Origin of the sequence: Paenibacillus sp. SYP-B3998 (genome assembly GCF_010820665.1) — a bacterium.
In the GTDB taxonomy this organism is placed as follows: Bacteria; Bacillota; Bacilli; order Paenibacillales; family NBRC-103111; genus Paenibacillus_E.
In genome coordinates this window covers 172061-229731 of sequence record NZ_JAAIKC010000009.1, presented here as the reverse complement: position 1 = coordinate 229731, position 57671 = coordinate 172061, and the positions used below count along the sequence as shown (strand labels likewise).

Genomic DNA, 57671 nt, shown 5'->3' with positions numbered 1-57671 from the left:
CACCAATATTGACCTTAACATCACTTGGTACATTACTACCAATGGCCATATTTTTCGGTTGTTGCTCCATTGAAATTCCAGTTGAGTTGATTGTAGCCTTATCAATGCTTCCGCTGCCTAATACTTTTGTAGCAGCATCGAGGACAAGAGATAGGATGCGAGATTCTTTACTTGTTTCAAGCGTAGTTCCTTCCGCACCTTTACTTACATTTAGTTGGTTAATATTCCCTTGAGGAATTTGAACTAAGATACTTTTCGCTTCGACATTGACGGTATCGAAACTACCATTAATCATGACACGCGATTTTTCGGGAAGGTCATTGCTTAAGGTCAGTTTATTTATACTCGTTCCTTTGCCTGCCTCAATGTTTGCACTTGTCTGGATGGTTATTTCCTTCACACTAGTGCTACCAGTAGCAACAAGCCTTACGGTGCCGTCTACTTTGTTAATAATAACTGTAAGAATAATACTATCTTCTAAGTGGACGCTATGCTCACCGCCCCCGTAAACATAGGTTTTCCCGTGAACAGTAACATTTTTCAAATAAATATTACCGTCACCAACTTGCTTTCCAATAATTAAATCGCCGGCAATATCTAAATTTTGGAGCTTAGCGCCTGCGTGATTAATAATCACACTGCCTGGTAGTTCATCTTTCCCACTTTCCGGACCATAAGTTCGCTCTTCGTCATACCAGTTACCATACGTTGTAAATGCACGATCCAACAGTAACATAGCCTCTGCCCGAGTTATCGCTTTAGTGGGCTGGAAGCTCTCGTCTTGAAATCCTTGAATGATTCCTTTTTGGTATACAGCAGAGATTGACTCTCTAGCCCAAGGCGCAATAAGGTTTCCATCACTAAAGGAAGGGGCTTGATCATCGGCCTTAAGGTTAAGAACGCGACTAATCATGGCAGCTGCTTCTTGCCTTGTTAAAACTGCATTTGGTTTAAAGGTACTATCCTCATATCCGTTTATGTATCCCGCTGCGGTGGCTACTTGAACATCTTTTGAAAACCAATCATTCACTTTTACATCAGAAAATTTTGTTGGTTTTAATTCCTGGTACTGAAATAATCGATTAACTAAGGTTACCCATTCAGCGCGGGTTAGTCCTCGTTCAGGTTCGAAATTCCCATTTTCTACCCCTTGAATAATCCCTCTTTTGTTCCAACGTGCAATTTCTTGATTTGCCCAATGCTCGGTCACATCGTTGAGCTCGCTTAGATTTGTGTTAACCTTTGATGTCACACTCTTAACCGTTTCAGGATTTTTAAGAGTATCCGCATTGGCTACCCCTGCTAAAAGCGACCCAAAAACCATGATGCCAGCAAGGAAAGCGCTTAATTCCTTTTTCATTTCATATTCTCTCCTAACAAATGAAATAGTACTTGGGTTATTTTTCTAATCACCCTTCGCTCATTATACACAACTTTACAAAATACGACATATTTTTCTTCGATTTTGTAAACAGCATATATATATTATCCTATTAAGATGATCATTGCCCCGGACAAAAAAAGGGGACCTAGCCAACGGGGCCAGATCCAAATTATATATTAAAAAAAGGGGGTCTTGTTTATTATAATACCCTGTGAATGTTATGGGACGATAACAGGAATGTTCCAATTGTGTTACAAATTTTAGAGAAGATTCTCTATGTGGACTTGTCATTTCAATAGATCCGTTCGGTCGTGGTACAATAAAAGAAGAAATATAGCGCTCGAGGAGTAATTACATGATTCGTTCATTAGGAATAACAACAGAATATGAAATACTTGAGCATGTGTCGCTTGATCGGCTTTCACATGCTGACATCCGATGGTATTGGGTAGACTTTAACAACCCCACGGAAGAAGAAGCCGAGCAATTGAAGACGTATTTTCATTTCCATTCGCTTGCCATTGAGGATTGCTTTTATTTATTGCAGCGGCCGAAAATGGATCATTACGAAGATGTCCATTTCTTTGTAATGCACGCGATTAATACCAAAACCTTAGCTGCGGAAGAAGTGGATATGTTTTTGGGGCCGAACTTTATGGTGACTTTCCATTTGCATGAATCGAGGGAGATTGAAGACGCCTGGGGCCGAATTAAAGAGCAAGAAATGATCCGAGATAAGGGGCATATCTATGCGGCCTACCTAGTTCTTGACAACTTGGTCGATCAATACTTTCCTAGCGTATTTCAATTAGAAGACCAACTGGATGAGATCGAGAGCAACGTCAACTCGGAATCGACTCAAATGTTGATGAAGCATATTTTTGAAATTCGCGCCAAGCTGTTAAAGTTACGCCGCACGATCGTGCCGATGCGAGATCTTTTGTACCGGCTTATTAATACCGATCGTATTACAGAGATTAAAGAGCATGTTTTATTTTTCACGGACATTCACGACCATTTGCTCAAGCTTTCTGAAATGATCGAATCCAATCGCGACATGACGGCAGATATGCGGGATAGCTACATCTCGTTAAATTCAAATCGCATGAATACGATTATGAAAACGTTAACTGTTATTACCACGATCTTCATGCCTCTAACCTTTATTGCGGGTATTTATGGAATGAATTTCAACTTCATGCCGGAACTGCAATGGCAATGGGGATACTTCGCCGTCTTAGCGCTGATGTTTGGCATTGGATTCGGGATGTTTACTTGGTTTAGAAAAAAAGGGTGGTTTGATTAACGCTAGTTGGCTTTCAGCGATCTTATAATATGAAAGAATATCACAGCTAAAAAAATAAGAACAGATATGACTAATAACCAGGCTTGGGGCTCATAGCCATAAGCGGCTTGAATTATATTCCATTCTACAAAGCCAAACAAGGCAACGATTAGCACCTTCATCCAGCTAAGCATCTGAATGGCAATGACATATTGCCGCTGCGCATTTGCTTCTGTAATCTCCCGAAGATAGTTGAATTTATGCGGAACTTTACGCAGTAAAGTTAGACCCGCATATATAAACACACTCAAAATTGGCAGCAGAAGCAAGTTCCCCCGGCCTCCCCATCCATTTGGTTTCCCTGAACTATCAAAATGGGTCGGAAACTGGTCAGGCAGCGCGGCCCACACAAAAGCTGTATAAGCCATGATCCCAAGCAGGATTACGATGGCTAACGCGTCATGAACAACCTCTAGTTTCGATTTGGGAATGTGCAAAACAGGTCGATTAAACATTCTCGCCAGCTCCTTATCTTATCTGCATTCGATATTGGTAATTCCCCCCATTGTATAATGGAATAATCCAAGTTACTACTCCGATTTTCGGGGACTGACCGCATACAACAAGATGAAGGATATGAGAATAATTGCCCCCGCCCAGCACCAAGCAAGCGTCATATTCCCAGATTCTACGGCAATATAGATTGCTGTGGGCAGCGTCTGCGTGCGATGAGGGATATTACCTGCAATCATCAACGTTGCGCCGAACTCGCCAAGACCACGAGCAAAACCAAGTATAAAGGCAGTGAGAATCGAGCGCCAAGCTAGAGGAAGTGTAACGAGGCGTAGGACTTGCCACTCACTCGCTCCGGCAGACCTTGCAGACTCCTCAATATCGCGGCTAACTAAAGCGAAGCCCGTCTTCATTGTTTGGTAAACAAGAGGGAAAGCCACCACGATCGATGCGATCACAGCAGCTCCCCATGTAAAAATAATCGGTTGTTGAAACAACGCTTCCATAAGCTGACCAACCCAGCTCTTCTTTCCTAGCATAACAAGCAGCACAAATCCTACAACCGTTGGCGGCAGTACGAGCGGCAGTAACACTACTGTCTCCAGCAGTGTTTTCCCCTTAAATCTGCTCTTCGACATTCCCCAAGCCAGCCATACGCCTAGGAACAACACTACGATGCTTGAAACAATTGCAACCTTTAGTGAAAGCAGAATAGGCGCTGCCAATTCGCTCCATTGCATCTGTGCGGGCATCATTTAGGCAAGGAGAAGCCATAGCGTACAAATACATCTTGTGCTGCTTTTGTATGCAGATAGGCATAGAAATCTGCGGCTTCTTTGGCATGTTTCGTTGCTTTCACAATCCCTGCAGGATAAGTAATGGCTGCATAGGTTTTAGGATCAACGCTGAAGGCTACTTTTACTTTCTTAGAGGTAAGCGCATCCGTTTTATAAACGAAACCCGCTTCGGCATTACCGGACTCTACATAGGTCAGCACTTGTCGCACATCCTTACCTTGCACAAGCTTGGCTTGGAGCGGATCCCATAACTTAGCGCTCGTCAACGCTTCCTTCGCGTAATTGCCGGCCGGCACGGTTTGCGGCTCGCCGACGGCTAAATGCTTGATGTCGGCTCCGGACAAGTCATCGATTTGTTGAACAGCCGCTTTGCTATCCGTTGGTATGACGACAACCAATTCATTGATCAACAGATTCTTTTGCTGCGACTCTTCGATGAGCTGCTTATCCACAAGTGCTTTCATATTTTTCGAAGCTGCGGAAATAAAAACATCTGAAGGGGCTCCCTGTTCAATTTGCTGCTGGAGCGCACCGGATGCACCGAAATTATAATTGAGCTTTATGTTTTTATTTGTTTGCTCGTAAGCGGTTTGAATCTCTTTTAATGCGTCAGTCAAGCTAGCAGCTGCTGAGATGGTAAGTTCTACGGTTTGTTGCGGTGCTTGCGTCTGTGGAGCACTTACTGATGGGGATTCCTTCTTCTCGCCACAAGCTGTAAAAACAATAACTAACAGAATGAGAATAAATGAAACCATACTACTTTTAATAAGTCTACTCATGATAAGCCCTCCATAGCCTAATTAAATATAATTAGATATAATTAGATATATAACATGGGATTATTATACTTGAATCCTTCTATACTAGTAAACAATTGCAATTGAAATAATTGATTTAAGCGCATATGATACGTATAAACCTACGCTGGAGGAAACGATGACATCCGATATTTCCTATACAACTGAAGAAATTGCCAAGCTGCTCAAAATATCCAAGCTAACCGTTTATGATCTTATTAAAAAAGGCGACCTCCCCGCTTATCGTGTCGGCAAACAGATGCGTGTCGATGCGACGGATCTTGATGCTTACAAAACGCGAGCTAAAAGCGGACAGTTCGCTGCTGTTCATAAGGTAGATCCGAAAACGCCCTTCATACCAAGCGAGACCCCACTACTCTCTTCCTTAAACCGCTCCCTGGTAATTACCGGGCAAGATGTTAGCTTAGATATATTGGCTAAGCACATCGAGAAAAAAATAACGGGCATCCGGCCTCTTCGTTCCTATGTCGGAAGTCTCGACAGCTTAATCTCGATGTACCGCGGCGAATCTGACATCGTCAGCACGCATCTGCTAGATGGCGATACGGGGGACTACAACCTCCCTTATATCCGCAAACTGCTGATCGGCTCCTCCTATGTCGTCGTGAACCTAATTTCGCGCGCGGCAGGTCTATATGTGCAGGAAGGCAATCCGAAGCAGCTTAACGCCTGGTCCGATCTCAAGCTCGCTGGCTTGCGCATCGCCAACCGCGAAAAAGGCTCGGGTGCCCGTGTTTTACTCGACGAACAGCTCCGTCTTCACCGTATCGCGCCTCAATTGCTCAGCGGATATGAAATCGAGGAAACGAACCATATGAGCGTAGCCGGTAAGGTTGCTTCCGGTGAAGCCGACGTCGGCGTCGGCATCGAAAAAGCCGCCAATCTTGTTGGCGGCGTTACATTTATTCCTCTAATCCAAGAACGCTACGATCTTGTGATGCTGAAAAAACCGGAGAATCTCGCATGGATCGAGCAGATTAAACAGATTTTGCAATCGGATAGCTTTCATAACGAACTTCGCTTCATCCACGGGTACGACTTATCATTGACGGGGCGTATTCTGTTGGAAACGTGACTTGATTACATAAATGATGTATACGGTCAATGAAAGAAACGGAATTACTGTAAGATCCATACTGATCCAATAGGGGTTAACGGAGTTGAAAAACACAATATTAGGGTAAATCAGCATTGCGTACCCGAAAGCCACAACCCCTAGCGGAACCGTTAATGTACGATAGTCCTTTAAATGGAACATTTGTTCTATTCCCCGAATAAACGCGTAACCATAAATAATACTCCGCATAAAAGTGGATAAAATCCAGGTGATCGCCAATATCGCTTCAATTCTTTCTATAAAATGGCCAATGCTGATTTTTTTGGCTAACGTATACGTCGAATACATTTGATGACTAGTTAAGTACGGTCCCAGGACGAGTAAAGAGATCATTAAAACGGAAAAAATTGTTGCTCCTCCAATTAAAGCGGCGATTACATAATCTCTCCGAAAATGCTTGTTTTGATTGACGTTAGGAAAAATCATCCAAAATACAAACATTTCACAAAAAGGAAAGCTGATATAGAATAAGACCCCTTCCGCAAGAGGCTTAAATCCATTTTCCAGCACAGGAGTAAGATTAGCCAAATGGGACTCAGGAAGTGAAGATACCATTAATAGAGCCAGCATCAAAGCAAACATGGGGAAAAATGTTTCTGCAAAACGCGCTATATTTTCCAATCCACTTCGAAGTGCGATGATATATAAGAAAGTAAACAGCAAGCAAATGACTCGCATGGGCGTTTCAGTCATCATTTGGGTGGATACGAAATCGCCAATTTCTCTAATTTGAACAATGGAATTATTAAAAAAAATCACCACATAAACAAGGGTAACTCCCCCTCCAAACCACCGACCTAGCACCAAATTATGGATTTCAACAAGCGTTAGACCAGGGAACCGTTGACTATACCAATACACATACCAAGCTATTGCTACGCCAATCGCCAGTCCAATCAGAGCAGATATCCACGCATCTTGATGCGCAGTATTTGACAAATTAGAAGGAAGAAACAATAGCATATCACCAATAATAAAATAGATGACCAAGATAGCCATCTGCCTCGTTCCTATTTGCTCCTTACTCTGCATATGCCTCACCCTTTGGCCTAAAATAGAGAACCAACCCATTCATTGATCGGTTTATATATGAAAACAAGGATTTCAAGCGGGCTTCGAACCGTTGCCTTAAAGGCAATTATCGTACTCAAAGTAACACCAAGAGTTAGAAGAGCCACATACAGATAGAGCTCTTTTCTCCAACCTTTCTTGTACAATCTGGGCATTTCTATACTCGCAAAGCAAGCTGCTACTGATACGACAAGAACGGTTACGCCACCTAACATCCTGGTTACTCCTTAATATCATTTTTAATGGAATTGACCGTCGTGCCAATTCTTTTTAGCGTAATCTGGACATCATACTCAACTTTGAGATGAAGAAAAATTTCATCCCAATCTGCTTTAAGTCGATTCCACACTTTAGGGTTCGCCTGGTGAATGGCTTGACCGAAACCAAAAATATCCACGTTGTATTTCTTTCTTACATCCTCGATGGACAACCGCATCAGATCAATGAGGTGGTCCTCTGATTCCTTTTCCAATAAGGCAATGGTTTGAGGATCATCCAAATTGATTTGACACTCCGCATCCGTGACGTTGGATTCATTTCTAACCGTGATGTGTATGACAGGCTCGCCCTTCACGATTGTGCCTTTCAGCTTCGTATGGGATCGGATAGTCTCGATACCAATAAGTCCCCCTTTCGGGCAGCTTACATGTCCTGCTGAGCTTTTCACATTATCCCTGATATAATTGTACCCCTTGCTTTCATCTTCGTTTAACCAACCGACCAAACGATCCTTTTTAAACACGGCAAGCCCGACATTACGCAACATGGCTGCTGGCTTAATCTCTTCTACACTTTTTTTCTCCTCACCTACAAGTTGATCGCCGAGCAGCTTCACACCAGTCAATACGGGATTAAGTCCTTCGGTAACTAACTGATCTATGAGCTGATCCAACGTTACAGTCGTCGTTGGAGACCATGTTTTAGCTGAAGTATCGAGTGAATAAAACAGATGACTGGCAGGTATTTTCTCAAGTGAAGTTAAAATTTTAAGCACTTTCTCAGCAGGCACATCTCTAGCGACTAGAATATAAAAGTCCGTTCTAGCTTCTGGATTACGGGACAGGATGTCGAGGACATTTGTAATTCCATCCTTTACCAAGGATTCACCGAGAATTAAAACACGAATATGCGCGGAATAAATTTTGCGGGGGCTTGTTTCTGTCAGCTTTCGGAAGGCTTCGAAAAGGGTTGGAGCGGTTGCCTTGTAGCTCGTAACCGTAGAACGTCCGCTAGATTGACGCGTGGATACTTCACCGGGGACAACAACCTGCACCGTGACCTGATATTGGTCCCCCACCTTGTCTATGGCCGTCCCCATTTGAATGCCTAATTCATTAAGTTCCCTACGGTTCCAGCAACCCGTTAAAGTGGTTAACAAAACAAGGAGGATAACAAAAGAAACGCCAGATTTCCACATAATGGATGACCCGCCTCATATTTTTGATTTTGAAGATTCGCTTTGACGCACCTTATTTCGCTTCCCCGTTTCCATCGGCCTTGTCAACATACGTGTCCATGGCACTCGAAACAGGGAATCTTTGTGATTACTAAAGCTGAATGGGGCAAAAGTGCTCATATAAGGAACGCCAAAGGAACGCAAACTATTCAGGTGGAACATGAGTGCAAACAACCCGATCATAATCCCAACCAAGCCAAAAGACGCGGCCAGTCCCATCAATACAAAACGGATCATACGCACCGATATGGAGATGTTATTGGCAGGTAAGACAAAGCTGGAAATCGCCGTTATGGCTACGATAATGACCATTACTGCGGAGACAACCCCTGCTTCCACGGCCGATTGGCCGATAACCAATGTACCCACAATGGATACGGCTTGACCTACTGTTTTGGGCATACGAACGCCAGCTTCACGTAAAATTTCGAACGTGATTTCCATGAGCAAAGCTTCAATGAAAGCGGGAAAAGGGACCCCTTCGCGCTGCGCCGCCAAATTGATAAGCAGATTAGTAGGTAGCATCTCCTGATGAAAAGTCGTAACCGCTATGTAGAGAGAGGGAGCCAGCATCGCAATCAGAAAAGCTAAATAACGAATCAGGCGCATTAAGCTGCTGACATCAGAGCGTTGATAATAATCTTCCGACGATTGAAAGAATTGGACAAAAAAAGCAGGCACAAGCAGCACAAAAGGCGTACCGTCTACCAAGATGGCCACTCTTCCTTCCAGCAAACCTCCAGCAATCGTATCTGGCCGCTCGCTATTGTATACCGTAGGGAAGGGCGTCCAAAATTTATCCTGTATGAACTCTTCGATATAACCGCTTTCTAAAATACCGTCGATATTTATCTTGTCTAATCTTCGAAAAACTTCCTGTACGATGCCTTCATCCGCAATATGGTTAATATACATAACAGCCACATTCGTCTTCGTAACCGTTCCAACCGCCCTCATATGAAGCCACAGCTGTGGGTCCTTTATTTTACGGCGAATGAGTGCTGTGTTCGTACGGATGTTCTCCGTGAATCCTTCCATCGGTCCCCGTACAACCGCTTGAGAAGTAGGCTCGCTTACATTACGATCCTCCCAACCGGCTGCGCCAATATTCAATCCTTCCGCATAACCTTCCATCAGGAGGATCACATCACCTGACATCAAACGATCAAATAAATGATCCATATTTGTAAAAAAGCCAATTTCGCCCACTGTAAGCACTTCATCCTGCAGATAAAGCAGTGGACTGGTTCTTGCGGCAGCTTCTGCCATCCAGGTTGATCGATTACGGGCTAATAAGGAGTGGACGATTGATTGGTTCACGACCTGCGTGTCTACAAGCCCATCCATATATAAAAGCGCAATGGTGAAACGGTCACTGTTTGGGATTATTTTGACAACGAGATCTTGACTATACCCAAGCCGATCTTGCACAGCCGTTACGTTTTCTTCAAGTTCCTTCAATAAATCCGTCTTTTCAGAAGTCATTTCTGGTGCAGTTTCGTGATAGCTTTGCATGGTCAGACCTCCATTTTCCAGCTACCACCCATTGTTACCATGCACTCATTATTTAAACGGACAAAAAAAAGAAACAGGCGCCCATCCAAGCGCCTGTTCCTCCATATAATTTGTTGAATCCTTTAGTATCCTTCGCCTTGACCGCCAGTCACGATAGCAATACTTGCGCTTGCGCCGATACGCGATGCCCCGGCAGCCACAATTTTAAGCGCAGTTTCCTTATCTCTGACACCGCCGGAAGCTTTCACGCCCATTTCCGGGCCAACCGTCTTTCTCATTAAGGCGATATCATCCACCGTAGCTCCACCATGACCAAAGCCTGTAGAGGTTTTGACAAAGTCCGCTCCAGCCTGCTTGCAAATCGTGCAGGCCTTCACCTTTTCTTCATCTGTCAATAAGCCTGTTTCGAGGATCACTTTCACGACAGCCTGCCCGTTTGCAGCCTGAACCACGCCTTCAACATCGGTTCGCACAGTTTCTAAATCGCCGGATTTAAGGGCTCCGATATTAAGCACCATATCAATCTCAGTCGCCCCATTGGCAATCGCATCGCGCGCTTCCGCCATTTTGGAAAAAGTTGTTGTCGCCCCTAAAGGAAAACCGATAACAGTCGTAATCCCAACCTCAGTACCTGCAAGTTCCTTGGCAGCCAAAGTTACCCAATGCGGGTTCACACATACGGTTGCGAAGTTGTATTGCTTCGCTTCGCCACAAAGTTTAACAATTTCATTTTGTGCAGCATCAGGTTTCAATAAGGTATGATCGATGAGTCGTGCAATTTGATTTTGTTCCATGGTATTCTCCATTTCCAACTCGTTATTTTTAATATTCAAGCAGATGCTTGGCTGTAAACTGATCCGTAACTAATGTATTGGTGTATCTCCCACGTATAGCCCCATAGATGGACTCAATCTTCTTCCTGCCCCCAGCAACAAGAATCGCCTTTTCTTTATTTCTCAGCTCGGTCAAATGGATGCCAATCGTGCGGCGATCCAGCTCTTCACTACAAATCGAGCCTTCCAGATCAATGTAGCGAGAACAGATATCGCCCACGCCCTTAGCGTGAATGATGTCCAAATCCGCCGGAGAGAAATAATTAGCTTTGATCAGGACAGAATCTTCAGATGGACTTCCAACCGTGAATATCGCAATATTGGCTTTCTTCCCCATATCCAGAATTTTGCGGATATGCCGATCAGTCTCAATAGCTTCCCTAACGACAGCGTGATCAACGATTGCGGGTAACGGCAGCAGATGCGGATTCGTATTATAGGCAGCTCCAAAGAGATGGAGAATCTCTGAAGCGTATGTATTTGTTTCCGAATAACTGACACCGCCGTTAAGCTGGACAACAGCAACATCTTTCACATGCTTATTTTGCAACTGCACAGCTACCTCATAGAGCGTAGTCCCCCAGGAAGTCGCAATTGTGTCTCCATCTTTCACAATTTGATACAAATAATCCGCCGCGGCCTCGCCCAAGTACTTCTTGACGATAGGCTCCTCATATTGTGGAACCGATGCTACGATGACCTTCTTCAGGCTGAACTTCTGTTCTAACTCGGCGGCTAGATTCTCATTATTTTCAGTAGGGTCCATAATCTTAATTTGGACAATACCCTCCGTTTTCGCTTGCTGCAAAAATCTTGAAACCGTTGGGCGTGATACTCCTAATTTCTTGGCAATATCCTGTTGGTTATAGTCTAATTGATAGTACATCCTTGCTGCATCAATGATTTTATCCAGCTTGTCTCCACCCATATGTCTCCGTCCTTCTACATCGTTTGAAATAACGTTCAAAACAAATAAACATAATTTCATATATAATTATACGGAGATTTTATAAAAAAGACAATGCCTTTAAACAGATTATCAATCGTTCAAACAGATTGCAAAGTATTGATACTAAAAAAGGAGCTGTTTCCCCTAAGAACAGCAAAGCTAAGAAACTAGCACGTTGTGAAATTTAGAAAAAAGCCATCTTTACATTTGTTTATTTTTTCAGCTATTATGAGAATATATAAAGTTGTTATTATAAACCATTTAAACAAATTCTTGTTGAGGTGAATGCACATGCGTATGGTAGACCTAATCGCCAAGAAAAGAGATGGCGGAATCTTAAGCAAGCAAGAAATTGATTTCATTATAAAGGGATACACCAAAAGTGACATTCCGGACTATCAGCTGTCCGCATGGGCGATGGCGATTTATTTTAAAGGGATGACTTCCGAAGAAGTTGCCCATCTAACCATGGCGATGACGCTATCCGGCGATATGGTCAATTTATCCGAAATTGAAGGCGTTAAGGTAGATAAGCATAGTACAGGTGGCGTTGGCGATACCACAACGATTATCCTCGCCCCGCTCGTCGCAGCGGCCGGCATTCCCGTAGCCAAAATGTCAGGAAGAGGCCTCGGCCACACAGGTGGAACGATTGATAAGTTGGAGTCAATTCCAGGCTTTCACGTGGAACTCACCCCCGAGGAATTCATCCACAACGTGAACGAATTCAAGATAGCTGTCATTGGCCAAAGCGGTAACTTAACACCTGCTGACAAAAAATTATACGGTCTCCGCGATGTAACGGCGACTGTGGATTCCATTCCGCTCATCGCCAGCTCAATTATGAGCAAAAAGATCGCCGCAGGCGCAGACGCCATTGTCCTGGATGTGAAAACGGGCGCGGGCGCCTTCATGAAATCGCTTGATGATGCCAAAGCGCTTGCCTCGGCGATGGTTGACATTGGACGCGAGCTGGGCAGACATACCGTTGCGATCATCAGCGATATGAGCCAACCGCTTGGCTATGCTGTGGGCAATTCCTTGGAAATCAGAGAAGCCATTGACACCCTGCGTGGTCAAGGACCTGAAGATTTAACCCGCCTCGTCCTAACGCTAGGCGCGCATATGGTTGTTCTCGGCGGTAAAGCCGATACCTACGATCAAGCGTACAGCTTGCTTGAAGAGCTCATTCGTAGTGGCAAAGCGCTAGAGGTGCTTAAACAATTCGTTGCGGCCCAAGGCGGCACCACCGATGTGATCGATGATCCTGATAAACTGCCGAAGGCACCTTACCAAGTGAGCGTGACGGCTCCCGTCGACGGTTATATCCATGCCATCCAAGCTGAAGAAATTGGCATCGCAGCTATGCTATTAGGCGCTGGAAGACCGACAAAAGAATCTTCCATCGACCTTGCTGTTGGCGTCATGCTTACGAAAAAAGTCGGGCAAGCCGTTCGTCAAGGTGAAACGATTGCCATCCTACATGCGAATCAGGAAAATGTCTCTGCGATTGCCGCTAAAATTGAGCAAGCTTTTTCTATTCAAAATGAAGCTTGTGAAGAGCCTGTTTTGATTTATGACATCATTCATTAAATCGCGTTGAACCGCAAAAAGAGAGAGATTCATGTATACATGGATCTTTCTCTTTTTTTATACAATTGATCATGCATATAGAGCCTATCTAAGGTAATCGAATTTCCATTTTACTTAAAAATCCCACATCTCCTTGATAACTTAATTTTCTTTGTTGAATCAACTGTTGTACACGGAAAGTTAAATACGTATCACCTATACACTGTTCAATTTTCCCCATTACTTCTCCTACAACATAAGAGGCTCTTTGATATTCATTCGGTGTATTCTCTAAGATAGATGCATCATAATAATCTTCAGATACAGCCACTACTTTCCCATCTAGTAATATCCTTAATATCCCTTTCGTTTGAGACCATTCTTTCCAATCATTTATTAAAATTTCAATTTTTATATTAGATACACTTTTTTTCATTTGAAGAGCATCTAGAATCAGATTTGGAGGCATCTCACCTAAGCTTCTTATCACATCTGGAACTTCTTTGTTCTGTAAGTCCCGTACTGTGAATCCTATATAGCGACTGTATACTGTAACATTAACCGTTTCAAATTGAATGCTTTTGTTTTGAAGCAAAAATGCGACAAACCTTAACCCGATTTCATCAGATGTATTGTCACCATGCCATAAGATTACTTTACTATTATTTGGAATTCCAATTGCGACTTGTAAATTATTTTTGAGAGTTGTTTCAATCCAATCTAAGTAATCTGTATCTGAGACTGACCCTGTTTGTGTTAATAATTGTTTCAACCATTGCTTTCTTTCCTGCATTCCTTCTTCAGATTCTAATTTATAAAGAGGACCGATTGAAAAATCTTCATTGATACAAATGATTTGTTCATTTTGGTGCTCCTTACTTTTTTGAAAAACATATTTCAAATTCCCATATGCAGAATCCCCGAAGCTCATGTGTATAACATCCATATTTTATAATCCCCTTAAGTACGTGTTCATTGCGCGCTTTTGGGCTTTATTATATACGTTTCCAAAAGAAGTCGCCTTGGAAATACATGTAAGTTACGTTTTTGGGGATAATGGTAAAAATTCTATAAATGCCAAAAATGAGGTGGGTTCAACTATGATTTATATTTATAATGATTTCGGCGGAACGCATACGACTGTTTTAGCAGCAGCATATCATCTGAATAAGTTGGATGAATCTCACGAGCCCACGAAAATCGAAATATTAAACACGCATAATTTCAATAAACTGATTTATAAGGATAGAGGAAAATTGTACTTTCACGGTAAAGACGAAGATGGTAATAAAGTTTATACAATGGGCCGGGGAAGATCCAAGATTCTAATTCCAGGCGTTTTTAATTTAATTGATATGCTGATCGAAGAAGAATTGCTTCATGAAAAAATCATTCTATCCAATACGTCCCCCACCGTGCCTTTTACCATGACATGCGGAGGCATGCTTTCTCGATGGCTCAAGATTGATTTCATTGGAGTACCTTTATTGGTTATTGGGGCGAAACAAGCCTATCAAGACATTATTCATCTCGTTCACCATACCAAAAAAATCGCGAAAACTTCGACCTCACAACAATTAATTATGTTGGATAATAAGGAATTCAAGTAGCCGAATATTGTAATCAAATTAATTGCAGCAAGGCATTCGTAACTAGAAGGCTTGCGACCCGATTGCAGAGTAGTTGCAACAACTTCATTGAGAATGGCCTCAAAATTCCACTTATCTGATCATCGTGCATCATCGGATCCGCTGCTGCGTTTATTACCTTTCAGTCCCCCATTTCTGTCGGGTCATATTGTTACTCTTGCCCCTTACCCCACAAGGGTTATTCGCGCTGCACAAAAAAAGGAACTCAGCCAACGAGGCATGCGTTCCTTTTTTTGGTGATTTTCGGGTTAAAACCATAAGCGAGACTAGTCCGTAAAGCCTTGTAAAGCAACAATTTTGTACGTTGTTCGATAACCCATAGACCATCAGGTCAGTTCTAGCCCTCTCGCTCGCTCGGCCTTATCGAATCCGATGCGCTCTACTCGAAGTCGCTTATCGAGAGTAGTTCATCGAAGCCAATCGTTCGTGTGGCTGCCTTCCCTACAATTTGTCCGATCAGCCTCGGAGACAGTCCTGTTCCCGGCCGCTTTGTATCCAAATCGTCATAGTCGATCACTTTACCTGCTTGAATCTCCCGTGCGGCAACGACGCTTCTGCGAAAAAACGCACGATTTCGCTCCTCCTCTTCGCTCAACCGGCGATCAAAGCTGCCGAGTGCGCTTTGAATGCGCCCAACGTCCGTAACAATCTGTGTCATTTCCTCCGGAGTTGCCGATACTTGATGATCCCAACCAGGCAAGCCTTTATCTAACGTGAAATGCTTTTCGATGACCCGAGCCCCTTTGGCGGCAGCCGCAATCGGAATGGCCGTCCCAATTGTATGGTCAGAGAAACCAATGGGATAGGGATACCTCGCACGCAGTCCATCCAAATTGTTCAAATTAACGTGTTCGTCTTTCGGCGGATATACCGACACGCAATGAAGTAGTACGATTGAAGTATTTCCTGTTTGTTCCAGCACGCTTACGGCTTCGGCGATTTCTTCCGATCCCCCCATTCCTGTCGACAAAACGATCGTAAGACCTGTAGCGCCTGCATACTGAAGCAATGGAATATTGGTGAGCTCTGTCGATGAAAGTTTGATAAAAGGGACACCTAACTGGACGAGAAAGTCAATTTCTCGCTTAGAAAATGGGGTGCAGGCAAATTCGATCCCTATCTGATTGCACAACTGCTTCATATCAACCAGCTTCTCTTCGGTCATACTAAATTGATCCAGTGTACGTTCCAACTCATTATCATAATTCGATTGGATCATGAGGCTGATCTTTGTCCATGATTGAAACTTTACGCAATCGACCCCGGCTTCCTTCGCCTTGTAAATCAGCCGCTCGGCCAATAATCGGTCTCCATTGTGATTAGCAGCAATTTCAGCGATAATGTAAGGCTTCGCCGAATTAGAAAGCCGCTCCCATAATTGCATCATATCCTACCACTCCTGTCGCTTTGATTATAATCGCCTAGGAGCTGCCGCTAGCAATCCGCTTAATCACTCGCGCGGGAACCCCTACGGCAAGACTATAGTCGGGAATATCAGAAATAACGACAGCTCCGGCTCCAATTACGCAATGCTCGCCAATGCTCACTCCTGGAATCACTACCGTTCCTGCGCCCAGATCGCTTAATTGAGCAACCCTTACCGATCCCGATAGTCTGCATCCAGGTCCTATATTCACAAAGCTTTCAATCACACAATCGTGATCCACACTGGATGCAGTATTGATAATGCAGCCCTGGCCGATAACCGCAAAGGGATTAACGACGGCTCCAGCCATGACGCTTGAACCGATGCCGATTTCCGATTGCTCCGCGCAAACACTCCGGTCATGGATCGCGTTAATGAGCAGCAATCCGTTAGCAAGCATCCATTCCGTTTTGCGCTTACGAATCAGCGTGTTTCCAATAGCGACATGCCACCCCTCTACGGATGAACGAAGGCTCCTATAGGACGGTTCGGAATCAAGGTAACACGGCATATCCTCATACCCTGTGCAGGATGCATCCGCAGACAAATAAACAAACCTCATATTCCGGTTTGTACGTCTGAGCAGATCCGTGACCACTTTGGCGTGACCGCCAGCTCCGACAATACCAATCATCATGAACGCTCCTTTCCAGAGGAGTGAAGCAGTTGTTGGATCAGTTGATAAACACGGAATCCGGGCTGAGGCTCATCGGGATTCAACGTTAAATCTTTGAAAACTCCGCCTTTTTTTTGCAGCTCGCTACGAAAGGACTCCTCCTCCAGCCACCGTCGCAAGCACTCCGTCAATTCACTAGAGGATGACACGACGGCGCCGGCTTCCGCCTTGGCTAAGTGACGGGCATATCCGTTATAGTTCAAATGATAGTCGTAAGGCATATCCGGTTGAAGCACAACGACTCCCCGGTTAAGCATCGCTGCTTCAACCCCTGTTGTAGACGATATGGTAAGAATCAGATCGGACGCCTGCAGAACCTCCTGCAAATGAAACGACTCAGGAACCATTCTTATGCGTTCGTTGATAAAACGATCATAAGCTCCTGTGTCATCAGGATGTGGCTTGATCAGCACCAGAATCGGTAATTGACGTACAGCCTGGACAAGCCAATCCATCACGATAGCGTTTATGCCAAAGCCATACTGCTCTGTCATGTAAGTAATAACAGGCACAGTTTCTTGCCAGCCTAATTGGGAAAACAGATCAGAGCGCGTCCGAACAACCAACTTGGCGCTTAGTTCAAGCCTGACGCTTCCGGATTCCGTGATAAGGGCAGGATCTACGCCTCTGTTTATCATCCAGTTGCTCATATGTTTTCCCCATACAGCGTAATGACTGGCTCTTGCGGGAATCATAGAGGCATCGCTGGATAAGTGGTGCTGTACGAGCAAAAACGGCAGCCCGTGTATTCTTGCAAGCAGCGAAAGAATACTCTGCCGAGGCAGCAAATCCGTATGCTCTACGATTAATTTAATCGGTCGGGTTCGAATCAATTCGTGCAGGGCATGGATCAATTCCGTCATGAGCGGAATTTGCACACGCATCCATCGGCGAAACGACGGACTAGTCAGTATATCATGGCGCCGCGTTTGATTACGGGAAGAATGATACAAACGCTCGAATGTCTGAAAAAGCTCTTTTCGCTTGTCCCTCACCCGCTTGGGGACATCGTCAAAAAGTAGCTTCTCCCCTAACGCGTACACCTCAAACTGTTTCGGCATAGGTTTATTTTTCAAACTTTTACGCTCATAAAGATAGTGGGACAATAAAATAACTTTTTGCGACGAGAGGTACTTCAATGCATAATCCGCATAATTACCACACAAAAGTATGGTATCCCGCCCTTGTTCTGAACCCAAGCTATATAATGGCTTTGGAAGCCTCTGCAATCGAGCCTGAACATCGTGCATGGAGCGTAGGCCCCACAAGTGATTTCTCTTCTGCAAATAAGCAGATTTGAACATATTCCTGTCAACATGGTGGCGGATAAACTGATGATACGGCCTGATTAACGGCAGTGGGATTTCGACGCCATGAAACCGAAGCGGGGCAAACCGTTCGAAAAAATCTAGCGTATAGCCGTAACGCAAAAGCAGATGCGAATTCCATTCTTCACCGCCGTACACGGCTAACGCCTCCCCAATCAATTGAAGATTTTCAATATCAGAAGCTGTCCCCGTTTTCTAAATCGCGGATGAGGCGGATCAAGAGTCTTCGGTTCGCCCGGATGCTTCGTCTCAAAAGCCTAAGTTGAAAAAGCAGCAATCTTCTCATGCATAGACACCTCCCAGTAGCACTAACAATTATTTTCCAGTTGTTGTTTGATTGGCGATTGTTTTCGTAAATGAGTTAACGAGAATACGCAAATTAATGACTGCCGACACATCTTTCGGTCTGATTCTTTTGCAAAATAGCACTTTCCTAATTAATTGATCTACGATGTCTAACGCCACATTCATTACATTTAGTTCCATTTCCAAAAATTGGATGAGACTAATTTGAATTGACTTCCGATTAGCCATTCGAAATATCCCCCCTTCATTGGAATCCACCTTACACTAGTAAATGCATCCCTTCGCCAGTTGGTACTAGGCAGCTGTCATAGAGAAGAGAGAATCTGCTTTCGTTGACTCACTGATTTCTTCCCAATCATAGGTTTACCCCCGTAATTGATCGATAAACCGGCGTAAGCGCTCGCTCGGGCTCTCCGTTCCCATCACCATCGTATGGTTCAGATACATCTGCCCTTTGTCGACCACCTGTTGATAGTAGCCCGATTCTTGCAGCAATCTTCCAGCTTCCGAGGAAAGCTCTTGCGCCGACTTCGCTATGATGCCTGCCCCTGCTTTCGACAAATGATAGGGATATCCGTTGTAATTAATATGGTAATCATAGGGAAGTTTGGGCTGCAGCGCTAATATGCCTTTCCCAAGCATGGCCCCTTCCAGTGCAGTCGTTGACGAGATCGTAGCAACGATGTCAGAAGCGTTCAAAATCTCCTGTAGATCAAACCCATGAGGAGAAAGGAGAATTCGATCCGATAGATAATCATCATAGGACATCCGGTCGGAAGGATGCGCCTTCACAATGACGATCACGGGCTGCTCTTTGACCAGTTGTTCGAACCATGCCATCAATTGATAATTGATCTCAGAAACATAGCATTCCGTCGTGTAAGTGATAAGGAGCCGCTGCTCTGGCAACTGGTAATAAGCCAAAAGATCTTCCCGCGTTTTACCGATGGATTTGGCGTTATTCTCCAGACGTAAGCTCCCGATCTCCCATATTTGTTCGCCGGATACCCCCCGTTCGCTTAACCATTCCCTCATATAGGGGCCCCAAACAGCATAGTGGGTCGCTCGCGAAGGGATAATCGAAGCGTCGCTTGTTAGATGATTCTGAACATTGATAAACGGTAGCCCATGTTTTCTTGCTAAAAGCGCCAATATACTGCCTGGATAAATTAATTCGGAATGGTCAAGAATCATGCCAATAGGGTATTTGACCAGTAGGTCGTCCAGTATTTTGACGAGAATAAGCGCCTGATTGGTCTGGCCTCGCATCCATTCGTTGAATCGGGGATGAGAAAAGACCTCATGCTGTGCCGTATATGAATCTCGGGAAGTAGCTCTATTCATTAATATTTCCTCTACGGAAATTAGCACATCCTTCGGCATTTTCCATTGTAAAAGCTGTTCATGCACGCTAAAAACGGAAAATCCGGGAGGCAATTTCTTGCCTTCAAGCGCTCTTAAATCGTAAGGATTGGAGTGAAGCAGCATCACCTTGCGGTCGCTGTACTGAGATATCGCCATATCGACAAATTGGCCGCACATCAAAATGATATTTCTGTCTTTAGCCTGCCCCCAGTCTCTTACTTTGTCAGGCAGGCGCTGGAGCGCCACTTGTACCTCCTTCATGGATTGAAAGCCCCACTCTTTCCGCTTTCTTTCCACAAGATTGTGATTTTCCCGTTGTTTGTCGACGATATCCCGTATGAAAACATGGTATGCCCGAAGCATATTTAACGGCAGTTCTACTCCCCTATAGACCAGAGGCGCGAACCACTCTACAAAATCCTTCGTATACCCGTATCTAAGAAGCAGATGCGCGTTGAATTCATCCCCACCATACATGATTTATACCTCCTCGTTACCCTCAAGCCATTTACGACTCATAATTTCTTTCACCAGACGATACAGTCTTTGTGAGGGAAGTAGCTCATCGACTACCATAGAGGAGTGCAGAAAATGGCTTCCCCTGTAGAGAATCTCCGCTCTCTCTTTTTCATTATGCAGAAGCTTGAGCAGTCCACCTCGCAATTCCAATGAAGAACGGACGATCAAGCCAGCTTCAGCCTGGGCAAGATGCTTATGATAATCATTATGATTCAGGTTAAAATGATACGGGATCGGAGGCTGCAGGACGAGCAGCGGTTTACCATAGAATGCTGCCTCCAATGCAGTTGTCGAAGAGATTGTCGCAACGAAATCGCTGACCGCCAAAAGATCCTGAAGCGTAAAGCCCAGAGGCATAGAGCAAATGCGAGTATCAAGCCACTTGTCATACGAAACAAAATCGTCCCTATGCGGCTGGATAACAAGCACTACGGAAAGATCAGCAATCGCTTCGCGCAGCCACTCCATGATAATACCGTTGGTCGACTCTGAATAAGGCTGGGTTGTCAGAGCGAGAATGGACATCTTTTCGCCTATTTTTAGTTCGTCCAGCAGTTCTTGCTTCGTCTTCCTTGCTTTTTTCTCATCATGTTCAAACCGCAAATTCCCGATCGATCTGACTTGATAAGGATCAACGCCTTTTTGGATCAGCCAGTCTTCCGTATAACGGCCCCAAACACAGTAGTAACTGGCCCAGGAAGGAATGATATTGACGTCGCTAACCAGATTGTTTTGAACATACAGAAACGGCAGATTATACGTTGAGGCCAGGAGCGAAAGTGCATTACCCGGATAAATCAGTTCGGAATGATCGAGAATGATGCCGATCGGGTATTGGTGCAAAAGCATATCGGCCGTATCTAGCAAGCTGATGCTTTCGATTACCTGATTGAGCATCCATCCCTTGAACAGATTCCTAGCAAACAGCGGATGCTCCTTATGTTTAACGATGATTTCCTCAATCCTGGGAAGCCACTCTTCGCGTAGACTTGCTTTGTCTCTGCGTATGCGGAGAAACTCAGCTGTAAAGTCGAACAGCACGAAAGTCTCTGGCATTTCCTTTCCGCGAATCGCTGCGGCATCTAACCCATTGGTCAGCATGACAAGCACATGCTTGTCATGCAACACCTTTAGAGCGGTATCAATGAACTGTCCGCAAATGAGAACCATCGTTCTCTCTGGATCGTAACCGAAGCTGCCCTGCCTATTCACACATTTTTGGAAGCCTTTTTGATAATCACTCATTGTTGTTTCATGACATTCAGCCCGCTTCCGGGAAACGTATTCCGTAGATTGCAGCTGTTCATCCACCGTCTCCCGCATAAAGCGGTACCAGGCTTCAATCATAAGCAGAGGAAGTTTAATATCTTTATAAATAAAAGATTCAAATGCGGTCAGCAAATCTTCCACATATCCGTATCTTAGAAGCATATGATCGTTGATCGCATTCTCTCCGTACATAGGTACGCCTCACCTCACTGACTACTGTTTTCGGACGTGCTTCCAGCAGAATGCTTCGTCTGCATGGATTTCCTGAAGAAGCGTTTTGCCAATAAGCTCTGTAAAATCTTTCTGCTCCATATCGCCCTGAGCTTTCGTTCTCTTGAATTTGATATGCTGCTCGGTAAGAACAGTTCCGACAGGAAGATCCTGGGCGGCCAGCATACACTTGCGCACTTTCGCAAAGTACTCCCTTTCTTCCGCCTTCAAATCAAACTCCGTATTGCCCGTCATCACTGCAACCAATTCGAGCTGTTCCTTGAGCTTCGCAACCCCGGCTACCTCGATGGCCGCTTCATCGTCCTCACGTTTTGTCGCGAGATCCAATGTCACATGCTGCTCGAAGATCCGCACTCCCAAACCGAAAGCAGCCGCATACACGAGAGACCGGGTCCGATCTTCTTCGCTTGCCGTATGATCGGCATAACCGACAGGAAGCCGAAAATGAGTCTGATACAACAACAGCTTATGGAGGTGAATACTCTGGGGAGGTGTCGGATAATGCTGGATGCCATACATCAAAATGATTTGGTCGCTACCTGCCAGTAATTGCAGCGCAAGCTCAATCTCGGAAAGTTGAATCCCGCCTATTCCAATAAATAAGGGCTGCTTGATTTCGGATAATCGCTTGAGCATAAAATAATCATTGATACAAGTGGCATGAATGCCAATAGCGTCCACCTTTTCTTCAATGAGGAAATCCAAAGCTGGCAGCTCATCAGCCAGTCCTACAATTTCCACGCCTCCCCGCCGGCAGCGGGCAAACACTTCTCTCCATTGTTCCCGGGTAAACAGCCATTTCTGCAAGTCCGGATACAACGGATGCTCCGATACGATATATTCGTCGAGATCCAGCATAAGATGAAATTTGACGGCATCCGCTCCCGAATCAATTAATGCGTCAACGAGCGCGAGCAAATATTGAAAATCCCCTTGGTGCGTGTAGGCCGGTTCGGCAATCCAGTACATCTCTGAGGAATCACGGTGAGCTCCATCAAACCATTTGTGTATTCGAGTCATACGCTTGATCACTCCTTATCTCTTGTCATTCGCCGCCTTGATGCGTAAAAACTGATTCCGCTCCTGTTGATAGTGCGACTTGATCGCTTCGATCGCTTCCGACGGCAGATTTAACTGAACGATATGCTGATTGACAAATGCTTCCTCTGGAAGCTTGTCGATTGCTCTTAGCAGCGCAGGATAGCTCATTCCATCCTCAGGCCGCAGCAATGGTTCTATTTTTTGAAAAAATGCCAGATCTTCCTCTGTATCCAGGGTAAGTCGAACCTTTCTGGATTCTTCCTTTCGTGCCTGAAAGGTGTGAATACGGAATAAGTCGGGATGGTTGAACCAGTATCCCCAAATTTCCGTATCTGTCCGATTTTTAAATTCAATAACGGACTTGAGCGCCTCGTAGCTGATTCCATAAATACCGACTCCCAAGGGAAGCCCTTCCGTATACATATAATCCGGTTTCGTCAACAGCGCCTGATTGGCAAAACGGTTCGCGTATTCCACAGAAAAAAACAAATCGTCGGCGGTTATGCTCAATATATAATCCAAGCGATAAAAACAGGCCGCATCATACAACCGTTTGAGAACATCGTCAGGGTCTCCTAAGAAATAATGAATATGATGATCATATGCGGCATTCACAAGGGGAGCATCTTGCGGATTGGGCGAAGTACAGAGGATAACCTGATCTACCAGACTTACCGCCTTGCATCTCTCCACAACATGATCAATAACACGCTTTCCCTGGATGTAGGCAAGCAGTTTAAGCGGCAACCTGGACGACTTTAATCTTGCTGTTATTAACATGCCAATTTTCACAAAGAATCCCCTCTTTCAATCGATTACCAGGCTCCGAATCCTCCGTCTACGACCAGGTTGTGACCATTGACATAGGAAGAGGCATCGGATAGCAAATAGAGGACCGCGCCATTCATCTCATCCTTCCGCGCCATTCTTTTGACGGGAGTGTGTTCGCTATAACGCGCGATAAACACGTCCGGCTGCCCATCCTCTACACCGCCTGGTGTGACGGCGTTCACCCTGATATTACGGTCTCCCCAATAACAAGCCAAATACCGGGTTAATCCCAGGACCGCAGCTTTGCTTGCAGCATAAGAGGGAGGCGTGTTGAACGGTAATCCTTTATAAAGTGAGAAATTAGCTCCATTCATGCCATAAATAGAAGAGATGTTAATGATGCTCCCGCCACCATTCTCCGCCATTTCTCTGCCAAATACCTGCGAACAAAGAAATAAACCATCGAGATTGACAGACATCACTTTGCGCCATGTTGCCAAATCGTAATCTTCAACGGTATCGCAGAACCCTTTCGGTTGAATGCAGGCATTGTTTACCAAACCATAGCTAACACCCCAACGCTTCCGAATCTCCTCGGCTGCTTCTTTCATTTGTTCAGGCTGAGTAATGTCTACAGATAGGTGAAGCTCGCTATCGGAAATCAGCCTGGAAGAAGAGTAAGACAGATCCAGCATAGCCGCCTTCCCGCCATGCTTTTGAACCACATGGGAGAACTCTGAGCCTAACCGTCCGCCTGCGCCCGTAATGACGACAACTCTTTCTTTTAAGTCGAATTCATTCACGAACAAGTCACTCCAATCTTCGTAAGGTGCAAACCTGCGGGGACATTCATTGGCCTCAAATTTTGCCTTGTTCGAGCCGCTCCAATTTCTCCAGCAACGAAAGATCCGTCGGGTAGTCGTGCGGAAAAGGATTCCCCCCGGCCAACGCCTGCAGAAAAGCGCACATCTCACTCACATACATGTCCTCGTATTCGAAGAGCCTGTCACCGCTCGTGATGGGTAATCGTTTCGTTACTTGCCGCTCCCCGTCGTACACCTCAAGTGCGGAATCGAAAAAGTTCCATCGCGCCGTTCCCTTTTCTCCGATTAAAGCGAATGTTCTTGTAGCCATACGAGACACAACATCGACGGTAACTTGCCCTTGTATACCGTTCTCAAATTCCAAAACCATCTGATACACATCGTCGATATCCACATCCAAGCTGCTAACCTTCCGTTTCATGGATATACCCTTGCTGATTTCTCCGAATAACGAAGTCAGCCAGATCCATTCGAAAGGGACGATCTCCCGGCAGCCGCCGGTTTCTCTCCGGGACACATAGAATTGGCGGTAATCTTCATACGGATGCCAATCAGGCAAGTATTGCCCGGAATGGTACGTGAAAAAACAGTTCTCACCCAACATTCGATCCTTCACGATCTGACGAAGCAGCGCAACGGCAGGATGAAAGCGCATGGTGCAGGATGGCGCCGATACAAGATCAGGCTTTGCCTTCAGCTTGCCTATCAGCTCAAGCATTCCTTCCTTCGTAACACTGGCCTCCGTGAAAAAAGGTATATTCAAATCTGCCGCCAAGTGAGCATAGCGCATATGGAGATCAGGCGGGGTCGATATGATAATCGCCTTCAGGTTGTGCTGCAATGCTTGTTCTACGGAGTCGAAGGTAACGATGCCGAATCTGTTTGCTACCTCTCGCCGCCGATCCTCACGCAGATCGAAACCAAGGACCTGATCCTCGCTGAGCGCGATTAAATCCCTTACTCTGCGTTTACCCATCGATCCGAGCCCGATTACCAAATAAGACATATGCGCCCTTCTTTCTAATTGAATTTACGAAATACAGGTTTGACCGGAGGCCCTGTCAGAACGGACTGAAACCCTTGATCGAGAGCTTGATGATAGACTGCGCATGTCCTATCAAGCGCTTCAAGCGTTTTCGTCACTTCCCTCTCGCCATGTGAGTAACTGATCGAGATATAGGGAATCAGCACGCCTTCACGGATCATTTCCTGGAGAAAGAGAGTTCGGAATGCCGCAGAGGGGATCAGTTGTTCATCCTTGCATACATATACCGGGCTGTTCGGGTAGCCCCCGATCTGCAGGTGCTGATCCAATCCGTGAGCCATGACGGTTTGCCGCCAACCTTCCTGCAGCCGTTCTCCGATAAGTTCAATATGGCCAATAACGTTCTTTTCGCGGAATTCAAGCACCGTCTCTATGGCCGCTGCGAGCGAATGGGTTTCCGCTCCGTTGGTGGCAGACAATAAGAACAGACGTGGCTGTAAATGTTCAAGTCCCCCAAGTGACATGATATCCCGTTTGCCAGCCAATACGGCGCAAGAGAACCCGTTCCCTATCGCTTTTCCAAATGTGGATAAATCCGGATGGATACCGAAAGTCGTCTGCGCTCCCGGCAGTCCGAATCGGAATCCACTGATCATCTCGTCGAAGATCAGCACGGCTCCGTGCTTGTGCGTGAGCTCACGCACGCGCTTCAGAAACCCTTCCGCTGGAGGAATACTGGTAACAGGTTCCAAAATAACCGCCGCCACATCGCCGGGATACAGCTCAAAGATTCGCTCCAGGCTTTGCGCATCATTATACTGAAACGATACCGAGAGTTCCGACACTTGTTCCGGGATGCCGTTATTGCATGGCGTAGTCCCAATAAACCAATCGTTAAAACTGAAGAAAGGGTGCTCCTTGCAAAAGGCAATCCGCTTGCGGCCTGTGTACGCCCGGCTTAGGCGAATCGCAGCTGACGTGACATCGGAACCGTTCTTGGAGAACTTCACCATTTCTGCAGAGGGAATAAGCTCCACCAATAACTCTGCCAGTTCCACTTCGACCGGAGCGGGTCTTGTAAAATTAGGCCCCTGACCCTTTTGCACATAGTCAATCACTTTTTGCGTGACGCGAGGATATCCATACCCGAGCGACACGGAACGCAAGCCCATTCCCCAATCCAGAAAGGTGTTGCCGTCCATATCCGTCACCCACGCTCCGTTCCCGCTTTGAATAAAGCCCGGGGCAAGCTGAGGAAACTGGTCCACTCCTTTGCTGTAGGTATGGCAACCTGCCGGAATCAACTGGGACGCTTTGCTCTGAAGACGATTAGATTCTACAAATCGATTGTCTGTCATAGCGTTCCCTCGTCTCTGTACAGCAAACTCCGTTGATGTAAGCTGGCTACTATACTTTTTAGTTCGCTCTGGCCGACCCGCACATCCTGATCGGAACGATAAACTTGCACGGAAGACGGCTTAAAGTGCAGATACGGCACTTGAGCATGGGGACCTCGTATCATCAGCAGTTCATCATCTTCATACAATTGTTCGCTTTCGTTATCAAAGATCAACTCCTCATTCATTTTCTCCCCGGATCGCATTCCCACAATCTTGATTGAGGTCACAGTTGCCCGTTCATTGAAATAGTCGCACACCACTTGTGCCAAATCGCCAATGCGAAATGCCTTCATTTTCAATACAAAGGTTTCTCCACCCTGGCAGTAGCAGGCCGCCTTTACGATGCGATCCACCGCATCAGGAATGGTAATGAAAAAGCGGGTCATCTCCATAAGAGTGACGGTTAAAGCGTCCCCCCGAAGAGCCTGATCAAAAAAAATAGGCAGCACAGAACCACGGCTTCCCATAACATTGCCGAACCGGATCGTGCACAGCTTGGTATGCCGATTCATCGGATGGCTGTTACCTTGCGTGAACAGCTTCTCCGCAATCAACTTGGAAGCTCCCAGCGTATTATAGGGATTGACCGCTTTATCCGTACTGATGTTCACTACCGTCTGCACACCATTTCGTATGGCTGCACGAACGACATGTTCACTTCCGATAATATTCGTCTTCACCGCCTCAAATGGGAAGCTTTCGCAAATGGAAACATGTTTTAACGCAGCTGTATGAAAGATGATATCTACTCCCACAGTTGCATCCTCTACGTCCGCATAATCCCGAATATCGCCTAAATAAAAGGATACGATAGGTTCATGTTGATACCGAAGCTTCATCATATATTGCTTAGAATCATCTTTATTAAAGACCACAATTCGCTTTGGCTTAAAACTCAACACTTTTTCAACAATACCTTGACCAATCGAACCCGTGCCTCCTGTTACTAAAACAGATTTATTAGAGAAAAAAGCATGCAATTTCTCCGTAGTAGCCGTCATGAAGCACACCACCTTTCTATCCTTATAAATATGTAAAATAACATCACGCCGAACTATTCACATACCTAATTGCTATAAATTGGGTCATCGTGGAAAGGAGAGAATGTACCTTTCCATGAATCAAACATACAATAAGTTACCAATGATTTTCATAGAGAGGAATGGAGCCTTTATGTTTATTCCATTAGCAAAACCGGACATATCGGAAGTGGAAAAACAATATGTCATGGAAGTGCTAGACTCAGGTCAGCTTAGCTTTGGCGATAAACTAGTGCGGTTTGAACAAGCGTTCCGGCAAGAATTGAGCATTCCCCACGCCATCGCCATGAACAGCGGAACCAGTGCCCTGCACGTGGCCGTGAAGGCGCTCGGACTTCAGGCTGGAGATGAAGTCATCACCACGTCGTACAGTTTTATCGCCTCCAGCAACTGTTTATTGTACGAGAACGTGAAACCCGTGTTCATCGATATCGACCCGTTCACCTTGAATATGGACACACGGGCAATCGAGAATGCCATAACACCCAGAACCAAAGCTATCCTGGCCGTTCATGTATTCGGACAAACTTGTCAAATGGACGACATCATGAGAATTGCGAAAGCACATCATTTATATGTAATCGAAGACGCATGCGAAGCCTTGGGGGCTGAATGGAAAGGCAAAAAAGCAGGAACTTTCGGAGATGCCGCTGTATTTGCATTTTACGCGAATAAGCAGGTAACAACAGGAGAAGGCGGAATATTGGTAACCTCTCAGGAAAGCATCGCTAATACCGCCTCAAGCTTACGGAATCAAGGTAGAGGCACGGATAACGCTTGGTTGGAGCATGTGCGAATCGGCTATAACTACCGGATGTCGGATCTGCAAGCAGCCGTTGGCCTAGCGCAGATGCAGAGGCTGGCCGAGTTGATGCGGCTTAGAGAGCTTGTTGCTCAGCGCTATAAAGAGCTGATCCGAGCCTATAACGTTCCCGTGACCCTGCCAGCTGTGTTAGAGGATTGTAAAATAAGCTGGTTTGTCTTTATTGTTGCACTACCGGAAGGTGCCAGTCAGGCAGATACCATCCGCTTTCTGCAAGATCAAGGCATTCAGTCTAAGCCCTACTTTCCCGCGATCCATCTACAGCCATGCTATCGGGACTTGTTGCCCTATGCACCTGGCTCATTACCCGTTACCGAGCAGATGTCTCAGCGCACGATTGCCATTCCCTTCCATCCTCGTCTGTCTCCCGAAGAGCAGGAATATGTCGTAAGTGGTCTATCTCAGGCATTGCAGAAAGGATGAGAGTCCATTAATGCATATCGTATGCTTTACAGGAACCAGAGCCGACTATGGAATACTGCGACCCGCGCTGCGTGAGCTTGATCAAGACCCGCGCTTCTGTCTGGAACTTGTCGTAACGGGCATGCATCTGCTCCCCGAATATGGGGAAACCATACGAGAGATTGAGAAGGATGTCTTTGCGGTTATTGCCACTCCATCCATTCTGTTGAAGGGCGATTCGCTTGAGGCTATGAGCAAATCAGCTGGACTAGGGATACTTTATTTCTCGGACATTCTGCAACGCAGCAAACCCGACTGCGTGCTTCTGCTCGGCGACCGCATTGAAATACTGTCCGCAGCGATCGCTGCTCATTATCAAAACATCGGTATCGTGCATCTACACGGCGGAGAACAAAGCGGATCCGCCGATGACGCCGTGCGCCATGCCATCAGCAAGTTTGCGCATCTCCATTTCGTTGCCTCACTGAAAGCGAAACAGCATTTGCTTCGTCTAGGCGAAGCGGATTGGCGAATCGTTCCGATCGGTTCGCTGCGCAAACAACAAATTGAACGCATCCGCAATTTAAAGGATGCAACAGCATGCCTATGGAGCGAAGCCTTTGGCATCCATTCGCCGCGAAGCAAAATTTTATTATGCATTCACCCTGACTCCAAAGATCCTTTGAACTACGAAGAACAAATCAATTCAGTCTTGAATGCCCTTCGCCCTTATGCCTGCGAAAGCGACATCTACGTGATTGGACCCAATAGCGATTCGGGAGGGAGCTTGTTCCGCGAGAAGCTCTTGGCCTTTGTCAACGAGCATCCTCTGGCCCGTTATATCCCGTCCATCCCAGACGATCAGTTTCTATTTCTTATGAGTAACGTTGATTTAATGATCGGAAACAGCAGCAGCGCCATCATTGAATCTCCCTTCTTCCACCTGACAGCTATCAATATAGGTAATCGTCAGCAAGGGCGGGAGTCTGCTGACAATGTGATTTCTATCCCTTTTGACACAGTGGCCATTCAACAAGCCATTCATCTGCAACTGAACACGAAGGACAGTCTGCAATGCGCCAATCCTTATGACCTTTGCGAAAATCCGGAACGGGAATTTATCGAGCAGCTTGCACGATTTGCCTCTAGATTAGATATATGGGAAAAATCACCATAAAATCTTTTTGGTGGTTTTCCGCTAATTATCTGGCATTTCGTGTACGAAAAAAGGAACCTAGCCAATGGCGTAGATTCCTTTTTTTGATGATTATTTAGGATTTGAGCGATGAAGGAAGTTGGGGCGTAAAGCCTTGTGTGGCAATCTTTTTTGTTAAGTGCGGAGATGAGATAAACCTGGAATTTGGAAAGCAACTTATCTCAATAAACGAAAAAAGGGCTCGGAGAAAGCAATATTTCCTTCTGCACCTTATTGTCGGTTGGATGCTTGGCTGCCGTGATATCTGGGTCAGACTCCTTGAAAAGTCAGGATTACGATCAATCCGATTCCACGATTTGAGGCATACATGCGTTTACTTCTTTTTGGATTAAGAATTTGCTCCGAATTGTCCAAGAAAGATGGGGACATTCCTCGGTATAAATAACACTAGCGCAAATAACCCTCCTCACAAGGGTTATTTGCGCTAAAAAAAAGGAACCCAGCCAACGGGGCCAGGTTCAAAGTTTATATATTAAAAAGGGGGTCTTGCTTATTATAATACCTTGCTAACATTATGAAACCATAACAGGAATATTTCAATTGTGTAACAAATTTGAAAGCGCTCTCTTCATTTGCTAATTAATTCTAACAATTTCGGTTGCACCTTGGAGAAGTGTGGCATATAATAAAACTATCTTATTTAGAATAATTCTAATTAAGCGAATGATTCTCACTATCACTCACAAATATAAAAGGAGGGGAACCGTATGGCTATCGAATACGACTACCATCATCTACACCATGTAAAGGAACAATCCAAATCCAGAAAAACGTTATGGATTACCCTCATATTAACGGCTTTCTTCACGTTAGTTGAAATTGTAGGGGGCGTTTTGTCCAATTCTCTTGCTTTACTTTCCGATTCTGCGCACATGATTTCCGATGTTATTGCCCTTGGGTTGAGCATGATTGCGCTGTATCTGGCTACGCATCAGCCAAATGCGCGATTTACGTTCGGTTTTCTACGATTTGAAATTATCGCTTCTTTTCTAAACGGTTTGGCGCTCTGTGTCATTGCTTTGGGGATTTTTATTGAAGGGGTTCAGCGTATCCTTCATCCGCAGCCGATTCAGCTTGGTTTGATGCTTGGAATTGCGTCCATTGGCTTTATTGTCAATCTGGTTCTCACCTTGGTGCTGCATAACAGTGTAAAAGAAGAGGACAATTTGAATGTTCAAAGTGCGCTATGGCACTTTTTCGGTGACTTGCTGAGCTCCGTTGGTGTTATCGTGTCCTCGATTATTATTTATTACACAGGTCTTCTCTGGTTTGATCCTCTAATTAGTATGGTTATTGGTGGGATTATTTTTATCGGAGGCAGCAAAATTATTCGCGAATCCTATTTGATTCTAATGGAATCCGTGCCGGAACATTTCAATCTGGATGAAATCCGCAGTGCCATCCGGAGCGTTGAAGGCGTAGAAGATGTGCATGAGATGCATCTCTGGGCCATTTCTACCGATCATTATTCTTTGACCGCGCATGTATTCATCGATTCCCATATACAACCGTTCTGCGTTATTCTCGCTGTCAATGAGACGCTGAAAAGCAAGTACGGTATCGAGCACTCAACGATTCAGATCGAACACGCCAATATTAACCCTCATGGGGAGTATGGCAAAGAGTTTCTCAAACATAAAGAAGAAACCAGGCGCAAGGAGCTTCTCACTTAATATGAACAAAAGAAAGACCGTTTGTGCTCTATGAGCTTAACGGTCTTTCTGCATTTGCTGTAGATTGGCGCGCAATCATCTTGAGCTCAATAAGCAGCTCGTGTCCTTTGGTTAATGCCAGATGCTCGTCCAGCAGCTTGACGCTGTCTTCGGTCAATTCTTCACCAATCTGCTTCATCAAAAAGGCTGAAACGAGACTGGTTTGCAGCTCCACCGGCATATCAAAGCTTGTAATAGCGGGAAAGCTCGCTTTGGAGTATAGCTCATTGTCCATGCCAATGAGTTGGACCTCCTCAGGCACGCGAATACCGCGAGCATGACACACCGCGAGAATCTCTAATGCCAATGCATCATTGAAAGCATAAATGCCAAGTGGCTTCTGCTCGCCACTCAGGCGCAATGCTTCATCTAGCGTACCTTCAACGCCGAGCTCTCCGGCATCTAGAATCGCATGGATGCTGTCTTCCGCATAGCTGCGAATGCCTGCTGTAAACCCCTGTATCCGCTGCTCGTTTGCACCGAGCCCCTTGCGTCTGCCCGCATAAACAATCGATCGGCAGCCATTCTCCTGTAAATGACGCACTGCTTCCTTGGAAGCTTGAGCGAAATCCAAATTAACCGCTAGCTTGACCGTATCGCTCGGCCACCCCCAGCCATTAAAGATCACTAGCGGTGTCCCTTCACCCACAAAATGCTGTGTAGACTCCATACTCATCGCCAAACCATGGCACACGAGCCCGTCCACTCTTCGCTGCAGCAGAAGCTCCAAGTGCCGCCGCTCAATCTCCGGGTTCATGCCAGCCGCTGAAAATATAGATAAATGATAACCGAAACGATGCACCTTCTGCTCCAGCAATTCCGCGAATCTACCGTAGTAGCCTCCAAAGTGTGGAATGATGAGCCCAAGCTCGTAGGAGCGGCGACGGCTTAGATTCGTTGCCATGACATTACGACGATAGCCAAGCTGCTCTACCGCTTCCTCTACTTTACGAATCGTCTCCTTGGCCATTGGTACCTTCCTGCGATTCAGCACATTAGAGACGGTGGCAATGGAAACGCCAGCTTCCTTGGCAACCTCGACAATTGTGGGCAATTTATTGCTGTTTTTCATGTATCTACCCTCTTTATCCTTCTTAAAACGCTTTAATTTGATTTTATCGGTAAGCCAAACTCTCGTCAAATAGGATCGTATACAAAAGGCCCGACACCCTGGAGCTTACACAGGGTACCGAGCCTTATTTTAATGGAGCTGCACGTCTTTAGCTTACACGCCCAGCCATTTTTTGAACAAATGCTTCGTTGTATCGGCATTCAAAGCTGCGATCGAAGTTGTAAGCGGAATGCCTTTTGGACAGGAGCGTACGCAGTTCTGCGAGTTTCCGCAGCCTTCGATACCGCCATCGGTCATCAGCGTATCCAGACGCTCATCTTTGTTCATTTCACCTGTTGGGTGAGCATTGAACAGACGAACTTGAGAAAGAGCAGAAGGTCCGATAAAGGAGTTCTTATCATTTACATTCGGGCAAGCTTCAAGACATACACCGCAAGTCATACATTTGGACAGTTCGTACGCCCATTGACGTTTAGACTCAGCCATACGAGGACCAGGTCCAAGATCATAAGTTCCGTCAATCGGAACCCATGCTTTGACTTTCTTCAGTGCGTTAAACATGCGTCCACGGTCGATGACAAGGTCACGCATAACCGGGAATGTGCTCATAGGAGCTACACGAACCGGCTGTTCTAGTTTGTCCACAAGTGCAGAGCAAGCTTGACGCGGTTTGCCATTGATGACCATCGAGCAGGCGCCGCATACTTCTTCCAGACAGTTGGATTCCCAACATACTGGCGTCGTTTTGTCGCCCTTCGAATTTTTCGGATTCCGTTGAACCTCCATCAGCGCACTGATCACGTTCATATTCGGACGGTACGGAACTTCAAACTCCTCTGTATAAGCTTTGGATTCAGGACTCTCTTGACGAGTCACGATAAACTTCACTGTTTTTTGTGGGGTTTGTGTCTCTGCCATGATTTAATGTCCTCCCTTTTTCTTTTCTGTGGAGTAGTCACGTTTACGTGGCGCAATCAACGAAACATCGATTTCATCGTAGCTGATTTTCGGGCCGTCTGGCGTCCAATCGGCAATCGTTGTTTTCATGAAGTTATCATCATCACGCTCTGGGAAGTCAGGCTTGTAATGCGCTCCACGACTCTCGTTACGCAGCAACGCACCGACAGTCATCGCCTCAGCCAGTTCGAACATATTCCACAACTGACGTGTAAAGGCAACACCTTGATTGTTCCAACGAGCGGTATCCGTGATGTTGATATTTGCATATCTTGCTTTCAAATCTTTAATTTTGTTGATCGTATCTTGCAGACGATCGTTATAACGAACAACCGTCATATTGGAATTCATCATATCGCCAAGCTCTTTGTGCAGCACATACGCGTTTTCCATACCGCTGTTCATTTTGAGCAAGCTTTCGTAACGGTCTGTATGACGTTTTTTCTCACGGTCATAGATCGTGGAAGAAATATCGTCAGCATGTTTTTCAAGGCCACGGATATACTCAACTGCTTTAGGACCGGATACCATACCGTCATAGATCGCGGATACGAGCGAGTTTGCACCCAAACGATTTGCGCCATGATGCTGATATTCACATTCGCCCGCAGCGAACAAGCCCGGCACGTTCGTCATCATGTTGTAATCTACCCACATACCGCCCATGGAGTAATGAACAGCCGGGAAAATCTTCATTGGAATTTTACGCGGGTCATCGCCCATGAATTTCTCGTAAATTTCCATGATACCGCCCAGTTTAACGTCCAACTCTTTCGGATCTTTGTGAGAAAGATCCAAGTAAACCATGTTCTCGCCATTGATGCCGAGCTTCTGATCCACGCACACGGAGAAAATTTCACGCGTTGCAATATCACGCGGAACCAAGTTTCCGTAAGCAGGGTATTTTTCTTCAAGGAAGTACCAAGGCTTACCGTCTTTGTACGTCCAGATACGTCCGCCTTCGCCACGCGCCGACTCGGACATCAAGCGAAGCTTGTCGTCTCCAGGAATCGCCGTCGGGTGAATTTGAATCATCTCGCCATTGGCATATTTGACGCCTTGTTGGTAAACCGCACTTGCTGCCGTACCCGTATTGATAACGGAGTTCGTCGTTTTACCGAAGATGATACCAGGACCGCCAGTCGCCAAAATAACCGCGTCAGCCGGGAAGGTTTGCACTTCCATGCTGCGCAGATCTTGCGCTGCGATACCACGGCACACGCCATCGTCATCGATGACGGCACCCAGGAATTCCCAGTGCTCGAACTTCGTTACGAGACCTGCTGTTTCCCAGCGGCGCACTTGCTCATCAAGCGCATATAGCAATTGTTGTCCAGTCGTCGCACCTGCGAACGCTGTACGGTGATATTTCGTTCCGCCGAAACGACGGAAGTCTAGCAAGCCCTCTGGCGTACGGTTGAACATAACACCCATACGATCCATGAGGTGAATAATGCCAGGCGCTGCATCGCAAAGCGCTTTAACTGGCGGTTGGTTGGCCAAGAAATCTCCACCATATACGGTATCATCAAAGTGCTCCCATGTGGAGTCGCCTTCACCTTTAGTATTAACCGCTCCGTTGATGCCACCTTGCGCACATACGGAGTGAGAACGCTTCACCGGAACCAAGGAGAACAATTGCACGTGAACTCCGGCTTCCGCTGCTTTAATTGTCGCCATGAGTCCCGCAAGGCCTCCACCGACGACGATAATTTTCGAATTTGCCACTTTAGTTCACCCTCCCTAATGCCCGGTATGCGCTTCCGCAGGAAGCTGCTGAAATTGCGGATCTGTAAAAGCTGTCAAAGACATAATAAACATAACGGCCATAACTACGAATAACGCCATCCAGATGTATGAAGAAAAGCGTTGTGCACGCGGGCCAATTGTGATTCCCCAACTAACCAGGAAGGACCACATGCCGTTACAGAAATGGAAAGCTGCTGATACCGTACCAATAACATAAATCGTGAACATCACCGGATTCGTTGCAATATCATGCATCGTCATCCCTAGATCTCCATGCCCTACGTTACCCAGAGCAACCTGTAACCGCGTTTCGAAGAAATGCCATGCAACGAACAAAAACGTAATTACGCCTGTCACACGCTGCAGTAAAAACATTTGATTCCGGAAATACCCATAGCTGCTAACGTTGTTGCGAGCTTGATAAGCTACATACAAACCATAGACGGCATGATAAAGAAGCGGAAGCCAGATACCGAAGATTTCAAGAAGCAATACCAGCGGTAAACCGTTCAGCCAATTAATCTGATCTACGAAGGCAGCGTGACCTTTTGTCGCCTCATAGTTCGTGAGCAAATGCTCGATGAGAAAGAAGCCCACTGGAATTACACCAAGTAAAGAGTGGATCTTTCGAAAGTAATACGAATTACCCGTCATTAAACCTATTCCCCCCTAAATAATAACATCCGACATATTCAGACAAGCCACATATCATTGTACTCTCGCCGCAAACGAGCGTCAACCCAGAATCATTTACGCCTATTTTGCCAAAATCATGAACGTTTATGCAGGATTGACCCAAAAAATGTGAACATGAAAGTCACATATACATCGTACATCTTTCACGCTTATAATGGAAGTGCCGATTATTTATATACACTTATAATTTACACGCATATAGAAGCAAGGAGCTGCTCCCTATGGAACTTTTGGATGTTTTCGCCATTGTTGTCGAACAAGCAAGTTTAAATAAAGCTTCACAGATTTTAAACCTCTCGCAGCCAGCTCTTTCACGCAAAATAATGAAGCTGGAAGCTGAACTCGGACTCGAGCTCTTCATACGTAAAGGGAAGCGGCTAGAGCTGACGAAGGTAGGTCAAATCTGCTATGACCATGCATTGGAGCTGCGTCATATGGAACGCAAATTCATGCAAACCATTCAGGCTTACAGAGCGGAAGGCAATCATGTCTCCATGACGATCGGTGCTAGTCTGACCACGCTGCAAGCCACGCTCCCCGATTTAATTACGGATTATTTAAAAGATTTCCCGCTGACGGAGATCAAGCTGCTGACGGGCAAGACCCATGAGGTGGTCACCATGGTCAAAGAAAAAAAAGTCGATATCGGGATCGTCGCTTCGCTAATTAATAGCCCAGGGCTAAACTGCAAGCCTCTATTCGATGATCATCTATGTCTCGTCCTGCCATACGGGCATCCCTACTTTGATCGCCCTCGCATTGCCATAAGCGACTTGAATGAGCTGCCCATGATTCTCTTTTCCAAAGGCACTTGGTATCGCATTCTCATGGACGAATTGTTCCATCGATATTCTATTTTTCCCAATGTGCAAATGGAAATTGACTCTTTTGAAGCGATTATCCGCCTAGTTTCTACGTGCAAAACTGCAACCCTGCTACCCAAGTCCTATTTGCGCGAAGACCTCATTCAGAATAACGAGTTGATTCTACGCAACTTAGTCGAGCTTGAGCAAACGAAGCGGACAACGTCCCTCATCTTTTCGGAGAGCACTTCAGAGAATGTAGCCGTGATGAAATTCATTACACAAGCGATGTCCTACTTTGCTAAGCATAAATAAACCTCTAATCAGCTGCGCACGGTAAGAGAACCGCGCAGCTACTAGAGGCAGAGGAAAGCACTTACAAAACAAACTTATACCCAACCCCCCACACGGTTCGAATCCGTTTGGGCTCCTTTGGATTAACTTCAATTTTCTTACGCAGATTTGCAATGTGAACATCAATGGCTCGATCGGTTACGAAAGAATCAAAGCCGCGAACCGTTTGTAAAAGATCTTCCCGACTAAATACTCTGCCAGGATTTTTCAAAAAGCATTTCATGATCTCGAACTCAGAATAGGTTGTTTCGATCAAATCGCCGTGTACCCACATCGAGCGCGTATCCTGGTCAAGACTGACCAAATTGTCAGCGTCGCGTTCAGCAACCATAACGGCCGTATTTGATGATGGAGCGTTTGCTGATCGCTTAGGTTGGTATAGCTTGGAACGGCGAATCAACGCATGCACTCTAGCACTCATTTCATGCATGCTAAATGGCTTGCACATATAATCATCAGCACCAACTGCTAGGGCATTAACCCGTTCAACCACCTTATTTTTCATGGATACAATCATAATCGGTATTTTTGATATTTCACGAACTTGTTGACACAATTCAAGCCCATCCATATCCGGAAGGATGAGATCGAGCAAAATAATGTCAGGCCCGAATTGGTGAACAGCTTGAAGCCCATCTCTACCATTTTCATGACGAATAACCTTAAAGCCTTCCTCTCCTAAATACATCGAAACCATATCGCCAATCATCGCGTCATCTTCAATAACTAATACCTTATACATGCTGAGCCCACCCTTATCTTCGAAGTCCTCTATTAGAAATTTGCAAGGAAATCGTTAGGTCAGCTTTCGCTGAGTATACACAAGAAGAGATATTGTCGAAAAATGTTTGTCATAACGTTAATATACTATAAAAGTTACGGGCTCAACAAGATGAAATGTTAGATAACTGTTAAACACAAAAAAACGCTCTTTTCGACCCATTTGGTTGAAAAGAACGTTTTTTTTCGATTTATTTCCCTAAGTATCTATGCGGCCCCAGAACTTATCTCATCTTCATCCGCTTTAACTTCCAAGCCGAGTTTACGAGCGACATACGCTGTTGTACTTGCTTGAAATAAGATAGTAATCAGCACAGCTAGGAACGTGACACTGGCAATTAATTCACTGTGTTCCACACCCATCCCTGCTACCATCCCACACAAGGCCGCGGGAATGACCCCTGTTTCTCGAACCCAGAACATAAACACAATTTCATTCCATTTCCATTTTGCTTTACGATCTGGCAGCGTACAAACCAATACCGTCAGTGGACGTGCAATAAACATAAAGACGAAAATAACGCCTAGGCTTGTCCAGAAGTGCTCCAAGATTACAGTGAAATTTACTTGACTGCCCAGGAGGATGAAAATAAGCATCCGCATAATCACCGTAATATTTTCCGAAAAGTGTTCCATCTCATGCAGCTTGTCATTCATGTCCAGCTTGAAGGTTCTCGCATTCCCCCAAATGAGGCCTGCTGTAAAAGTGGCCATGAAGCCGCTGAAACCAAGCAGTTCTCCAGCTATGTACGCCCCCAAGGAAGTCACGACCATGGCAATGGTTGCATAGTCCCGCAGAAATCCGAGCTTCATATGCGCCGTAATGTAAGTCATGACATAGCCAATCACGCCACCAAGAAGCAGTCCGCCTAACGCTGTTTTCACAAACTCACTGACGCCAGATGTGAGGGAAACCCCTTGGGTTCCTAAAATAACAGCTAACAGTGAAAAGGTAAGTATCGAACCTGTCGCGTCATTAAAGGCAGACTCGCTCTCTACGGTTTCCCTTACTTTCGTGCGAATACGCACTTGCTTAAAGACTGGAATGAGGGTTGCTGGATCCGTAGAACTGATAATAGCCCCAAGTAATAACGCATAAAGCCACGGGAGATCTAAAAGTAAATGAGCTGTAATTGCAACAGCCCCACAAGTGACAATCACCCCTGGTATGCTGAGCAAGCTCACCGTTAGCCATACCTTGCGCAGACCGGATAGCCGGATATTACGACCGCCATCGAATAAGATTAAGGTAGAGCCAATAACAAGAATAAATTGATTCGTAAAAGAGGTGCTGGCCTCATCAATCCAGTGAAGACCTTGTCCGATTAGCATACCTGCTACCAGGAAGAGCGCTACATCTGGCAACTTCAGTCTTTGAGCGATCTTACCAAACAACATGCCCAAACCGAAAATTAAAACAAGCAGAATGATGACATGGTCAATTAGAAGTGAAGTCGCATTTTCCATTAGCGAATGACTTCATTCTCAAACTCATCAATTTGATCGTTTGTACCAATGATAACCATAATATCATCCTCATTAACGACATCCGTTGCTGTAGGGGCAATGATGACGCCTGTTTTTTTATTAATTGCTACGACACTGCAGCCATACTTTGCGCGCGGATCCAAGTCTTTGATGGAATACCCACAGATCCGTTTAGGAACGGAAAGCTCAGCAATCGTATAATCCTTGGATATCTCGATGTAATCCAACAAATTAGGAGAAACAAGTTGATGCGCTACGCGAATGCCCATGTCCCGCTCCGGGTAAATAATACGATCTACACCGATTTTGTTCAAAACCTTACCATGCAGCTCAGATAACGCTTTGGCAACAACCTTCTTAACACCTAAATCCTTTAGCACAATCGCCGTTAAAATACTAGATTGAATGTCATCTCCAATCGCGACAACCGCGCAATCAAAATTACGCAAACCGAGCGACTTCAGAACTTCTTCATCCGTTGCATCGGCCACGACAGCATGGGTCAGCTCGGAGCTGAGCTCGTCTACCGCTTCTTCATCCTTGTCAATGCCAAGCACTTCATAGCCAAGCTTGATAAGCTCCTGCGAAATACTTGCCCCGAATCGGCCCAAACCGATAACTGCATATTGATTTTTCATGTTTCTTTTTCCCCTATCCAATGGTAATTTTCCCCTCAGGGTATCTATATAATTCTTTCTCTTGCTTCGGTTGTAAGGCATACGCAAGCGTAATGGGTCCCAGACGTCCAGCGAACATCGTCAAGCTGATCATGATTTTGCCGAATGTCGTCAGATCCGGTGTAAGTCCCATCGTCAAACCTACCGTACCGAAGGCAGAAGTGACCTCAAACAAAATTTTGAGGAACTGCGAGGACTCGGTTGTAGAAAGCAGCATCGACACGAATATAACCAGGATTAAGGCAATCAACGTAAGCGTAATCGCTTTGAGGATACGATCCTTCGCCAAACGGAAGCGGAAAATCACGATGTCTTCTTTCCCTCGAACCATAGTCACAATCGCGCTTATCAAAATGGCGAAGGTCGTCGTTTTGATCCCACCCCCTGTAGAGCCTGGAGAGGCGCCAATGAACATAAGGATAACGATGAAAAATTGTGTTGCTTGACGCATCCCACCGATATCAACCGTATTCGGACCGGCCGTTCGCGGCGCAACAGATTGAAAGAAGGAGGCAAGCACCTTGCCGCCAAAATCAAGTGAGCCTAGCGTCTTGGTATTCGTGTACTCGAAAATAAAAATAACAACAGCACCTAAAATAATCAGCAGCCCGGTCATGCTGAGAACGACCTTCGAATGCAGGGTAAGCTTCTTCGTTTTCCTGTAATCCATGACATCGGACATCACGATAAAGCCGATACCCCCAAGCACGATAAGCGCCATAGCCACGAAGTTCACTACGAAATCGTTCGCATAGCCAGTAAACGAGACGAAAGGCGCATCAACCGTTCCAAATAAATCAAACCCGGCATTATTAAACATCGAGATCGCATGCCAAGTTCCGAAGTACAATGCCTTAGAAAATCCTAAATCAAAGGTCCAACGAATTGTAAAAATAACTGCTGCGACAGCCTCAATCACAAGCGAATAAATAATAACCTTGCGGATAAGCCGCACAATGCCTTCCATGCTTCCTTGGTTAAAAGCCTCTTGCAAAACGAGCCGCTCTTTGAGCGTGATTTTTTTGCGGAATGCAAATGCAATGAGTGTGGACATGGTCATAAAGCCTAACCCGCCAATTTGGATCAAGCTAATAATAACGACTTGCCCAAATGTCGTATAAGCGCTTCCCGTATCCACCACAACAAGCCCTGTTACGCAAGTTGCCGAAGTCGCCGTAAACAATGCATCAATGAAAGCGATAGATTGTCCAGTTGCTGAGGCAAAAGGAAGTGTTAGGAGCCCCGCTCCAATAAAAATGATAGCAGCAAAACCAAGCACCAAAATTTGCGGCGGTGTAAGCTGCCAAATGCTGACCTTTTTCTTCATAATGCCCCCTGTGCATGCAAAAAAGACACTGGAAATCCAATGCCTTAATCGGTATGGTTCCTAACGTAAAGCCTACGAGGTTAGCTGACGGATTCGGATGCGCGGACCACCCTATTTGCCAGACCTAGGCCTGAAGCAAAATTCACCCCATTTACATGGTTCCCCCGTTTTCATAAAGAAATTCGGCTTTTTATTCAATTGATATGAATTATATAACTGTTTTCGTCTACATACAAAGTTTATTTCAGCCGATTTAAGAGAATATGCCAATCCAATCGAGCTCTTGCCCTCATTTCCAGTATTTTTGACCGAATTGGCTTTCTTTTTAAACTGTGATAACTTTGTAGTAACTCATTGTAAGGGGACTGATCTATGCTTCAACCGAGGTTGAATCGATTACTGCTTCTACTCGCTTGTATAGGTATCGTTATGTATGTCGGTGTCAATGCGTTATATGGGCTTCGAGCCGAAGAAACAACATCCACAGAGAACCCTTCAATAACGAAGCAGCAAGCAGCGGATAGCGCAGTACAATTTATTACTGATAGATACGGGGCTCATAGCCCGAAAGCCTTTGTTGTTTACCAATCTAAAAAAGGGAGAAGCGGTTATTTACAAAAAGAAAATCTCTCCGAAGCCTACGCAAAAAAATATGGAGAGCGCTTCCCTATTGATTATTATCAAGTTAGTGTTGTAGATCCCGTCTCAAAACTACATTATGAAGTCGAGGTTAACTACACGAATGCCAAAATCATCGGTTGGAGCGAAACCAATACGGTGAGCACCGCGATGAGCAAGCAGAAGGCCGATATTTTGGCGAAACAGGAAATCCGCAGCCAAGGGCTCAATCCAGATGATTTCATCGCGATCGAGAAGCCTGCGGATCAAGAAGCAATAGGCACAACACTGTTTTACGAGAAACAAACGGATCCTGTTGGCAAGGCGAAATTGCAAGTGCGCCTCGATTTCAATGATAAAGCTTTAATTGGTTTTAACATCCTTTTCAGTGTGCCCGCATCCTATCAAGCTTGGCTTGATCAGCAAGACCGTTCAGCTGCTATCATGACCTGGATTTCTATGGGCTTCACACTGCTCATGTCTCTTGCGGCCATTATTTATGCTATTAAATTTCGTAAACAAATTGACTTTCGTCGCGGACTACTCTTGACGCTGATTTTCATCACCATCTATATCACGAATAACATCAACATGTACCCAGCGTTTAAATCGATGGCCGGTTCTGTTAATGGCGACATGGCAACCCTTGTGGCATCGTTGTTCATGAATTTAGTCACTATGCTGCTCGGCATCTCGCTTTATCTAGCCCTAGCCGCTGGTAACGGGCTCTGGGAATCGATTGGCTCTAGGCCTTGGCCATCATGGAAAGAGCGCGCTTTTGGCCAGGAAGCTTTCTACGGAATGGGTCGTGGCTATTTACTTGCGCTCTTCATCTTAGGCGTTCAACAAGTATTGTTCTATGCAGGCGAGGTAAATTTCGATGTGTGGGCGGTGAATGATCCGTCTGACTCCATGCTGAATATGCTGGAGCCCCGCCTGTTCCCGCTTATGGCGTGGGTCGCGGCCATTTCAGAAGAAGCAACTTACCGACTTCTTGGCATCATGTTATTCAAAAAATTATTCCGTTCTAATTTTATCGCGATCATCGTGCCAAGTATCATTTGGGCGGCAAGCCACACGCAATACCCGATCTATCCGGTTTATACCCGTCTCATTGAAGTAACAATCATCGGCATCATTCTCGGTTACGTGTTTCTAAAGTATGGCTTCATAACAGCCGTATTTGCCCATGCTTGCATGGACAGCATACTGATGGGCATGTCCCTCTTTTCCTTAGGTCGGGTAACCGATGTGTTGGCAGGCATTTTCTATATTGCACTGCCTGCGCTTGTCGGACTTGCGCTCGCTTGGCTGCACGGAAAAAGGCGGGGCCCCCTTACTCCTGGGGAGCCGCCGCCTCGCCTTGAAGCGCTTTGAGAATCTCGCTTGCCAGCTTTTCACCAATACCCAGAGGCTTGAAGTCTGCGACTTCAGCCTCTTTTATTTTACGTACCGAGCCAAAATGCTTCAGCAGCGCCTTTCTCCGCTTCTCTCCAATGCCAGCAATGGCATCAAGTTGGGAGACGACCATAGATTTCGCGCGCGTCTCTCGATGGAACGTAATCGCGAAACGGTGAACTTCGTCCTGGATGCGTTGGAGCAAATAGAACTCCTGACTATCCCTTGGCAGTGGCACGATTTCGGCTGGGTCTCCGATCATCAGCTGAGCGGTTTTATGCTTCGCATCTTTCACAAGGCCGCAAATGGGGATGAACAATCCTAACTCATTTTCCAAAACATCAATGGCTGCCGAGATTTGCCCCTTTCCACCATCGACTACAATGAGGTCCGGCATCGTAAGATGATCCTTGAGCACTCGTTCGTAACGGCGGCGAATCACTTCACGCATCGTTTCGTAATCATCGGGACCCTGCACCGTTTTCACTTTGTACTTTCGGTATTCCTTCCGATCCGGTTTCCCATCGACGAAAACGACCATGGCTGAAACCGGATTCGTTCCTTGAATATTTGAGTTATCGAACGCCTCGATGCGGCGAATTGTGCCCGTACCCAACCATTCGCCAAGATTCTCGACGGCTTTGATCGTGCGACGTTCATCGCGTTCCACTAAACGGAACTTCTCATCAAGCGCATTGCGCGCATTGTCCTTGGCCATATCGACCATTTGCTTCTTCAAGCCGCGCTGCGGGAAATGAACCTTTACCTTCAACCAAGATTCCAACGCATCGCGTACGTCCTTCTCCTCGGCTTCGACGCTTGCTGTGCTCTCCGTTAAAGGTGCCTCTTGAGCTTCGTCAATTTCGGATTCGGGGGCGGCGTTATTTAAACCCGTTACCTGATCTGCATATTCCGCAGCTTCCATTCGTGCAGCAGGCGCTTCACCATTCCCCTCGCCGACTGCTGCCTCTACACTGGCTGCAGCAGTGGCTTCTGCGCCTGGTATGCCTGGTATGCTCGGCAGAAAGATTTCCTTAGGCAGCGCAGGGTTATCGCTGTAAACCTGCGTAACATACGTGATGAAATCATTGTATTCATCACCATAGTAAGGAAACAGCGATACGTGCCGCTCGATCAGCTTGCCCTGACGCATATATTGGATATGCACAGCCATCCAACCCTTATCGACCGCGTAACCGAACACATCGCGGTCCACGGCATCCTTCGTCGTGATCTTCTGTTTCTCCATCACGGCATCGATATTCATGATATGATCGCGAAGCTCCTTCGCGCGCTCGAAGTTCAGTTCCTCGGCTGCGACAAGCATCTTTGTCGTCAGTTCATCTTTAATCTCGTTGTGTCCACCGTTGAGGAAACGAGTGATCTCCTGCACCATCCGCTCATTGGTCTCCGCGGATACCTCATACTCGCAAGGGGCCAGACACTGCCCGATATGATAGTATAGGCATACTTTATCGGGTATCGTCTTACACTTGCGGAGCGGATATAACCGATCCAGCAGCTTCTTCGTCTGCTGAGCTGCGAAAGCGTTCGGATAGGGGCCGAAGTACTTCCCCTTATCCTTATAGATACGCCGCGTGACTTCCAGACGCGGCTGCTCTTCATGCGTTATTTTGATGTATGGGAATGTCTTATCGTCCTTCAGCAGTACATTATAGCGCGGATGATGCTGCTTAATGAGGTTACATTCCAGAATCAAGGCTTCCATATTACTGGAAGTAATTATATATTCAAAGTCGCGGATTTCGCTGACTAGTCTTTGCGTCTTCGCGCTGTGGCTGCCTGTGAAATAGGAGCGCACTCGATTTTTCAACACTTTAGCCTTGCCTACATAAATAATGGTACCTTCGCGGTTTTTCATTATATAGCAGCCAGGTTTATCTGGAAGCATGGATAGCTTGTGCCGGATAACTTCTAAGCTCTGCTCTCGAACTGCCTCGTCTTCTTGTTCGTTCACGAAACGATACCCCTTTCCAGCGAACCTATCCCCCATAAGCGAAGAAATCCTTAAACTTCCTAGTCTCTCAAATGGGAATCCGTTATTCACGAAAGCTCGCCCGCGTAATATTGTACAACAAAAAAGCTCTTTCTCAGCATAGCAGAAAAAGAGCTTTTTCTCACGTTATTTCTAGAACAAGTGTTTGATTATTCGATTATTGGTGACGAGTTACTACATTTTTAAGAGCATCTTTGGATTGGAAGCCAACCACTTTATCAACAGGCTGTCCGTCTTTGAAAACGATCAGTGTTGGGATACTCATAACGCCAAAGCGAGCAGCGGATTCCGGGTTGTCATCCACGTTTACTTTTGCGATTTTCAAAGAATCTAATTCATTATCAAGTTCTTCCAGAACTGGAGCGATCATTTTACAAGGTCCACACCAAGGTGCCCAGAAGTCTACAAGTACTGTACCTTCTCCTTCAACTTCTGCTTTGAAATTGTTATCAGAAACATTCACGATTGCCATGATAGTTCCTCCTTCTAAACGTAGATTTGATTTATAACATCAAGTAGTTAAGAGCTACCGATGAACGTTAACATGTAAAGTATACCACATTAGTGGGTCATTTCAACCAAGCCGCTGGCTATGGATGGCTGGCATTTCCGCTAATTCCCAATCGGACTCACAGGCTGTCCATGAAGCCGTTGGTGATCGATATAAGCGATTCGATCCTTCAGATTCGCTTGGAGCAGCTTTAGCATTTCCATCTGTTGCTCGATCTCTTTCAGCTTTTCTAAATAAAGAGGCAGCAGATCATCGCACAGGGACTCTTGATTTTTCATTACACAATTGAGAAAGCTCTCAATCTGCTCTGTAGTAAACCCCAAGCTTAAATAAAACTGGATGGTCTTGACGCGTTCCACAGCCATCTTGTTGAACACCCGATAACCGTTATCCTCTCGCTCCGTTACAATTAACCCTTTTGTCTCATAATATCTCAAGGAGCGAATGCTGGCGCCGGTAAGCTTGGATAACTCACTAATTCTCATGGTGTTCACCTTTTTCCTTTTCCCTCTTGATCAAGTAAGGATGCTTTTATTGTAAACCATGACACTAATGTTATAGTCAAGCGTTTTTTTCTTTTTTTCGTATTTATCTGTTCATGTTTACACAATTGTCACTTCAACCGCTTTACAACTTTCGAGAAATTTGGGTATACTAAGCTTACGAATGTCGGACATAGGGGGTAACACTCATGAGCGATTCTAAACACCCTGAGCTTCATGTATATGAAGAGCCGCGTAATGATTTCATGGATGTAGGCATTGGCTTTGGCGCTTTTTTCGGAGTGCTTTTGCTTGTCGCAGTCATTGCGACTGTTATTCAGGTTATGAAGTAAAAATTTAATATTTATGTAAAGAACCTCTTTGTAATTGATGCAAAGGGGTTCTTTTTAATGTAAAATGTCCTTACGAGAACTAGACCATCAGAAGGAGACTACTCACACCTATGATTCAAGTCCAAGCGGAACGACAGAAGTTACTCACCTACACTGGTCTAACGAATGAAGACCTCCAACTGCTGAAAAGCAAAAAAGAAGAGTTCATGAAGATCGTTGATGTATTAGTGGACCAACTATATGCAGACATTATTTGTGTTCCTGAATTAGTCGCTATCATTGAAAAGCACAGTACCATCGAACGATTGAAAGAAACCCAGCGTTGGTATTTCATGTCCATGACCTCAGGAGTGATTAACGACGAGTATATTAGTAAGCGGCTTCATATTGGCAAAGTACACTCCCGGATCGGTCTTACGACTTCATGGTACCTAGGCACTTATATGAAATATACGGATCTTGCTCTCATGCACTTCAAGCAGATAATGCCTGAGGATTGGGGCAAAGTCATCCACTCCCTTAGCAAAATGTTCAACTTGGATTCTCAACTTGTGCTCGAAGCGTATGAACACGACGAAAAGCACAAGATCCAAGCACTTGCTGACCATCAGGAAACTATACTTGGCACGATCAGCCGCGCCGTTCAAGACCTTGCTTCGATGATGGTCGAGCTCAATGGAAGCAGCCAGTCCGTGGCAGACACTGCGATTCAGACCGCCGAATCCCAAGAGTCCTCCAACCAACACATCGATGATTTGCACAATGAGATCAAGGATATCTCCAAAATGGGCTCTGTGATGAAAGAGATTTCCGATCAGACCCACTTGCTCGGGCTCAACGCAGCGATAGAGGCTGCTCGTTCAGGCGAGCATGGCCGTGGCTTCGAGGTAGTCGCCAATGAAGTCCGCAAGCTAGCTTCCCATTCAAGAGAAGCATTGGATCAAATTCAAACGAAGCTGAAGCTGATCGCCAAAAAGCTTGAAATCGTCAAAAAAGGCTCCGAGGAAACTACACTCTATGCCCGTACGCAAGCGGCAAGCGCACAAGAATTAACTTCCTTCGTACAAATGATCGAAAATGTTACAGCCGAGTTAGAGCAGCTTAAGAAGAAATAACCTTCAAACCAATAAAAGCTGCACCCTGTGAGAGTAAACTCTCGTAGGGTGCAGCTTTTATTTCCCTCGTTTGTTTGTGCCTGTTACATTCACCACATCCACAAAAGGGCGAATTCGATCCATAATCCGCTGTCCTTTGTACTCTTCATCTCCGTCTTTGTTGGTGAAGCTAAAATGCTTCTCCAATCCAGAGAGCTCATAGTTGGAAGTAAAGAACGTCGGCTTCCGATTCATCCGGTAATTTACTATCGCGCCAATCACGTGGTCGCGCAGCCATGGATTCAAGTTCTCCGCGCCAATATCGTCAAAAACGAGTAAATCTGTATCCTTCAGAAGGTCAATGGTTTCCTTGAGCTTATAAGGCTCTTGAAACATCCCCTTCAAGTCCTCAGCAAAATCGGGCATATAAACGATAGCGCCAGTCATACCTACTTTAGCAAGCTGATGCAGCATATACCCCATTAAGAATGTCTTCCCCGTACCGAACGATCCGGACAAATAAAGTCCTCGCGTCTGTAGGCCTTCTTCTATGGTCAACGCTACGTAATCATTGATTTGAGTAACAGCCTTCGAGCGGTCCAAATCCATTTTAATAATGTCTCCAAAGGAGTAGCTTTGGTTGATGATGCTTGGATCCACATGGAAAGTACGTATCCGGCTGTTAATCGCATCTTGGATTAGCTTCCCGGTAAATTTCTTGCAAGCCACTTTTTCTTCATGTATGAATGCTTTTTCATTAACCGACTGAGCCGACAAGATCGTGTAATGGCCCGTCATATCATTCGGACACCGTTCCAAGCCGGGACAGTTCGAACAGCTTTTGAACTCAGTCACATGCTGATACAGCTTGTTCATATTAATTTTGATCGTATAATCATCGACAAACGGGAACTTTTGGCGAAATTTATGAATGAGGGGGTCGTCCATGACCAGCCTAATCTTGGTTTCCGCTTTTCTTCTCCATTCCGTTTCGGGCATCGATTTCAGTAAGTGAGATAGGGACTCCATGCATCAAATACCTCCTAAGCATGTTGCTTATGGCAAGCATAACCGAGTGTTCCGTAAATAACGTACACGAGGGAACCATCCGGGCTGTACCCCTAGCTTTTACGGTTAAATCGCTCATCCAGCTTTTGGGCTTTCCTCAGCGCTGCTTCCATCTCTTCATCTGTCAGCCTTGAGGAAGCTGCTGCTCCCGCATCAGGCACCACAATCGGGATGTGCGGCTTCTGCGTTTTACCTTGGCGTCCGCGTGTTACGCCACCGCCACCCGCTTTAGCCGCCTCCACTTTGGACGCAGCCTTCTGCTTGTAGCTGATCTTCTCGCGCACATATTCAACCGCTTGCTCGTAGGTGACGATTTGTTTGCCTAACATATCCGAGGCTACGGCTTCTATAGACGACTTAGCCCACGAACGACGATCAATATGCAGAAAATGAATCAAAACATTAATGACTTCTTCATGCAATTTATAATTCAAATCAATTTTCTCAAAAATATTAAGTACGCCGTCAGGGATCGAGCCCTGTGTGAAAAACATTTTTAGAACAGCCGTGTAGGGTTCGTTACGCATGATGTAATTATACTGATGATCTGTGCATTCGCCCCGCAGCTGCTGCGGCACTTCCAAATAATACTGCATTTCTACCGACTTCTCGTCAGCATGCTCCTCCGTACCTGCATGATCCTCGCCCTGCCCTCTTTCTTCCGATCGAGCCAAGGTACGCTCCCGCTCCTCGCCGCGCTTCTTGGTTTGACGGTAGAACAAGTTCGCATTATATTGCAGTAAATCCATCTGCAGCTCGCCATCTTCAGCAAACACGCCATCCTCGTCGAGCAAGCGGCACGTCTCCTGCAAGGACAAGTTATACTTCTTCGCAACAATATTAATAGCCGCCATCTGTTCAGGGGCATGCTTGAGTGCCTCGACGAATACTCGATTACTTGCACCTCGGGGAAACCGCATAATGATGTCGGCATACTTGAAGCCCTTCGTTGTTACATCGAGCTTTGCATCAGGCTGCTTCGTTGCAGAAGCCTCATAGAGCGCCTGTTCCAACTCATAATCAATCACCTGCGTATTGAGGCGAAATAGGTCATAGAATGGCACTGACAAATTCTCTTCACTCGCATCTTGGCACTCTTCCGGCTCTGGGGAAAGCAGCTCTTCTCGAAGGGAAAGCAGCATGAACTTTCCGACCTTATCGCGAAGCAGCAGCGTTAAATGCTGATTCCGGAAAAATTCGTTCGGTCCTAGCGGCGCAGACAAGGTGTACTCAAAAATATAATCTTCTTCGCTTGCTAGAAACTTCCGAGTCGTCTGAAGCAGTCCAATCGCCTCCAGCTTAGAGGATTGCTCGATTAAGTACTTGCGTCCTCTCTCGCCATGCTCTAGCTCAAGCAGCATAAACAGCTTCCGCTGCTGCTCCAACGGGGAATACCCTACTTTCTCAGCGCTAATCTGCTGATACAGCAATTGATAGAGGCTTATTGCGTAGCCGCCTATCATCGGTTGATACATAATAGCAAGCATTTTATAATCTAGGCTGCTCAAAGAGAAATCCCTACTTACGCAAAAGCGGTGATTTTCCGTAAAATGCAGCATATTGGTCATTCGCATCCTGTTACAGCACCATCCTGCCTTGATCCAAATCAAGCTTAGCTTTGCAGCTTTCTCTTCTATCAGTCTACCACAAAAATCGACACGCTTGGAATGAATCAGACAAAAGATAATTTTTCCTGAAAGGAGAAAAACCAAATAACCATCTGTTTTTATACGAAAAAAACGCCAAACATAGGTTGGCGTTCGTTGTTAAATCAACTGTTTTAAGTCTATAGACTTGTGCTGTTTTCAAGCTCACTCTGCACGTACAGCGCAGGATTCAGCTTCTTAGCAATTTCCAAGTCGAGCTGCAAACGCTCCGTCTGCGGTTCATCCAAGCTTTCGATCCATAAGTGAATCAAACCATTCATTCGCTCCGCCTCTTTGGTCGGAATCTGATGCTGAGCATCCTTAATAAAATATAAGGAGCTGTGAGGAAGCCCGCTATGAAGCAAGTTCGCATAGCGAGTAAAACGACGGTCCTTCTCGCCATAAATGAGCAGTATCGGCGTCTGTATACGTCCGAGCCGACTTGTGCAATTATAAGTCTGCGAACATCTGTAATAGGAGCTGACCGTTCTATCAGCATCCATCAAAGAATCCTCATATAGATGTTGGAACGTTGCTTGCTTATCTGCGTTGCCATAAGTAATCGCTTTTACCAGCAACTTATGAAAGAGTCTTGAACCAGCCATTTGCGAAGCAAGCCAAATCAAGCTTTTGTTATAAACATCGCTTAGCTCCGACATGCCGCTTACTACGATGCCGCCTAGAAAACGCTTTGGCTCGTTAAGGAGCGCCTCTAGTACAATGGAGCCCCCGGTAGAATAGCCGCACAGGAATGCTCTTTCAATACCGAGAAAATCAAGCAATTGCCGAATATCTTCGACAATGAGCGAGTAGCTAAAAGCTCGCACAGTAGCCTCGCTTCTCCCATGACCTCGAATATCAAAAGTAATCACTTGATATTCCTTACAAAGCCGTTCATGCTGATAGGCAAAGGTCTGGGAGGTCAGCAGCGGTGGATGAATGAAAACGATCGGCATTCCTTCTCCAGAAATGTTATAGTTCAATGTCGTGCCGTTAACATAGGCATAAGGCAAAATAGATTCCTCCGATAGGTGAAGTTCATCTTCCCCCATAGCGTGACCATTTCTGCCGATATGTATGTTTCACTAGAACATTTTGAAGCCTCTGGTGCGAAGGGCCTTAATAGCAGAGCCACTTAGCACGGCACCGACGAATCCGCCGATAGCAGGAACAATATCAACGACCGTAAAGCTGTCACCGCTAGATAAGAACGAGGCTGACCCCATATACCCATAAATAACAACCCCTATGATCAAGGCGATATAGGCATAAAGCGGAAACCATGTTGTCTTCATCAACATATTCAAAATAAAGCCAAGTCCGAAAAATAACACCATCATCAAGACTGTGGCGATGACCATTTGCAACAAAAAATTCTCCCCCTTTGGATTATGCGCCAGTAACTAATCAGCTTCAAACGTGTAAGCGACAAGCTCTCTGTTGTAAATGCTTACCTCCCAATTGTAATCCACCGATTCTCGCAGGTAAAGTGTACACAAATTGAACATTTAAAGCTTCACCCTTTGTACATTTGCCCTTTCCCTATGAATTGGATACAATGTAGGAAAATCTCGAGCATAGGCTTTGCGTCTGTGCTTACGACCAAAGCTTCCCAAAGGAAGCTCTTAAGGAGGACTTTATATGAGTGAAGCCGTACAAACGCTAGAGGGCTGGTATGCGCTCCATGACTTCCGCTTAATAGATTGGAACGCATGGCATGCAGCAACGCCTCAGGAACGCAGACACGCAACCGAAGAGCTAAATACGTTTCTATCACAGTGGCAACAAGTTGAAAATGACAAATTAGGCAGCACTGCTGTTTATAGCATTGTAGGCCAAAAAGCCGACTTTGTATTCATGCAGTTACGCGAAACTCTAGAAGAATTGAATGATCTTGAGAACGCCTTTAATAAATCAAGCTTCGCGGCATTTACCATTCCTGTTTATTCCTACGTATCCATCGTAGAATTAAGCAGTTACTTGGCCAAACCTGGCGTTGATCCAGCGGAAGATCCTGAGATACAGGCTCGCTTGAAGCCTATCTTACCTAAAGCCAAGCATATTTGCTTCTATCCGATGAATAAGCGTCGTGACGGCAACGATAACTGGTACATGCTCCCTGCGGATGATCGCAAGACGCTGATGCGCAGCCATGGCATGATCGGTCGTACATATGCTGGTAAAGTCAAACAAATCATCACAGGTTCCGTTGGGCTGGATGATTGGGAATGGGGCGTTACCCTGTTCGCAGAGGACGCGCTTCAATTCAAAAAGCTTGTCTACGAAATGCGCTTCGATGAAGTCAGTGCTCGGTATGGCGAGTTCGGCGATTTCTACATTGGCAACCTGCTTACACCTGATAAATTCGCCCAATTGATTCAAATTTAATTGGCATCCCTTAAGAGTGAAGGACAATGTTCTTCACTCTTTTTAATTCCTCTTATTTGTTGCTCGTTACGGTATCGTCTAAAAAAAGACCGCATCCAGTATTTCGGACACAGCCTTTTGGCGTATATGTTAACTCATTATTCCTCATCTTCATCGTCACGAAGCGCAGCGGTTAGTTCAGCTTCCATCTGTGCCTTACGGGCCAGATACGCTTCCGTATCCCGATCACGCTGACGACCTTTTTCTTTCAATCGCTCAATCGCTGGCAAAATCAGAATATCAATTTCTTTTTGTACAACAGCAACATGATCGTAACGCTTCTCAGTCTCTAGAAAGTGACCAACTTCGATCAGCGCGTTGTAACGGTCCAGTTCATCACGGGTAAGAAGTCCTCTTACTTGGACACTGCAGTGCCTCATGGTTATTCCCCCAGTTGCTGATCGTAACTAGAAACGTCCTTTACGAATAACGAGCGGAATACCGCCGATGATATAGAGGTATCTCATATCGACCACTTTTTTCATCATTGCCGCAACATTTCCTTTAAGCTTGCGGGAACCAACAATACCAATCGCTTGGCCTTTACCCAAAGAAGCAACTGTTCCTTTGTTCGAGAACTTGAATGATTTCATTTGGGAACCGCGAATGGAAGCAATCAGGTTATGAGCAACAGCTTCCCCTTGCTGCATAGCGATCTGTGCAGTTGGAGGGAACGGTCTGCCTTCATCATTCATCACGATGGAACAATCGCCTACGACATAGATGTTATCGAATTGCGGCGCACGCAGGTGCTCATCCACTTTAATTCTACCGCGCATTGTTTCGAAGCCAGCTTCATCAAGCATGTGGTTACCGCGGATACCGCCTGTCCACACGACAGTAGCTGCTTTAATGAACTCATCCCCGGCAATAAGGACGCCTTCTGGTGTACATTCTTTAATCGCCGTACCGATTTTGAACGTAACACCTTTGTCAGTCAGGACTTTCATTGCGTACTCAACAAGCTCAGGATCAAATCCTGGTAGTGCCGTTGGTGCAGCTTCAATATTATAAATCTTCACTAAAGAGGGATCAACGTCAAATTCTTTGCAAAGTTCAGGAACGCGATCAGCTAATTCCCCGATAAACTCAATACCAGTAAATCCTGCTCCGCCGATTACGAAAGTCAGGTAGTCTTTACGATCCGGTTCACGCTTGTATTTAGCAAATTGATACTCAATATGCTCACGGATGAAACGAACGCTGTTAATACTGCGAATGTTTAATGCATTTTCTTTTAAACCTGGAATTCCGAATGTTTCTGCTTCGCCGCCAAGACCGATGACCAAATAATCATAGGAAAGAGTTCCGTCTTCCAAGATGACTTTCTTCTCGTGAGGACGAATTTGAGTAACCGTTGATTTCACGAAATCCACTTTAAATTCATCGATGAGTTTTAAAATGTTCACGCGTGCATTTTCAGGATTATCTGTACCCGCAGCAGGCATGTGAAGGTGGGTTGTAATGTAGTGATAGTCATGTTTATTGACGAGCGTGACATCAGCTTCATTGTAGTTCAATTCTTTCTGCAAACGAATTGCCGAAAGGATTCCGCCATAACCGGCTCCTAAGATGACGATTCTTGGTATTCTACTCATGTTTCTCTCACTTCCATATCCGATTTTATAGTCTCATGGTTTCTCTCTATTGTGAAAAATTACACAAACGGCTTCAAAAACAGCATATTGCCATTAGTTTGCGCTCGGCAAGATTAATTTATGATGAAATAGACTATATGTAACACAACTGCGCAAAGGCATTCTCATGATATAATATAATTTTCATAAGTAAATATCAAGTGCTATTTTGGCTTAAAATGGGACATTTCAGCGAACTTTGCTTGTTCAAACAAAGTAAGATTAACTTATCAAATCTATAAGGGATTTATATAAAGAAATCGCACTTTTCTGTTTCTTTCAATAAGCAGTCCGTTTATAATGGAGAAATGATTGTGGATGAGACCAAAACACATCAAAGGAAATGAATCGGAGGAGACGTTCGAATGAGTGAGAGAGAAGTAAATCAAGAAGTTGTTGACATTATTGTGATCGGCGGAGGTCCCGCAGGTATGTTTGCTTCTTTCTATGCAGGCATGCGCCAAGCTTCTGTTAAGGTTATTGAAAGTATGCCCCAGTTAGGTGGCCAACTTGCAGCCTTGTACCCAGAGAAATATATTTATGATGTTGCTGGCTTCCCTAAAGTAACGGCTCAAGAATTAGTCAATAACTTGTTAGCTCAGATGAAGCACTTCCCCATAGACGTTCGCTTAGAAGAGAAGGTTCATCAAGTCAACAAGAAAGAAGAACGTCTCTTCGAAGTAACCACAGATAAAGGCGTACATTATAGTCATGCGGTTATCATTACAGGGGGCGTAGGCGCTTTCGAGCCTCGTCGACTTGAATTGCCTGAAGCTGCACAATTCGAAAAGAAAAACCTTCATTACTTCGTTAGTGATTTGAACGCATTTGCCGGTCAAAAAGTGTTAATCAGCGGCGGCGGCGATTCCGCAGTGGATTGGGCTTTGATGCTTGAACCAATCGCAGAAAAAGTTACCCTTATCCATCGTCGTGATAAATTCCGCGCTCATGAGCATAGTGTTGAAAACTTAATAAATTCCAAAGTTCATGTTGTTACTCCTACAGAAATTACAAAACTGCACGGCAGCGACCGTATTGAGCAAGTCACTTTAAAAGATATTAAATCCGGTGAAGAAACCATTCATGATGTTGATGCAGTTATTATCAATTTCGGCTTCGTCTCTTCTTTGGGACCGATTTCCGAATGGGGATTGCAAATTGACAATGGTTCAATCGTCGTTGATTCACGAATGGAAACGAACATTCCGGGTATTTTCGCGGCTGGAGATATTACGACTTATCCTGGTAAGTTGAAACTGATTGCCGTTGGCTTCGGAGAAGCCCCAACAGCCATCAACAACGCCAAAGTATATATTGACCCAACAGCTAAACTTTCACCTGGTCACAGCAGTAACTTGAAATTTTAATCTTAACAAATAAAATGGGGTATTCTATACCTAATCTACGGATTAGGAGGAATACCCCTTTGTCTTATATATGTCCAGTATGTAATGGCCTTCAGGCGATAGATATGGCTTGTCCCGTTTGCGCACATCCAGTTGCGGATTGCGGCAAATTAGATGATTACCTTGGACCTTATTCCCCTTACAAGGAAATAGGCGCTTACTCGATGGTAGACGGGGCGCAGAATGAACCGTACCTGTGCATTCACCTTGTTAACTGCACCATATGCGCTCACAACTTTACCGTTCAATTGGATTAACGAAATCACTTTCCAGAGCCGGTTAATTCAGAGGAGCTTCGTCCTTCACATATACGCTTAGTTTCAAATCGCGTCTCTTTATTTCTGCAAGCAGTAGGTCGACAAAATCAGACTCTAATCTCAAATCTAGTGCTTTGTAGTAGGAGTCAATCAATGTTTCATCACTAATAAGTCTCACTTGATATCACCTTTATCCTAGAATTTGTAATTATATTATCATGCACGAAAAATTAGAACAAGCGTTCCGTTATCCACAGACAACTGTGTATATCTTGTGGGTAAAATGTTGATATGTATCATAGGCTGGCTATCTATATAGGGGATAATGTGCATAAAGTTATACACATGCTGGCAGCCAGGCTATCCGATAAAAAAAATTGATCAATTTTTGTTGGAATATTAATGCTCCGTTAACATTTCTTTAAGCTTGTTCACACAATTGAGAAATGAAATTAATCGCCATTTAATATTCGCGGCGTACACTATATCTATAACCAATAAACAAAGGAGTGTGAAACACGATGATCGTTTATGATATCGTAGTCAATGGAGAGATTAAAG

At 45.3% G+C, this 57671-nt stretch carries 56 protein-coding genes and 1 riboswitch (2 of these 57 running past the window's edge); of the genes, 15 read left to right on the top strand and 41 right to left on the bottom strand.

Annotated features, from left to right (window positions below; all coding sequences use genetic code 11):
• A protein-coding gene (locus GK047_RS21290; RefSeq protein ID WP_163951484.1) for an S-layer homology domain-containing protein crosses the window boundary here: on the bottom strand, positions 1–1360 show its 5' portion. Its footprint begins 1070 nt before the window's first position; the window shows 1360 of its 2430 coding nt (coding positions 1–1360); its start codon is at positions 1358–1360; its stop codon lies off the left edge, out of view.
• A 379-nt stretch (positions 1361–1739) separates the two neighbouring features.
• On the opposite strand from GK047_RS21290, the gene corA reads away from it, so the two are divergent.
• Positions 1740–2690, top strand: a complete 951-nt coding sequence (corA, locus tag GK047_RS21285) for a magnesium/cobalt transporter CorA (RefSeq protein ID WP_163951482.1) — start codon at positions 1740–1742, stop codon at positions 2688–2690.
• Positions 2691–2692: 2 nt separating this feature from the next.
• Here the strand turns inward: corA and GK047_RS21280 are convergent, their stop codons facing one another.
• From GK047_RS21280 to modA, 3 genes are all read right to left on the bottom strand, one after another.
• Positions 2693–3184, bottom strand: a complete 492-nt coding sequence (locus GK047_RS21280; protein WP_163951480.1) for a DUF1648 domain-containing protein — start codon at positions 3182–3184, stop codon at positions 2693–2695.
• 75 nt (positions 3185–3259) lie between these two features.
• The gene (gene modB, locus GK047_RS21275) at positions 3260–3922 is read right to left on the bottom strand and encodes a molybdate ABC transporter permease subunit (RefSeq protein WP_240344076.1); all 663 of its coding nucleotides are present in this window, start codon (positions 3920–3922) and stop codon (positions 3260–3262) included.
• 11 nt (positions 3923–3933) lie between these two features.
• Positions 3934–4758, bottom strand: a complete 825-nt coding sequence (gene modA, locus GK047_RS21270) for a molybdate ABC transporter substrate-binding protein (RefSeq protein ID WP_163951476.1) — start codon at positions 4756–4758, stop codon at positions 3934–3936.
• 157 nt (positions 4759–4915) lie between these two features.
• Between modA and GK047_RS21265 the strand changes: the two genes are divergently transcribed.
• Positions 4916–5872, top strand: a complete 957-nt coding sequence (locus tag GK047_RS21265; protein ID WP_163951474.1) for a helix-turn-helix transcriptional regulator — start codon at positions 4916–4918, stop codon at positions 5870–5872.
• Here the strand turns inward: GK047_RS21265 and GK047_RS21260 are convergent.
• From GK047_RS21260 to GK047_RS21235, 6 genes are all read right to left on the bottom strand, one after another.
• Complete coding sequence (locus GK047_RS21260) at positions 5840–6946, bottom strand: GerAB/ArcD/ProY family transporter (protein ID WP_163951472.1); 1107 nt, start codon at positions 6944–6946, stop codon at positions 5840–5842. The two genes, GK047_RS21265 and GK047_RS21260, sit on opposite strands and share 33 nt — an antisense overlap.
• Before the next feature lie 17 nt (positions 6947–6963).
• A complete protein-coding gene (locus GK047_RS21255; protein ID WP_163951470.1) occupies positions 6964–7200 on the bottom strand; it encodes a hypothetical protein in 237 nt (78 codons plus the stop codon).
• Positions 7201–7205: 5 nt separating this feature from the next.
• On the bottom strand, positions 7206–8402 hold the full coding sequence (locus GK047_RS21250; protein WP_163951467.1) for a Ger(x)C family spore germination protein: 1197 nt from the start codon (positions 8400–8402) through the stop codon (positions 7206–7208).
• Between the two features lie 15 nt (positions 8403–8417).
• Positions 8418–9956 carry a spore germination protein gene (locus GK047_RS21245; protein WP_163951466.1) on the bottom strand — a complete coding sequence of 513 codons (1539 nt, stop codon included), beginning with the start codon at positions 9954–9956 and terminating at the stop codon, positions 8418–8420.
• 122 nt (positions 9957–10078) lie between these two features.
• Positions 10079–10750 (bottom strand): deoxyribose-phosphate aldolase, encoded by a 672-nt coding sequence (deoC, locus tag GK047_RS21240; RefSeq protein WP_163951464.1) that lies wholly within the window; start codon positions 10748–10750, stop codon positions 10079–10081.
• A gap of 28 nt (positions 10751–10778) precedes the next feature.
• Positions 10779–11717, bottom strand: a complete 939-nt coding sequence (locus GK047_RS21235; protein WP_163951462.1) for a sugar-binding transcriptional regulator — start codon at positions 11715–11717, stop codon at positions 10779–10781.
• A gap of 312 nt (positions 11718–12029) precedes the next feature.
• Here GK047_RS21235 and GK047_RS21230 point away from each other — a divergent pair, with 312 nt between their 5' ends.
• Positions 12030–13331 carry a pyrimidine-nucleoside phosphorylase gene (locus GK047_RS21230; RefSeq protein ID WP_163951460.1) on the top strand — a complete coding sequence of 434 codons (1302 nt, stop codon included), beginning with the start codon at positions 12030–12032 and terminating at the stop codon, positions 13329–13331.
• Positions 13332–13419: 88 nt separating this feature from the next.
• Here GK047_RS21230 and GK047_RS21225 read toward each other — a convergent pair whose 3' ends face one another.
• A complete protein-coding gene (locus GK047_RS21225) occupies positions 13420–14256 on the bottom strand; it encodes a DUF1835 domain-containing protein (RefSeq protein WP_163951458.1) in 837 nt (278 codons plus the stop codon).
• Positions 14257–14410: 154 nt separating this feature from the next.
• Here GK047_RS21225 and GK047_RS21220 point away from each other — a divergent pair, with 154 nt between their 5' ends.
• Positions 14411–14920, top strand: a complete 510-nt coding sequence (locus tag GK047_RS21220; protein WP_163951456.1) for a DUF3189 family protein — start codon at positions 14411–14413, stop codon at positions 14918–14920.
• 418 nt (positions 14921–15338) lie between these two features.
• Here GK047_RS21220 and GK047_RS21215 read toward each other — a convergent pair whose 3' ends face one another.
• From GK047_RS21215 to GK047_RS21160, 12 genes are all read right to left on the bottom strand, one after another.
• A complete protein-coding gene (locus GK047_RS21215; RefSeq protein WP_163951454.1) occupies positions 15339–16346 on the bottom strand; it encodes an N-acetylneuraminate synthase family protein in 1008 nt (335 codons plus the stop codon).
• 34 nt (positions 16347–16380) lie between these two features.
• Complete coding sequence (locus GK047_RS21210; protein ID WP_163951452.1) at positions 16381–17022, bottom strand: acetyltransferase; 642 nt, start codon at positions 17020–17022, stop codon at positions 16381–16383.
• Positions 17019–18527, bottom strand: a complete 1509-nt coding sequence (locus GK047_RS30425; protein WP_163951449.1) for a CDP-glycerol glycerophosphotransferase family protein — start codon at positions 18525–18527, stop codon at positions 17019–17021. Before GK047_RS30425 ends, GK047_RS21210 begins: the two co-directional genes overlap by 4 nt.
• Before the next feature lie 177 nt (positions 18528–18704).
• A complete protein-coding gene (locus tag GK047_RS21200) occupies positions 18705–18923 on the bottom strand; it encodes a hypothetical protein (protein WP_163951447.1) in 219 nt (72 codons plus the stop codon).
• 135 nt (positions 18924–19058) lie between these two features.
• Positions 19059–20537: a hypothetical protein gene (locus tag GK047_RS21195; RefSeq protein WP_163951445.1), complete on the bottom strand. Its 1479-nt coding sequence runs from the start codon at positions 20535–20537 to the stop codon at positions 19059–19061.
• 3 nt (positions 20538–20540) lie between these two features.
• Positions 20541–22040: a hypothetical protein gene (locus GK047_RS21190; RefSeq protein ID WP_163951443.1), complete on the bottom strand. Its 1500-nt coding sequence runs from the start codon at positions 22038–22040 to the stop codon at positions 20541–20543.
• Positions 22041–22061: 21 nt separating this feature from the next.
• Positions 22062–23099: an N-acetylneuraminate synthase family protein gene (locus GK047_RS21185; protein ID WP_163951442.1), complete on the bottom strand. Its 1038-nt coding sequence runs from the start codon at positions 23097–23099 to the stop codon at positions 22062–22064.
• Between the two features lie 15 nt (positions 23100–23114).
• Positions 23115–23912, bottom strand: a complete 798-nt coding sequence (locus tag GK047_RS21180) for a cytidylyltransferase domain-containing protein (RefSeq protein ID WP_163951440.1) — start codon at positions 23910–23912, stop codon at positions 23115–23117.
• A 23-nt stretch (positions 23913–23935) separates the two neighbouring features.
• Positions 23936–24694: an SDR family oxidoreductase gene (locus GK047_RS21175; protein ID WP_163951438.1), complete on the bottom strand. Its 759-nt coding sequence runs from the start codon at positions 24692–24694 to the stop codon at positions 23936–23938.
• A 55-nt stretch (positions 24695–24749) separates the two neighbouring features.
• A complete protein-coding gene (locus tag GK047_RS21170) occupies positions 24750–25721 on the bottom strand; it encodes a Gfo/Idh/MocA family protein (RefSeq protein WP_163951436.1) in 972 nt (323 codons plus the stop codon).
• A 14-nt stretch (positions 25722–25735) separates the two neighbouring features.
• Positions 25736–27058 (bottom strand): glutamate-1-semialdehyde 2,1-aminomutase, encoded by a 1323-nt coding sequence (locus GK047_RS21165; RefSeq protein ID WP_163951434.1) that lies wholly within the window; start codon positions 27056–27058, stop codon positions 25736–25738.
• Positions 27055–28101, bottom strand: coding sequence for a polysaccharide biosynthesis protein (locus GK047_RS21160; protein ID WP_163951432.1), 1047 nt, complete (start codon positions 28099–28101; stop codon positions 27055–27057). The genes GK047_RS21165 and GK047_RS21160 overlap by 4 nt, the downstream gene beginning before the upstream one ends.
• A gap of 172 nt (positions 28102–28273) precedes the next feature.
• Here GK047_RS21160 and GK047_RS21155 point away from each other — a divergent pair, with 172 nt between their 5' ends.
• The 3 genes from GK047_RS21155 to GK047_RS21145 all read left to right on the top strand — a co-directional run bounded on the left by GK047_RS21155 (position 28274) and on the right by GK047_RS21145 (position 32254).
• Positions 28274–29386 (top strand): DegT/DnrJ/EryC1/StrS family aminotransferase, encoded by a 1113-nt coding sequence (locus tag GK047_RS21155; RefSeq protein WP_163951430.1) that lies wholly within the window; start codon positions 28274–28276, stop codon positions 29384–29386.
• A 10-nt stretch (positions 29387–29396) separates the two neighbouring features.
• Positions 29397–30542: a UDP-N-acetylglucosamine 2-epimerase gene (neuC, locus tag GK047_RS21150; protein WP_163951428.1), complete on the top strand. Its 1146-nt coding sequence runs from the start codon at positions 29397–29399 to the stop codon at positions 30540–30542.
• 746 nt (positions 30543–31288) lie between these two features.
• Positions 31289–32254 (top strand): cation diffusion facilitator family transporter, encoded by a 966-nt coding sequence (locus GK047_RS21145; RefSeq protein WP_163951427.1) that lies wholly within the window; start codon positions 31289–31291, stop codon positions 32252–32254.
• A 28-nt stretch (positions 32255–32282) separates the two neighbouring features.
• Here the strand turns inward: GK047_RS21145 and GK047_RS21140 are convergent, their stop codons facing one another.
• The 4 genes from GK047_RS21140 to GK047_RS21125 form a co-directional block, all read right to left on the bottom strand.
• Complete coding sequence (locus tag GK047_RS21140; protein ID WP_163951426.1) at positions 32283–33365, bottom strand: LacI family DNA-binding transcriptional regulator; 1083 nt, start codon at positions 33363–33365, stop codon at positions 32283–32285.
• A gap of 153 nt (positions 33366–33518) precedes the next feature.
• Positions 33519–34283, bottom strand: coding sequence for a succinate dehydrogenase iron-sulfur subunit (sdhB, locus tag GK047_RS21135; protein WP_163951424.1), 765 nt, complete (start codon positions 34281–34283; stop codon positions 33519–33521).
• Between the two features lie 3 nt (positions 34284–34286).
• On the bottom strand, positions 34287–36050 hold the full coding sequence (gene sdhA, locus GK047_RS21130) for a succinate dehydrogenase flavoprotein subunit (RefSeq protein WP_163951421.1): 1764 nt from the start codon (positions 36048–36050) through the stop codon (positions 34287–34289).
• 15 nt (positions 36051–36065) lie between these two features.
• The gene (locus tag GK047_RS21125; RefSeq protein ID WP_163951419.1) at positions 36066–36725 is read right to left on the bottom strand and encodes a succinate dehydrogenase cytochrome b558 subunit; all 660 of its coding nucleotides are present in this window, start codon (positions 36723–36725) and stop codon (positions 36066–36068) included.
• A 263-nt stretch (positions 36726–36988) separates the two neighbouring features.
• Here GK047_RS21125 and GK047_RS21120 point away from each other — a divergent pair, with 263 nt between their 5' ends.
• Positions 36989–37885 carry a LysR family transcriptional regulator gene (locus tag GK047_RS21120; protein WP_163951417.1) on the top strand — a complete coding sequence of 299 codons (897 nt, stop codon included), beginning with the start codon at positions 36989–36991 and terminating at the stop codon, positions 37883–37885.
• 61 nt (positions 37886–37946) lie between these two features.
• On the opposite strand, the gene GK047_RS21115 is transcribed toward GK047_RS21120, so the two are convergent.
• From GK047_RS21115 to GK047_RS21100, 4 genes are all read right to left on the bottom strand, one after another.
• Positions 37947–38666 (bottom strand): response regulator transcription factor, encoded by a 720-nt coding sequence (locus GK047_RS21115; RefSeq protein WP_163951416.1) that lies wholly within the window; start codon positions 38664–38666, stop codon positions 37947–37949.
• Between the two features lie 245 nt (positions 38667–38911).
• Positions 38912–40171, bottom strand: a complete 1260-nt coding sequence (locus GK047_RS21110) for a cation:proton antiporter (RefSeq protein WP_163951414.1) — start codon at positions 40169–40171, stop codon at positions 38912–38914.
• Positions 40171–40830, bottom strand: a complete 660-nt coding sequence (locus GK047_RS21105; protein WP_163951411.1) for a potassium channel family protein — start codon at positions 40828–40830, stop codon at positions 40171–40173. Before GK047_RS21105 ends, GK047_RS21110 begins: the two co-directional genes overlap by 1 nt.
• 13 nt (positions 40831–40843) lie before the next feature.
• On the bottom strand, positions 40844–42196 hold the full coding sequence (locus GK047_RS21100; protein ID WP_163951409.1) for a TrkH family potassium uptake protein: 1353 nt from the start codon (positions 42194–42196) through the stop codon (positions 40844–40846).
• A 55-nt stretch (positions 42197–42251) separates the two neighbouring features.
• Positions 42252–42394: riboswitch (cyclic di-AMP (ydaO/yuaA leader) on the bottom strand.
• Positions 42395–42568: 174 nt separating this feature from the next.
• Between GK047_RS21100 and GK047_RS21095 the strand changes: the two genes are divergently transcribed.
• Complete coding sequence (locus GK047_RS21095) at positions 42569–44191, top strand: CPBP family intramembrane glutamic endopeptidase (protein WP_163951406.1); 1623 nt, start codon at positions 42569–42571, stop codon at positions 44189–44191.
• On the opposite strand, the gene uvrC is transcribed toward GK047_RS21095, so the two are convergent.
• The 3 genes from uvrC to GK047_RS21080 form a co-directional block, all read right to left on the bottom strand.
• Positions 44151–46124 carry an excinuclease ABC subunit UvrC gene (gene uvrC / locus GK047_RS21090; RefSeq protein ID WP_240344083.1) on the bottom strand — a complete coding sequence of 658 codons (1974 nt, stop codon included), beginning with the start codon at positions 46122–46124 and terminating at the stop codon, positions 44151–44153. The genes GK047_RS21095 and uvrC overlap by 41 nt on opposite strands.
• Positions 46125–46386: 262 nt before the next feature.
• Entirely contained in the window at positions 46387–46701 is a 315-nt protein-coding gene (gene trxA / locus GK047_RS21085; RefSeq protein ID WP_163951400.1) for a thioredoxin, read from the bottom strand.
• Positions 46702–46841: 140 nt separating this feature from the next.
• Positions 46842–47225 carry a MerR family transcriptional regulator gene (locus tag GK047_RS21080; RefSeq protein ID WP_163951397.1) on the bottom strand — a complete coding sequence of 128 codons (384 nt, stop codon included), beginning with the start codon at positions 47223–47225 and terminating at the stop codon, positions 46842–46844.
• A 206-nt stretch (positions 47226–47431) separates the two neighbouring features.
• Between GK047_RS21080 and GK047_RS21075 the strand changes: the two genes are divergently transcribed.
• The gene (locus GK047_RS21075) at positions 47432–47575 is read left to right on the top strand and encodes a YqzM family protein (RefSeq protein ID WP_163951394.1); all 144 of its coding nucleotides are present in this window, start codon (positions 47432–47434) and stop codon (positions 47573–47575) included.
• Positions 47576–47685: 110 nt separating this feature from the next.
• Entirely contained in the window at positions 47686–48690 is a 1005-nt protein-coding gene (locus GK047_RS21070) for a globin-coupled sensor protein (RefSeq protein ID WP_163951391.1), read from the top strand.
• Positions 48691–48747: 57 nt separating this feature from the next.
• Here GK047_RS21070 and dnaI read toward each other — a convergent pair whose 3' ends face one another.
• From dnaI to GK047_RS21050, 4 genes are all read right to left on the bottom strand, one after another.
• Positions 48748–49698, bottom strand: a complete 951-nt coding sequence (gene dnaI / locus GK047_RS21065) for a primosomal protein DnaI (protein WP_163951388.1) — start codon at positions 49696–49698, stop codon at positions 48748–48750.
• Positions 49699–49790: 92 nt separating this feature from the next.
• Positions 49791–51311 carry a replication initiation and membrane attachment family protein gene (locus tag GK047_RS21060; protein ID WP_163951550.1) on the bottom strand — a complete coding sequence of 507 codons (1521 nt, stop codon included), beginning with the start codon at positions 51309–51311 and terminating at the stop codon, positions 49791–49793.
• A gap of 212 nt (positions 51312–51523) precedes the next feature.
• Positions 51524–52396 carry an alpha/beta fold hydrolase gene (locus tag GK047_RS21055; protein ID WP_240344074.1) on the bottom strand — a complete coding sequence of 291 codons (873 nt, stop codon included), beginning with the start codon at positions 52394–52396 and terminating at the stop codon, positions 51524–51526.
• A gap of 72 nt (positions 52397–52468) precedes the next feature.
• Complete coding sequence (locus GK047_RS21050; protein ID WP_163951380.1) at positions 52469–52753, bottom strand: YuiB family protein; 285 nt, start codon at positions 52751–52753, stop codon at positions 52469–52471.
• 271 nt (positions 52754–53024) lie between these two features.
• Here GK047_RS21050 and hemQ point away from each other — a divergent pair, with 271 nt between their 5' ends.
• Positions 53025–53771, top strand: a complete 747-nt coding sequence (gene hemQ / locus GK047_RS21045; protein ID WP_163951377.1) for a hydrogen peroxide-dependent heme synthase — start codon at positions 53025–53027, stop codon at positions 53769–53771.
• 137 nt (positions 53772–53908) lie between these two features.
• Here hemQ and GK047_RS21040 read toward each other — a convergent pair whose 3' ends face one another.
• Complete coding sequence (locus GK047_RS21040) at positions 53909–54190, bottom strand: hypothetical protein (RefSeq protein ID WP_163951374.1); 282 nt, start codon at positions 54188–54190, stop codon at positions 53909–53911.
• A gap of 27 nt (positions 54191–54217) precedes the next feature.
• Positions 54218–55408 (bottom strand): NAD(P)/FAD-dependent oxidoreductase, encoded by a 1191-nt coding sequence (locus GK047_RS21035; RefSeq protein ID WP_163951371.1) that lies wholly within the window; start codon positions 55406–55408, stop codon positions 54218–54220.
• Positions 55409–55812: 404 nt separating this feature from the next.
• On the opposite strand from GK047_RS21035, the gene GK047_RS21030 reads away from it, so the two are divergent.
• Together GK047_RS21030 and GK047_RS21025 are read left to right on the top strand one after the other, a co-directional pair.
• Positions 55813–56814, top strand: coding sequence for an NAD(P)/FAD-dependent oxidoreductase (locus GK047_RS21030; RefSeq protein ID WP_163951368.1), 1002 nt, complete (start codon positions 55813–55815; stop codon positions 56812–56814).
• A gap of 59 nt (positions 56815–56873) precedes the next feature.
• Entirely contained in the window at positions 56874–57110 is a 237-nt protein-coding gene (locus GK047_RS21025) for a hypothetical protein (protein WP_163951365.1), read from the top strand.
• 22 nt (positions 57111–57132) lie between these two features.
• Here the strand turns inward: GK047_RS21025 and sda are convergent, their stop codons facing one another.
• Positions 57133–57288, bottom strand: coding sequence for a sporulation histidine kinase inhibitor Sda (gene sda / locus GK047_RS21020; RefSeq protein WP_163951362.1), 156 nt, complete (start codon positions 57286–57288; stop codon positions 57133–57135).
• A 343-nt stretch (positions 57289–57631) separates the two neighbouring features.
• On the opposite strand from sda, the gene GK047_RS21015 reads away from it, so the two are divergent.
• Positions 57632–57671, top strand: partial view of a mechanosensitive ion channel protein MscL gene (locus GK047_RS21015; protein WP_163951359.1) — the 5' portion only. 122 nt of this gene lie beyond the right edge of the window; the window shows 40 of its 162 coding nt (coding positions 1–40); the start codon lies at positions 57632–57634; the stop codon falls past the right edge of the window.

Excerpts from the sequence above, each read along its gene's own strand:
- corA (WP_163951482.1), top strand. The coding sequence starts at position 1,740 with ATGATTCGTTCATTAGGAATAACAACAGAATATGAAATACTTGAGCAT.
- GK047_RS21280 (WP_163951480.1), bottom strand. The coding sequence starts at position 3,184 with ATGTTTAATCGACCTGTTTTGCACATTCCCAAATCGAAACTAGAGGTT.
- modB (WP_240344076.1), bottom strand. The coding sequence starts at position 3,922 with ATGCAATGGAGCGAATTGGCAGCGCCTATTCTGCTTTCACTAAAGGTT.
- modA (WP_163951476.1), bottom strand. The coding sequence starts at position 4,758 with ATGAGTAGACTTATTAAAAGTAGTATGGTTTCATTTATTCTCATTCTG.
- GK047_RS21265 (WP_163951474.1), top strand. The coding sequence starts at position 4,916 with ATGACATCCGATATTTCCTATACAACTGAAGAAATTGCCAAGCTGCTC.
- GK047_RS21260 (WP_163951472.1), bottom strand. The coding sequence starts at position 6,946 with ATGCAGAGTAAGGAGCAAATAGGAACGAGGCAGATGGCTATCTTGGTC.
- GK047_RS21255 (WP_163951470.1), bottom strand. The coding sequence starts at position 7,200 with ATGTTAGGTGGCGTAACCGTTCTTGTCGTATCAGTAGCAGCTTGCTTT.
- GK047_RS21250 (WP_163951467.1), bottom strand. The coding sequence starts at position 8,402 with ATGTGGAAATCTGGCGTTTCTTTTGTTATCCTCCTTGTTTTGTTAACC.
- GK047_RS21245 (WP_163951466.1), bottom strand. The coding sequence starts at position 9,956 with ATGCAAAGCTATCACGAAACTGCACCAGAAATGACTTCTGAAAAGACG.
- deoC (WP_163951464.1), bottom strand. The coding sequence starts at position 10,750 with ATGGAACAAAATCAAATTGCACGACTCATCGATCATACCTTATTGAAA.
- GK047_RS21235 (WP_163951462.1), bottom strand. The coding sequence starts at position 11,717 with ATGGGTGGAGACAAGCTGGATAAAATCATTGATGCAGCAAGGATGTAC.
- GK047_RS21230 (WP_163951460.1), top strand. The coding sequence starts at position 12,030 with ATGCGTATGGTAGACCTAATCGCCAAGAAAAGAGATGGCGGAATCTTA.
- GK047_RS21225 (WP_163951458.1), bottom strand. The coding sequence starts at position 14,256 with ATGGATGTTATACACATGAGCTTCGGGGATTCTGCATATGGGAATTTG.
- GK047_RS21220 (WP_163951456.1), top strand. The coding sequence starts at position 14,411 with ATGATTTATATTTATAATGATTTCGGCGGAACGCATACGACTGTTTTA.
- GK047_RS21215 (WP_163951454.1), bottom strand. The coding sequence starts at position 16,346 with ATGATGCAATTATGGGAGCGGCTTTCTAATTCGGCGAAGCCTTACATT.
- GK047_RS21210 (WP_163951452.1), bottom strand. The coding sequence starts at position 17,022 with ATGATGATTGGTATTGTCGGAGCTGGCGGTCACGCCAAAGTGGTCACG.
- GK047_RS21200 (WP_163951447.1), bottom strand. The coding sequence starts at position 18,923 with ATGGCTAATCGGAAGTCAATTCAAATTAGTCTCATCCAATTTTTGGAA.
- GK047_RS21195 (WP_163951445.1), bottom strand. The coding sequence starts at position 20,537 with ATGTATGGTGGGGATGAATTCAACGCGCATCTGCTTCTTAGATACGGG.
- GK047_RS21190 (WP_163951443.1), bottom strand. The coding sequence starts at position 22,040 with ATGTACGGAGAGAATGCGATCAACGATCATATGCTTCTAAGATACGGA.
- GK047_RS21185 (WP_163951442.1), bottom strand. The coding sequence starts at position 23,099 with ATGACTCGAATACACAAATGGTTTGATGGAGCTCACCGTGATTCCTCA.
- GK047_RS21170 (WP_163951436.1), bottom strand. The coding sequence starts at position 25,721 with ATGTCTTATTTGGTAATCGGGCTCGGATCGATGGGTAAACGCAGAGTA.
- GK047_RS21165 (WP_163951434.1), bottom strand. The coding sequence starts at position 27,058 with ATGACAGACAATCGATTTGTAGAATCTAATCGTCTTCAGAGCAAAGCG.
- GK047_RS21160 (WP_163951432.1), bottom strand. The coding sequence starts at position 28,101 with ATGACGGCTACTACGGAGAAATTGCATGCTTTTTTCTCTAATAAATCT.
- GK047_RS21155 (WP_163951430.1), top strand. The coding sequence starts at position 28,274 with ATGTTTATTCCATTAGCAAAACCGGACATATCGGAAGTGGAAAAACAA.
- neuC (WP_163951428.1), top strand. The coding sequence starts at position 29,397 with ATGCATATCGTATGCTTTACAGGAACCAGAGCCGACTATGGAATACTG.
- GK047_RS21145 (WP_163951427.1), top strand. The coding sequence starts at position 31,289 with ATGGCTATCGAATACGACTACCATCATCTACACCATGTAAAGGAACAA.
- GK047_RS21140 (WP_163951426.1), bottom strand. The coding sequence starts at position 33,365 with ATGAAAAACAGCAATAAATTGCCCACAATTGTCGAGGTTGCCAAGGAA.
- sdhB (WP_163951424.1), bottom strand. The coding sequence starts at position 34,283 with ATGGCAGAGACACAAACCCCACAAAAAACAGTGAAGTTTATCGTGACT.
- GK047_RS21125 (WP_163951419.1), bottom strand. The coding sequence starts at position 36,725 with ATGACGGGTAATTCGTATTACTTTCGAAAGATCCACTCTTTACTTGGT.
- GK047_RS21120 (WP_163951417.1), top strand. The coding sequence starts at position 36,989 with ATGGAACTTTTGGATGTTTTCGCCATTGTTGTCGAACAAGCAAGTTTA.
- GK047_RS21115 (WP_163951416.1), bottom strand. The coding sequence starts at position 38,666 with ATGTATAAGGTATTAGTTATTGAAGATGACGCGATGATTGGCGATATG.
- GK047_RS21110 (WP_163951414.1), bottom strand. The coding sequence starts at position 40,171 with ATGGAAAATGCGACTTCACTTCTAATTGACCATGTCATCATTCTGCTT.
- GK047_RS21105 (WP_163951411.1), bottom strand. The coding sequence starts at position 40,830 with ATGAAAAATCAATATGCAGTTATCGGTTTGGGCCGATTCGGGGCAAGT.
- GK047_RS21100 (WP_163951409.1), bottom strand. The coding sequence starts at position 42,196 with ATGAAGAAAAAGGTCAGCATTTGGCAGCTTACACCGCCGCAAATTTTG.
- GK047_RS21095 (WP_163951406.1), top strand. The coding sequence starts at position 42,569 with ATGCTTCAACCGAGGTTGAATCGATTACTGCTTCTACTCGCTTGTATA.
- uvrC (WP_240344083.1), bottom strand. The coding sequence starts at position 46,124 with ATGCTTCCAGATAAACCTGGCTGCTATATAATGAAAAACCGCGAAGGT.
- trxA (WP_163951400.1), bottom strand. The coding sequence starts at position 46,701 with ATGGCAATCGTGAATGTTTCTGATAACAATTTCAAAGCAGAAGTTGAA.
- GK047_RS21080 (WP_163951397.1), bottom strand. The coding sequence starts at position 47,225 with ATGAGAATTAGTGAGTTATCCAAGCTTACCGGCGCCAGCATTCGCTCC.
- GK047_RS21075 (WP_163951394.1), top strand. The coding sequence starts at position 47,432 with ATGAGCGATTCTAAACACCCTGAGCTTCATGTATATGAAGAGCCGCGT.
- GK047_RS21070 (WP_163951391.1), top strand. The coding sequence starts at position 47,686 with ATGATTCAAGTCCAAGCGGAACGACAGAAGTTACTCACCTACACTGGT.
- dnaI (WP_163951388.1), bottom strand. The coding sequence starts at position 49,698 with ATGGAGTCCCTATCTCACTTACTGAAATCGATGCCCGAAACGGAATGG.
- GK047_RS21060 (WP_163951550.1), bottom strand. The coding sequence starts at position 51,311 with ATGCGAATGACCAATATGCTGCATTTTACGGAAAATCACCGCTTTTGC.
- hemQ (WP_163951377.1), top strand. The coding sequence starts at position 53,025 with ATGAGTGAAGCCGTACAAACGCTAGAGGGCTGGTATGCGCTCCATGAC.
- GK047_RS21040 (WP_163951374.1), bottom strand. The coding sequence starts at position 54,190 with ATGAGGCACTGCAGTGTCCAAGTAAGAGGACTTCTTACCCGTGATGAA.
- GK047_RS21035 (WP_163951371.1), bottom strand. The coding sequence starts at position 55,408 with ATGAGTAGAATACCAAGAATCGTCATCTTAGGAGCCGGTTATGGCGGA.
- GK047_RS21030 (WP_163951368.1), top strand. The coding sequence starts at position 55,813 with ATGAGTGAGAGAGAAGTAAATCAAGAAGTTGTTGACATTATTGTGATC.